This window comes from Flavobacterium sp. CF136 (assembly GCF_000282055.1).
In the GTDB taxonomy this organism is placed as follows: domain Bacteria; phylum Bacteroidota; class Bacteroidia; order Flavobacteriales; family Flavobacteriaceae; genus Flavobacterium.
Window position 1 is genome coordinate 230,686 of the sequence record NZ_AKJZ01000007.1, and the last position, 57,671, is coordinate 288,356.

Below are 57,671 nucleotides of genomic sequence, written 5' to 3' on the forward strand. Positions count from 1 at the left end.
CCATTTTGTTTTTAATGATTTCAAAACGCGAATAGCTTCTTTTCCTAATCCGTATCCGGGATCATTTTTTACAATTATGTCTGTCATTGAACCATCTTTTTCGATTACAAACGAAACATAAACTCGCATTGTTCTGTCGGCATCCAATTCTGGTTTATTGAAATTATTCCCTACATAAGTGTAGAATTTACCAATTCCTCCAGGAAATTCAGGTAATTTGTCTAAAATAGCAGAATTTACAGGATCATTAATATTTCCTGTAGATGGTGCAACTTCTCCGCCACCGCCACCGGTAGTTGGTAATGTATTCACTGCTGTTCCGGTTCCAGAATTTGTATTGTTAACAATAGGAGCGTTCTGTGTATTTGGTGCAATTACATCAGGCGTAGCTTGAGCGGCAGCGGTTACAACAGGATTTGTTAATTGCGTGCTGATAGATTGTGCTGCAGGTTCGCTTTGTTGCGGAGGTGCAATTGGTTCAGGTTCTGCTGGTTTTACTAAATCAGGAGTTAAATTGATCGGCGTAATTGGGCATGAAACTATTGTCGGTTCAATAATTTCATGTGGTATCAATTTACTAATCAGCATTGACGCACTTCCTAAAGCAGCTATAATCAACAAACTCGTGAATAGCGCTGTAATTGAATTTTTAGAACTCTCCTGGCGTAATTGGTACGCGCCGTATTCTTTGTTTTTGTTTTCGAAAACAAGGTCGGTCCACTTGGTTTCATAGATGCTTAATTTAGACATAGTTAATGGATTTAAAAGGTTAAGTAACATTAAATCATAAGCAATAAAGGTTTTAGTTTTAACTAAATAACGAAAACAAAAGAACTTTGGTATGAGAAATATTTATTTTTTTAAGAATAAAGATAGGGATATTTTATTCTTTTATTAAAGATATAAAATTATCTGTTACGCTCGATGATTTCTGCTAATAATTTTTTAGCACGAAGCAGTTTTATTTTTACATTGCTTAGAGGCTCATTAATTTTGAGCGCAATTTCCTGATAAGTCATCTCCTGAAAGTAACGTAACTGAATTACTTCCTGATAATGTGGTTTTAATTCTTTAATACACTGTAGTAAACGAGAAAGATTCTGCTCATTGATTAAAGCATCTTCAGCAGACAGGGTAGTATCGGCAACATTGTATGCCTGTTGATCTTCGGAATCAGTTATTTCGACAAAAAGATTGGTTTTCTTTTTACGCAACAAATCAATATAAACGTTTTTTGCTATTGCAATCAACCAGGTGTTGAATTGAAATTCAGAATTATAACTTGCTATTTTATCGAATGCTTTTGAGAAAGTTTCAATAGTGATATCTTCAGCTATGGTTTCGTTTTCGGTACGTTTTAACATAAAACCGTACACTTCATTCCAGTAAAAATCTAATAAAAAAGTAAAGGCAATCTGATCGCCTTTTTTTGCTTTTTCTATTTTAGAATTTATTTCCAATGTACAGGTTTTGAAAAGGTATTAGTTATAAAGATATTAATTTGAGTTAACATAAGTATGATTTCTACAATCGGAAACCAAATTTTAAGATCATTTTCTTTTAATTTTCCGGCAGAGAACCCAATTACAGTCCAGGCAACCGTATAGCGAGTTGCAAAAATAGCCAGTACAGCAATCCATTGAAATTGGAAAGCCAATAAAATAATAACTAATAAAAAGAAAAATAATTGTGAACAGAAGAAAAGTCCTAATTGCAATTTGTCAAAAAACTTGTAATGTTCTGCAGTAGAAATATGTCTTCTTTTTTGAGTAAACCATTCTTTATATGTCACTTTTGGCTTTGAATAAGTAAAGCTTTCAGGCGCATAAGAGATGGTAGTGTTAGATTTATTTGCAGCTTGGTTTATGAATAAATCATCATCGCCGGAACGAACCTGAATATGATCAATAAAACCATTTACATTAAAAAATTCATCTCGTTTATAAGCTAAATTTCGTCCTACTCCCATATATGGAGCGCCTAATTTTGCCCAGGAAAAATATTGCACCGCTGTCAATACAGTTTCAAAACGAATGATTTTATTTAGAAATGAACGCTCTGTTTTTTCATAACCGCCATAACCCAAAACAATGGTTTTGTTCATAGTGAACTGAGAAGTCATCGCTGTAATCCAGTCTTTTGATGTTGGATAACAATCTGCATCAGTAAATAATAGATAATCTTTTTTGGAAGCTTTGATACCTAATGTTAAAGCATATTTTTTATTGCCCCAAAAAGCTTCGTTATTCTCCACTTTTACTAAACGAATGTTTGAATATTCTTTTTCAAATTGTTCAAAAACCTCTAAGGTTTCATCACTGGATGCATCGTCAATTAAAACAATTTCAAAATCAGGGTAATTTTGCTCAGCTAATAACGGAATGTATTTTTTTACATTCTCTTCTTCATTTTTTGCACAAACAATTACAGAAACAGGAAAATTTTTCGGAACAATACTTTGTGGTTTCCCAAAAGCAAATTTTCCAAAAACTCCCAGATAATAAGAAAGTTGAATAACGACAATAACAATAAAAGAGTAAAATATGTATATAAGCATTTGTTTTATTTAATGGCTATTAATCTCTGAATCTTGCGAGTGCAAAGGTAATTATGAATTCCTAATTTTCAATGTATAAAACCAATTTACTTTCGGCATTTCGACATTTCTTTTGCAATAGCAATGGCCTGGGTGTTTTCTGTCTTTTCCAACTCCGAAATTACATTCTTATAATTATGATCGTCTCTGTTTTGAGACAGTTTTTTTGTTGCCTGAATTTCATCAATTTCAATCTCAAAACCAATTATTCCTCTTGCTTCACGCATTGTTTTTGCTGATAAATTCTCAACACGAACCGGATTTTCTGAGTTAGCCTCATATTTATCAACTAATTTCTTAAGTGATTCAATAGTAGCTGTTTCATCTGTAATTTTTATACGGCCGTAAACATGTACGGCTATATAATTCCAGGTCGGGACATTTTCGTGATCATACCAGGAAGAAGAAATATAGCTATGCGGACCTGAAAATACAACTAAAACCTGATCGTTTTCTGCAAAACCTTCTGCTTGTGGATTTAATTTTGAAATATGTCCCTGTAGAATTTCTTTTCCGTCAGCATTGATTTCAAGTTCTATCGGAATATGCGTAGCACATAATTTTCCGTGAGTCTGATTAATCAGAATTCCAAAACTATTTTCTTTCAAAAAAGTTCTGATAGATTCCGGATCTTCATTTTTATATATTTCAGGTGTATACATTTTTATGAATTTTATTTCAAAGATTTCCCAAAACATATGGCTTCAGGTCGATCTGTATATTTTCCGTAATTCGGAATTACTTTGTATTCTTGTTTTTGGTAAAATTGGATGGCTTCCCGATTTTTTACCCGCGTTTCTAAAACCAAATCACTATAACCGATTGCTTTTGCTTTGTTTTCTAAAAAAGACAAAATTGTTTGTCCGATTCTCTTTCCGGGAAATTTAGAATACATTCGTTTGACTTCACCAATATTTTTGTCAATTGGTCTGATCGCTCCACAACCCACAATTTCATTATCGATTTCAGCTATAACAAAAATAAATTTTGAATTGTCGTATTGCCAATCTGCAAAAGAATTCTTTCCGTCGCTTCCAAAACGAAGATAAAGATTTGCTGACAATTCTTCTATGATTGCCAGAACTTTTTCGTCATCTGGATTTGTTATTTTTATGGAAAGGTTTTGGTTCAATTTATTTGAAAAATAATGATGATTTTATGGTTTGTTCCACCATGCGGAATTGAGATGTTTCGTGTTTTAAATCACATTTACTTCAGCCTCAATGTGAATACCAAAAGTTTTGAAAACGGTATCCTGGACATCTTTTGAAACCGCTAAAATTTCCTGCCCGGTCGCATTTCCATAATTTACCAAAACCAAAGCCTGATTTTTATGAACGCCGGCATCACCAAAACGTTTTCCTTTAAAACCGGCTTGCTCGATTAACCAGCCTGCCGGAACTTTTACTTCGGTTTCTGAAACTTCATAATATTTCATTTCAGGAAATTTCTGGTGGATTTTCTCGAAATCTGATTTTAATAAAATAGGATTTTTAAAAAAACTTCCGCTGTTTCCTAATTCTTTAGGATCCGGTAATTTGCTTTGTCTGATTGTAATTACAGCATTGCTTACATCTTTTAGAGTTGGGACAGAAATGTTATTTTTGGATAATTCAGCCAAAATATCTCCGTAAGAAGTATTGATTTTATGATTTCGTTTTGTCAGTTTATAAATTACCGAAGTGATAATATATTGGTCTTTAACTTCATGTTTGAAAATACTTTCCCGATAACCAAAATTACATTCTGCATTAGTGAAAGTTTTTATTTCCTGAGATTCAATATTCATAGCTTCACAAGAGACAAACGTATCTTTTATTTCGGTTCCGTATGCGCCAATATTCTGAACCGGAGTTGTACCAACGTTCCCGGGAATTAGGGACATGTTTTCTAAACCTCCAAAATTATTGTCGATTGTCCAAAGAACAAAGGCGTGCCATATTTCGCCGGCCTGACTTTCAACCCAGACAAAATCATCGTTTTCTTGAATAATTTTCTTGCCTTTTAAATCAATATGAATCACCAAAGCATCAATATCTTTCGTTAAAAGCATATTACTTCCGCCGCCTAAAACAAATTTTTTCTGGTTTTTGTTTTCTTCTAAAATAGTTTTTAATTCGGCAACCGAATGTACTGCAACAAATTGTTTTGCCTTGGCTTCAATGCCAAAAGTATTGTAGTTTTTTAAAGAAAAATTGGATTGGATTTCCATAAATAAAAGGGCTTTTTGAAGAATTGATTCTGAAATCAAAAGTAAGGATTATAATTTATTTGAGTTCGGTTTTGAATAAATATACCTGAGTTAGTTTAGTTTTTAGATAAAATCTAAACTAAGGATTTTCTAAATTTAGTTTTTGTTGATTTTCTAAAATAATAGAGATTTAAATTTAAAAAGTATAAGGCATTAAAAATTTCGCTGATCCAGTAACTCATGATACTTATCCGCAATAATCTTCATATTAATATCATAATTAGCATTTTCTTCCACAAATTTTCGGTTTTGAAGAATCGCCTGATTTCGAGATTCAGGATTTTCAAAAGACCAAATGAGTTCTTCGGCAAGCATTTCGATATTATCTATTTCTATTAATTGTCCATTTTCCCGATGTTTTATCCAACTCTGATTTCCCGGGATATCAGAAACTACCGGATAACAATTGCAGGCCATTGCTTCAAATAAAGAGGCCGAAACACCTTCGGTAATTGGCATGCTAATATAAATATTCGATTGTTGTAATAATTTTGGAAGTTCCGTATTCGGAATTCTTCCTGTAAAAATCACTTTAGTTTCTATTTGTAAATCTTTGGCTAAATCTTTTAAATGCTGTAATCTTGTTCCGTCACCAACAATAGTCAACAAAAAATCAATTCCTTTTTGGTTTAAAATAGAAAAGGCTTTTAAAATTGAATCATGTCGGTATTCTGGTTGAAGAGAACGGGTGACAATAGCTTCAATTTTGTTTGAATTGTTGATGAAAGGAGTGAAAAGCGATAAATCAATTCCTTTTGGCAAAACCAAAACTTTACTCATATCAACGCCAATTTCCTTCATCGAAATCGTCATTACAGGTCCCCAGGCATGAATTAAATATGCTTTTTTGAAAGCATATTTCTGAATGAATTTCTTAAAAGGCAATAAAACCGAACCTTCAGGCCATAAATCAGTTCTTCCTTGCTGTGCAATCGCAATAGTTTTTCCGCCGGACAAAGCAGCTAAGAAACCGTAACTGGTTGTCCTTTCGGCAATAACCATATCTGGTTTTTCCTGTCGAATGATTTTGCGAATAGCAATTGGAGAAAAGAAATATTCTGCAATCCGTTTGAAACGGTTGAGTTTTGTGTTATTTGGAGTTTTAAGTTCCCAGGTTATAATTTCAAAATCGCCAAATTCTTTCAACCCTTTTATCCACGTTATAGCATCAGCGCGGTAGGATTCTCCTAAAAAAAGTATTTTTCTTTTTTTCATTTGGCAAACTTAATTTACTTTTTCGTAAATAAAAATATGTTTTTTGCCACGAATATCACGAATTCACTCAAATTAATTAGTGAAATTCGTGGCGGAAAATTTTAAAGTTCATCAGTGTCTAAAGCACGGTTTATGAATTCGTTTAAAGGTTTCAATGCAATTAATTTCTGGCTCATTTTAGCAACAAAATCTTTTTGAGTCACTTCTTTAATGTCATATTTTTGAGTAGCAATAAAACTTTTTAATTTTAAAAATTCAATTGCAGGATGCTCTTTTTCATAACCCCGAGGTGGATTTTTAAGCGAATTATTTTCGTTTATATCTAAGTTTCCAAATTCTTTTTTAAAGTTTTTATTACCTAAAATTTCTTCTAAGTCCTCATGGAAAAATGCAATCTCTTTACGTACTTTTTTTAAATCATCAGGTTCAGGAGAGTAAAATCCTCCGGCAATAAAACTGGCACCTTTTTCTATATGCACATAATATCCTGCACGATTTAAACCTTTAATGCCACCGGATATCCAAATACCTAAATGTGCTTTGTAAGGAGATTTATCTTTAGAAAATCGAATATCACGGTTGATTCTAAACGTACAGTTTTTAACTTCAAGCAATTCTAATGAAGGATCTAATGGCTTCATCACATCCAGAAAATCACTCACCAATTGGTGATAATCTTTTTTGAAGATTTCGTATCGTTTTTTATTATCCTGAAACCAGTCTCTGTTGTTGTTGGCTTTTAAATCGTCTAAAAATTGCAATGATTCTTTCGTTAGCATATTTCGGTATTTATTGCAGTTATTTTTAATTTCTTCCGCTAAATTAATAATTTCTCTTTTAGGAGAGGTGTTAAGTTTGTCGTGAATTGTACTAATTTACACAAATTAAGGCTTGTTAAAAATTTATTTCAGAGAATTCATCAACAAACTGAACAGAAAAAAAATTAGTGATAATTTGTGTAATTCGTGGCGAAAAAAATCACAAATTAAATATTTTATAACTCTGATGTGTCGATTTTACAATCGTTTCTGTACGTTCCGGATGCGTGTCTGAAATAAAAAGCTGTCCGAAAGTTTCACTATTTACCATTTCGATAATTTTAGAAACACGGGTTTCGTCTAATTTGTCAAAAATATCATCAAAAAGTAAAAGTGGTTTTACACCGCTTTGTTTTTTCAGAAATTCAAACTGAGCCAATTTTAAGGCTATCAAAAATGATTTTTGCTGACCTTGTGATCCGAATTTTTTTATTGGATGTGAATCAATTTCAAAAGACAAATCATCTTTATGGATACCTGAAGTTGTATAATGTAATGCACGGTCCTTATTGATACTTTCTTCTAAAAGAGTCAATAGATCTTTTTCGAATAAATGACTTTCGTAAACCAATTGCACCGTTTCTTCAGATCCTGTTATCGCTTGGTGATGGATATTAAATATAGGTATGAATTGTTCCAGGAATTCTTTTCTTTTTTCGAAAATCGATTTCCCAAAAACATTTAATTGTTCATTATATATAGATAAAGTGTCGTTGTCAAAAGTGTGGTTCAGAGCAAAATATTTCAGCAGCGCATTTCGCTGTACAATTACTTTTTGATATTGAATAAGCTGATGTAAATAAGTCGAATCTAGTTGTGAGATTACGCTGTCCATGAATTTACGGCGTGTTTCGCTTCCTTCAACAATTAAATCACGATCAGCCGGAGAAATAATTACAAGTGGAATAAATCCGATATGGTCTGAAAATTTATCGTAAGCCTTACCGTTTCTTTTTAGTACTTTTTTCTGTCCTTTTTTTAAACTGCAGACAATCTGCTCCATTCTGTCATTTTTTTCTAATTCCGCATCAATTACAAAAAACTCTTCTCCGTGTTTGATATTTTGAACTGCCAATGGATTAAAATAACTTTTTCCGTACGCTAAATGATAGATTGCATCGAGCACATTGGTTTTGCCAATTCCGTTTTTGCCGACAAAACAATTGATCTTGCGGTCGAAATCAAAGCTGACTTCGGAAAAATTTTTATAATTGAATAAAGAAATCTTGTTTAAATGCATTTTTAAGGAGCTGTAATGATAAAATTCAATGTTTTTGGAACATCAAAAATTAGAGGGTGCAAATTATTGAAAAATATCGATATAAAAGGCTTTTAGCGTGTTTCAGGATGAATTATTTTACGCCTGAAAGGAAAGGAGTTACGATTATTGAAATTATTTTTTTTAAAATAGATATAAAATTGATTTTTTTTACGTCGGTTTCAATAAAAATTTTATTTTTGCCGTTCACTAAATTAATTTTAAATGGCTACTTACAATAAAAGAGGATATAAGACACCAAAGGAAAAGGAAGTTAAAGAAGTAAATGAAGAGCAACAGGTAATTATTGACGAAAAAGACAGTACAACAGCTGGTGTTTTTTCAAAATTAGATGAGACTGCTTCAAAAACTGAGGATTGGGTGGCTAAAAATCAAAAAATCATTATTGGTTTAGTTGCTGGTATTGCGATTGCCACTATTGGATATTTGGCTTACCAAAAATTTATTGAAACTCCAAAACAAGATGAGGCTGCAAACGAAATGTTTGTTGCTCAGCAAAATTTTAAGCAAGCAACTGAAGGTGTGGCAAGCGATTCATTATATAAATTGGCTTTGAATGGTTCTGAAGGGAAATTCGGATTCGTTCAGATTGCTGACCAATATTCAGGAACAGATGCCGGAAATTTAGCAAACTATTATGCTGGTATGGCATATTTGAATACTGGTAAATTTGATGAAGCAATTAAATATTTAGGAGAATTTAAATCTGAGGATTTGATTTTAAGTGCTTTGGCAAAAGGTGCAATTGGAGATGCTTACTCTCAAAAAAACCAACAAAAAGAAGCTTTAGACTATTATGTAAAAGCTGCTGAATCTAACAAAAATGATTTTACAACGCCTCGTTTCTTGCTAAAAGCCGGTAAAACTGCTTTAGCTTTAGGTCAGAAAGAAGATGCTTTGAAATATTTTACAGATATTAAAGAAAACTTCGATGGAACTCCAGAAGCAGCTTCTGTTGATGTATTGATTGGATTAGCGCAATAATAAAATTTATAGAGTTCAGATTTTAGATTTTAGATTCGTATTTTAGCAATCTGAAATCTATACTCTAAAATCTAAAATATAAAGATGGCTACTGAAAATAAAAATTTATCAGAATACGATAAAAACACAATCCCAAATGCGAAAGACTTTCGATTTGGGATTGTTGTTTCTGAATGGAATGAAACCATAACCGAAGGACTTTATAATGGCGCTTTCGATGCATTAATAGATTGCGAAGTTCCTGCTCAACAAATTATCCGTTGGAATGTCCCGGGAAGTTTTGAATTGATTTATGGTGCAAAAAAAATGTTGCAAACGCAAAATGTTGATGCAGTTATTGTTATTGGATGTGTAATTCAGGGACAAACCAAACATTTTGATTTTGTATGTGAAGGGGTTACACAAGGAATCAAAGATTTGAATGTTCAAACCGACATTCCTGTTATTTTTTGTGTACTTACCGATAATAATATGCAGCAATCTATTGACAGAAGTGGAGGGATTCATGGAAACAAAGGAACCGAAGCGGCTATCGCTGCTATAAAAATGGCATATATTCGTCAACAGGCTTCCATGTCACATCCGTTTATTCAGCCTTTGCTGTCTTCCGGTGCAATTCAGATTGAGGAAACTCCTGTAAAAATAGAGAACGAATAAAACACAATTGTTTTAAAAATACTAAAACCTGTACTGTGTAAAAATAGTATAGGTTTTTTGTTTTTTTTATGACTGATGAAATTCTAAAACCCGATAGAAATTCATTAAATTTGTACATCTTTGTTTTAAAAACAGAAACATAATAATAGTATATATCTGAGATTTTACAATACGTTGAATTAAAGATTAAACCTTAAAACTTAAATTTTTTAATGTCGAGTATCATTCAATTACTTCCTGATCATGTTGCTAATCAAATTGCCGCTGGAGAGGTGGTTCAAAGACCCGCTTCAGTTGTAAAAGAATTGTTGGAAAATGCCGTGGATGCAAAAGCTACCGACATTAAATTGATTATAAAAGATGCCGGAAAATCATTAGTTCAGGTTATTGATAATGGTTTAGGAATGAGTGTTACTGATGCCCGTATGTGTTTTGAACGTCATGCGACCTCAAAAATACGTCAGGCCGAAGATCTGTTTTCGCTTCATACAAAAGGTTTCCGCGGAGAAGCATTAGCATCTATTGCTGCGATTGCCCATATGGAAATGAAAACCAAACAGGATCAGGAAGAACTGGGAACGCACATCGTTATTGAAGGAAGTAAATTTATATCTCAGGAAGTTGCGGTTTTACCAAAAGGGACTTCGTTTGCCGTTAAAAATTTATTTTTTAATATTCCGGCCAGACGTAACTTTTTAAAGTCGGATACAGTCGAATTTCGCCATGTTATGGATGAGTTTCAACGTGTAGCTTTGGCACATCCGAATATTCATTTTACTTTTTATCATAATGGAAGTGAAATGTATAATTTGCCAATTTCTAATTTTCGTCAGCGAATTGTTGGTATTTTTTCAGGGAAAACGAATGAGAAATTAGTTCCTGTAAACGAAGAAACAGAAATTATCAGTATTCAGGGATTTGTTTGTAAACCCGAATTTTCCAAAAAAAACAGGGGAGAACAGTTTTTCTTTGTAAACGATCGTTTTATAAAAAGCGGCTATTTGCATCATGCTGTTATGGCTGCATATGACGGACTATTAAAAGATGGTTGTCAGCCTAGTTATTTCTTATATCTTCAGGTTCCGCCAAATACAATTGATATCAACATCCATCCGACAAAAACAGAAATCAAGTTTGATGATGAACAAGCTTTATACGCTATTTTAAGAGCCTCAATCAAACATAGTTTAGGACAATTTAATGTTGCACCTGTTTTAGATTTTGATCGTGATGCTAATTTAGATACACCATATCATTATAAAGATCTGGAAGGTGAAACTCCGACGATACAGGTTGATGGAACTTTTAATCCATTTACGGATGATAAAACAAATCAGCATTATTCCAAGTCAGGTTCTGCCTCAAGTTCGGGTTCCGGTTCTTATTCAGGTTATTCTAAAAGGGTTGAGCCAACAGCCAGTTGGGAAAGTTTATATATTGGTCTGGAAACCGATAGTATAGAAAGTTCACCTTTTACATTTGAAAATGAAGAAGTAACTTCGTCGTTGTTTAATGATGAAGATGTAGATCAGGCGATTCAGAAAACATATCAGATTCATAAAAAATATATTGTTTCGCCTATCAAATCAGGAATGGTAATTGTTGATCAGCAGCGTGCACATCAACGTATTTTGTATGAGCAATTCTTACTGAATATGACGGTAAATCAGGCTTCAAGCCAACAATTGTTATTCCCTTTGAATTTGTTTTATACCTCTGTCGAAATGGAATTAATTGAAGAATTGAAACCTTCACTGGAAACAACAGGTTTTGTTTTTGAAGATGTTCAGACAGATCATGTTGTGATTTCCGGGATTCCCGTAAATATTACTGAAAGCGAAGTTTCTCTTGTAATTGAACAATTATTAAGTGATCTGCAGGACGGAATTCCGGCAAGCAGTTATAGTCAGAATGATACTATTGCCAAATCGATGGCAAAAAGTTTAGCGGTTAAAACCGGATCTTATTTAACCGAAAAAGAACAGGATAATTTAGTAAACGGTTTGTTTGCCTGTAAAGATCCGAATATTTCACCTTTTCAAAAACCAACTTTCATCACCATGCGTGTTGAAGATATAGATAAAAAGTTTGCCTTATGATGAATATGACTCCCGTAGTAAAACAATTATTGATAATCAATATTATATTTTTTATTGGCGCACAGTTAGTACCTGTTTCTTATGAGTATTTTGCGCTTTTTTTTCCTCAAAATCCCGGATTTCAAATTTGGCAGCCTATTACCCATATGTTTATGCATGGTGGATTTGCTCATATTGCATTTAATATGTTTGCTTTATATTCGTTTGGTTCTACGCTGGAACATTTTTGGGGAGGAAAGAAATTTTTATTTTTCTATATTTCATGCGGATTAGGTGCAGCTTTGGTGAACTTTGCAGTTAATTATTATTTTTATCAGGATGGTTTACATATTTTGGAATCCAGTGGATTAAATAGAACTGACATTTTGCAGATTTTAAGTGAGGGAAAGATTGACTCAAGATGGCAAGATATTTTGAGCGTATCTCAATATCAGCGTTTTACAGGGGCTTACTTTGGTACTGTTGTTGGGGCTTCTGGAGCTATTTATGGATTATTAGTTGCTTTTACTTTTATGTTCCCTAATGCAGAATTAGGTATAATGTTTATACCGATTCCAATAAAAGCAAAATATTTTGTTCCAATTTATATGTTGTTGTTTGATGGATTCTTTGGTATTTTTGGAAATTCTCTTATGGGGATTGAGTCCGGAATAGCTCATTATGCTCATATTGGCGGTGCTTTATTTGGTTTTTTAATTATGTGGTATTGGAAAAAGAACCAGTTTAATAATAATCGTTGGAATTAATTTTTAACTTTAAGTAATCAATAATAAAACCAAAGAAAGCTTTTATGAATATTCTGGACGATTTAAAACTGCAATATAAATTAGGAGGCATCGCGATACGTGTTATTTTTTGGAACATTGCTTGTTTCTTGATTTCGCTATTTTTTTATCAATTTTCTATTGGCCAGTTTGATTTTCCAAATTGGTTGGCCTTGTCGTCTGATCCTACAGTTTTCTTATTTAAACCCTGGACATTTTTAACATATGCATTCTTTCATGACGGATTTTTGCATTTGTTGTTTAATATGATGGTTTTAAATTTTGCAAGCCAGTTATTTTTAACCTTTTTTACCCAAAAGCAATATTTAGGATTGTATATTTTAGCTGCTATTTTTTCCGGGGCTGTATTTGCTTTGAGTTATTATTTTCTAAATTATTCAGCCTCTATTGTTGGTGCTTCAGCTGCAATTATGGCAATTTTAGTAGCTACGACTACTTATCAGCCCTTAATGAATGTTCGATTGCTATTGATTGGAAATGTAAAATTATGGCATATTACAGCAGTAATTTTAATTTTAGATTTGATGCAGTTGAGGTTGGGTAATATGGGTGGACATATTTCACATCTGGCAGGAGCTGTTTTTGGCTTTATTTTTATTAAATTGCTCCAAAATGGAACAGATTTGAGCTTAATAGTTTCTAAAATATTAGATTTCTTTATAAATTTATTTAAAAAATCACCAACACCCCCTTTCAAAAAAGTTCATAAAAATTATAAAAAACCTACACAGACAACCACATCAAGAATTGTTACGAAAGATAAAACGCAACAGCAAATTGATGAAATTTTAGACAAGATTAGCCAATCTGGTTATGATTGTCTGACAAAAGAAGAAAAGGAATTTTTGTTCAAAGCAGGAAAATAATCCGGTAATTAAGACAATATGAAGAACCTGTCGTGGTTTAATAAAATAATGTTCTTTTTGAATATAATACTGACTGTATTGACTTTTAGTATCTATATTTTGCCATTTTTAGCGCCCAAAAGTTTTCCTCTGCTTTCGGTATTAACACTCTTTATGCCGGCCTTTTTTGTGCTAAACGGAATGTTCTTTATTTATTGGGCGATTCAGTTTAAAAAGCGCCTTATTTTGTCTGGTCTGGTTCTGCTGACAGGTATTACATTTATTAATAAATTCTATAAAATAACAGGTAAAGAATATATAGAAGACGAAAAAGATTTTTCAGTAATGAGTTATAATGTACGTCTTTTTAATGTTTTTAAATGGTTAGATCGAGATGACATACCGTCAAATATTAAAGCTTTTATAGATGAAAAAGATCCTGATATTCTTTGTATTCAGGAATATTCCAATTCAGCTCATCTTGATTTAAAAGTTTATCCGCATCGTTATATTTTTATTGATGGAAACCAGATAAAGACCGGGCAGGCTATTTTTTCGAAATTTCCTATTATATATGAAGGAAATATTGTTTTTCCCAAGTCAGATAATAATGTGATTTATGCCGATATAAAGCGAGGAAAAGACATTATACGTGTTTATAACATGCACTTGCAGTCCATTAAGATTTCTCCTGATGTAAATGAAATTTCAAATGATATTGATAATGTTAATCAACAAAAATCACAACTTATTTATAACAGAATAAGTAAAGGATTCAGGCAGCAGCAGGAACAGGCGGAAATCTTTAAGGAAAATATAAAGCAATGTAAAAATCCAATTATTATTTGTGGAGATATGAATAATAGTCCATTTTCATATGTGTATCGAAGCATAAAAGGAAAACTGAAAGATACCTTCGAAGAAGCCGGGAAAGGTTTTGGAGCAACATATAAATTCCGCTATTATCCGGCGAGAATTGATTATATTTTTACAGACAGTAAAATGAAAGTAAAACAATTTGAAAGTTTTTCTGATTTCGAAAATTCAGATCATTATCCAATCATGGCGAGGCTTTCTATCGAATAAATTAAATTATCTTTTGATTTTTAAGATAATCCATAGCAAATTTACCCTCATTAAAAAGTAAATCTAAAACACTCAAATTGTTTATAAATCCGTGTTTATCATCAAAAACCTGAGTGTATTTTTCGAATGAATTAGCATCTTTTTTTCCATTGGCCAAATATCTGAAGTCCGAAACGTTTTCCGGGACAGGGAAATATTCTGTTGTTTTATGAAATTCAAATTTCATTCTTAAACAGTTGGTAACAATGTCTAAAACCTCCATATTTAAATCCATTAAAAAAGTATGTTTTTTTTCGAAAACAGGAACAATATCATCTTCAAAAAATTCAAAAAAAGGGGAACTTCTATAGGCTGCTTCCAATGATTTGAAGTGTTGTTTTTGCCAGTCAAATTCGTTTTCAATTAAAACATCTTTAGTTTTTTGATGAGCTGTTTTTGAATGTTTTACAGGAATGTTTAAAAGTTGTATTCCGTTTGGGCTGTAAATATAAGTACGGTTTCTGTTAGTTTGTTTTTGGAAATTATCCTCTATTTCAAAAGTGATATTCTCAGATTGTGCCATAACTGCAAAGTGGCTGATCGAAGGGAAATAGGTAGGGAGTAATAACGAGTTCATATGTGTCTAAAGTTTTATAAGATCAAAAGCCAAAAGCCATAAAAACAAGATTTTATACTTGACTTTATGACTTTAGGCTTTAAACGTTTGACTGTTTATTGTTTGCTTTCTTTTCTTTTTTTCCAAAAATATTCCCCAACAAAAAATGCTGCTAAAAGAATCAGAAAATATTTGAAATAGGATTGAGGTTGACCTTCGCCGTCAACAGTTGTAAAAACCCTGTCCCAGCGAATTTTATTGATACCTTTTCCGTTTGTGTCCCAACTCATCCAGATGAAAACCGGTTTTCCTACGATATGATTTTCAGGAACGTATCCCCAATAACGGCTATCTTCAGAATTATGGCGGTTGTCACCCATCATCCAATAATAGTTTTGTTTGAAGGTGTAAGTAGTAGTTGGTTTTCCATTTATCAAAAATTTAGAGCCATCCAACTGTAATGTGTTTCCTTCGTAATTTGTTATTATTTCTTTGTAAAAAGGAAGTGATTCATTTGTAAGGGCAACTGTTTTTCCTGCTTCCGGAATATAGATCGGACCAAAATTATCCTGGTTCCATTTGTTAATATGTGGAAAAATAGCATTGTCATCTCCTTTAGAGATTTGTCTTTTTACATTTGTAACCCCGGGAGTATTTCTTAAACGCTCGGCACTGGCATCTGTTAATGCTGCAAAATATAATGTATCTCTTTTTTCCTGGTCTTTGAATCCCAAAACGTCAACAAGATTTACGTTAAGTTCTTTTAAAAGCGGTTCAAAATCGATTGGAGTTTTACCATCTAATGCAACGGCATATGAATATTGTGGTTTTGCTCTTTCAGGCAAAATTAATTTTTTTCCATTAATAAAAACATAACTATCTTTTATAGACAGGCTGTCACCAGGAATACCTACACATCTTTTTACATAATTTGATTTTTTGTCTATAGGTTTTATTACACCTGGTCTTCCTTTTGGTTCAAAAAAGTAATGTACTGTATCTACTGGCCAGTTAAAGACTACGATGTCATTGTTTTTGATTTTTTCTAAAGCCGGCAATCTGAAATAAGGCAGTTGTGGCCAGCTTAAGTAAGATTTTCTTTTAGTCAAAGGGATCGAATCATGAACCATTGGTAATGCAATAGTTGTCATAGGAACTCTTGGGCCATAGTTTACTTTACTAACAAATAAGAAATCCCCAATTAATAGCGATTTTTCTAACGAAGAGGTCGGAATTGTAAAAGGCTGTACTATATAAGTGTGTACCAATGTTGCTACGATTATAGCAAAAAGCAATGAACTTACTGTATCAGCAGTTCTGTTTTCAGGAGTTAATTTTCTGTCGGCATTATACTCTAATTTTTGAGTATAGTTTACATAATAAATATAAAACCCTAAAGTGAAAATTCCTAAAATAGTATCTAATGTAGATTTTTTTCCGAATGTTCTTAAGGTTTCTACCCAAACAACCGGAAACATAATAAGATTGATAATTGGGATAAACAGTAGTATTGTCCACCAGGTTGGTCTTCCAATAATTTTCATTAAAATAATTGAATTATACACAGGAATTGCGGCTTCCCAGGATTTTCTGCCAGCTGCCTGATATAATTTCCAGGTTCCCAGAAAATGGATTACTTGTATAGCCAAGAAAAAAACAAACCAATGATAAAGTGTCATAATTTTATATTTTAGTTCTGAAATTCCAGAATATTATTTTTGAGTTTTTATTTAGATTCAAGGTTTAAAACATCTTTCATCGTATAGATTCCTTTTTTACCGGCTAACCATTCGGCTGCAATAACTGCACCTAAGGCAAAACCTTCGCGATTATGGGCAGTATGTTTTAATTCTATACTGTCAACTGCAGAGTCGTAAGTTACTGTGTGAGTTCCGGGTACGTCACCAATTCTTTTAGCTTCAATATGAATTTCGTTTGAATTTGCTTTTTCCATAGTCCATTTTGCATAGGCACTATTTTCGATTACTCCTTTTGCTAAAGAAATTGCAGTCCCACTGGGAGCATCTAATTTTTGAGTATGGTGAATTTCTTCCATTGATACTTTATAGGAATCAAACTGAGCCATAATTTTGGCCAGATATTCATTTAGTTCAAAGAAAATATTAACGCCTAAACTAAAATTTGAACTGGATATAAAACCACCTTGTTTTTCGTTGCAAAGCGCTTCCATTTCATTATAATGCTCTAACCATCCTGTTGTTCCTGAAACTACCGGGACATTGGCATGAAAACAACTCGAAATATTAGCTACGGCTGCTGTAGGAACACTAAAATCGATAGCAACATCAGCTGTAGAAAGTCCGTCATAAGTATTGAATTCGTCTTTTTTCAAAACAATTTCATGACCTCTTTCCAAAGCAATTCTTTCGATTACCTGACCCATTTTTCCGTATCCTAAAAGTGCAATTTTCATTTTTGTATATTTATTTTTTTAATTTAAACAGAATTAATAGCTGCTGTTTAAAAGTTGTAATTAAAAGTTAGTCCAACATTTGGTTTAAAAGTTACATCCGAGGGGTAAATTTCCGGACGAAGAGATAATCTTTCATTGACATTAAATTGAATCAAAGCAGCATCAACATTGGCATCAATGATATTTAAAACGTAAAATCCAACAACAAATAAGGCTGATAAATCACGATTTCGCTGATAGAATTTTTGTCCGGCAATAAGTCGGCTGTCATCTAAATAATCGTATTTTCCACCTGTACCAACACCATAACCTTCAAGTCTTCTTTTGTATTCATCCCTGTAGCTGTGATATTTTTTATTACTGTCCAGATAAAAATACAGACTCGTTCCGATAGCACCATAGACTAAAGGAATTTTCCAGTACTTTTTATTGTATGTTTGTCCAAGACCTGGTAAAATAGCCGAGTAAAAAGCAGCTTTTGCAGGAGTAAGCGGGTCTATTTCTAGTAATGCAGTAGTGTCTTTTACGACTAAAACCGTGTCTTTTTTTACCTGGGCAAAAATAGAGACGGTTCCAAGAAAGAAGAACAATAGACTTATGGGGACAATTTTATTCACTATCCGTTTATTAATTTTATAATTCTGTTAAAGTCAGCTTCTGAGTTAAACGGAATTGTAATTTTTCCTTTTCCGTTTCCAGCGACTTTTATATCAACTTTTGAACCAAAATAATCATTGAAAGTGTTTTTTTGTGTTTCTTTAACTAGAAATGAAGAATCTGTTTTTGCTTTTCCTTCTGCTTTTGGTTTTAGGCTTTCATGATAGTTTTTTACCAAAGTTTCTGTTTCACGTACAGATAAATTTTGGCTGACAATTTTTTGGTAAATATCAGTCTGAACGTCTAAATCTTCAATATTAATGATTGCTCTACCGTGGCCCATACTGATAAAACCATCACGAATACCTGTTTGAATAATCGGATCCAGTTTTAAAAGACGTAAATAATTGGCAATTGTAGAACGTTTTTTACCTACACGTTCGCTCATTTGTTCCTGAGTCAGTTGAATTTCGTCAATCAAACGTTGGTACGAAAGTGCAATTTCAATAGGATCTAAGTCATGACGCTGAATGTTTTCAACCAACGCCATTACCAATGATTCGTTGTCATTGGCTATACGGATATAGGCAGGAACAGTAGTTAAACCAACTAAAGTTGATGCACGTAAACGACGCTCTCCTGAAATTAACTGGTATTTATTGAAGTCTAATTTTCGAACAGTAATAGGTTGAATCACACCAAGTTCTTTGATAGAAGTAGCTAATTCACGTAATGATTCTTCATTAAAATTGCTTCTTGGCTGAAACGGATTTATTTCGATAGCACTTATTTCAAGCTCAATAATATTTCCAACAACTTTGTCAGCATTTTTATCGTCTACTGATTTAATGTCGTTTTCGGGATCTTTTAATAATGCTGATAATCCTCTTCCTAAGGCTTGTTTTTTAATTGCTTTTGTCATAAAAACTATTTGCTGTTTTTCTTTATAATTTCTTGAGCTAAATTAATGTAATTGATTGCTCCTTTGCTGGTTGCGTCATAATTAATGATGCTTTCTCCAAAACTTGGCGCCTCGCTTAATTTTACATTTCGCTGAATAACGGTATCAAAAACCATATCGTTGAAGTGTTTTTGAACTTCTTCAACTACCTGATTTGATAAACGTAATCTGGAATCATACATAGTCAGCAATAATCCTTCAATGTCTAAATCAGGGTTATGAATTTTTTGAATACTTTTTATCGTATTCAATAATTTACCTAATCCTTCCAATGCAAAATATTCACATTGAATAGGAATAACCACAGAATCAGCAGCTGTTAAAGCATTTAAAGTTAATAAGCCTAACGACGGAGCACAATCAATAATGATAAAGTCGTATTCGTCTTTTACACTTGCTAATGCTTTTTTAAGCATATATTCTCTATTCTCTTTGTCGACTAACTCGATTTCAATGGCAACAAGATCAATGTGAGCCGGAATCACATCAACGTTAGGAGCTGAACATTGAATGATAGTTTCTTTGGGAGTGTGGCTGTGTTCAAGTATTTGGTAGGTTCCAATCTCAACAGATTCCACATCAATTCCAAGTCCTGATGTAGCATTTGCCTGAGGATCAGCATCGATCAACAATACTTTTTTTTCTAAAACACCTAATGAGGCAGCAAGGTTTACTGATGTAGTAGTTTTTCCAACGCCTCCTTTTTGATTAGCAATCGCAATGATTTTGCCCATTTATTTTCTAAATTTTGAACCGTAAAAATACAATTATTTATGGTTTCTGAAAATCTATTTTGTTAACATTTACTAAACTACGGTTAATCGTTGTTTGGTGCGTGTTTGATAAGTCTTAATCTTGGCGATAAAGAAAATTAGTAAAGAAATTTCTTTCTATTTCCTTCTGTTTTTGTTTTAAAAACGAAGAATTTAAAATTCAATTTTCAAAAAATTAAAAGGACATTTGAATTTTGGTTTTTAATCTAATGCTGCTTTTTTAAATCTTTTATCAAACTTGCCGTAAAGAATAAAATTGTAATTCCTCCCAGGATGATACAAATCCACATAAACCAGGATTGCTGCCAAAACGCTCTCTTTTGTATTTCAGTTTTCGCTTGCGTTGCATGATGCACTTCATATATGCTGATTTGTGGCAGAGAAGCAGTTATATTGTCTTTGAAATTTGAAATATCATATTCCGGCTGCATTAAATTTTTATTGCCGGTTTTTAGAATATAATTTTCACCTGCATTTAAATCTGCAATGATTGAAATTGGCTTCTGATTGAATTTAACCGATGAAATGGTCAAAGGAAGATTATCCTGATTTTCAATTTTTATAAAAACCTCTTTTTCGAATATTTCAGGAATTGTGAAGCTGTTTTTTACGTTTGAATTTAATTCGAAAGAAGCTATTTCTTCATTATATATTTGAAATTTTCGATTTACCTGCTGTTTCATTTTTTTGTAAAGAGTGACTTTTCGGTTATAATAAGTTGGTTTTGAAATCTCAAAAACCAGTTGGTTCATAATTTGCGGTGCATCAAAAACAATATGAATTTCTGTTTCTTTTTTTGAAGGAATTTCGGTTGTCGTTAATTTCTTTGGAATAACTTCCTGAAGGCTTTGCGTTTGGATATTTGTAGTGAAATTTCCAACTTTTAAAACATTGATAGGAAGTGTTTTTCTGTCATCAAAATCTATTTTTAAATACTTATATGTACTTAATGGATACGTAATGGTTTTTACGACACTTGATTCTGTGGTACTGTTCAGGTCATATAACGACTGTGAATCTGATATTCCGAACCATTCATTCTGATCGTTACTTCCGGAAATCGAATATTTTTTTACTACATCAGAATTGGCAATAAAAAGCGATAACTGATTATTGTTTTTAGTTGATGGAACAGTAATAATAATCGAAGTGTTTTTCTTCGGTTCTGTTTTTTTCGAAACTATAGTATATGCTTCAAAACTATCAGACGAACTATTTGTACTGTTTTGAATAAAGTACGGAATTTCGTTTCCTTTAGAATTAAATATTCTGATGTCGCTCAAATCCTGTTTGGAGAAAGAGCGAATTTCAGGAGACAGCCTGATTTCATGAAAACCATTCTGCGATACTTCTTTTAGTTTTCCAGTGGTTTGAAACTGACCAAAACAAATGTTGGTCAATAATAATAGTAATAAAAGTTTATTCAGTTTCATTTGTTTTTTCAGGCTTGTTTTCATCAATAACTAAGACTTTAATTTTTTGATATACGAAAGAAATAATCAGGATCAGAATTCCTAAAAGAATGAAAGAGATTATTTTTCCGGTTTCAGAAATGTTACTGATGTCGTATAGAAATAATTTTAAAATGGTTAATCCAAGTAAAGCCAGGGCGATAATTCGGAGCATTTTTGTTTGTTTTTTTATTCCGATAATTAAAAATATAAAAGCCAAAATTCCCCAAAGAACAGGAAAACCAGTTTTGATTATTTTTGTTTTTGCGATTTCAATATTATCGAAGGCTATTGTCTCGCGAATATAACCAATGTCAAGTTTATCAATTTTGAATAAATCACTTTGATGAATCTCGTCTATAGTTACCGGCGAATTTAATAATTTAAGTCCATGAATCATTAATTCTGTGCTGGCAATATAAATTACCAAAAAAGCGGCGGTCCAGGCAAAAAACTTTTTGCTGAACATGGAGAAAACCAGTTTTTCTGAATTCATTTTATATAATAGGAATCCAAAATAAATAATAATAAGCAATGAAATGTAATGAAGATAAAAAGCAATTGGCTTACCTGTGCCAAAAATCATAATTTCTGTATGTTCGCTAAATGAATAATAAGTAAACCAAAATGCAAACAAAATAATATTGATTACAGCAATTAATGTTGCCCCCTGATATCCTGTTTCGGTTTTCTTTTTTGCCAAATACCCTGCAAGCAAAGCAAAGAATACTAAATGATATACGACAGGCAGTGCTGCAGCAGAACTTGGATTGGCAATGGCATAATTTGATTGATAGGTAACTTCAAATATTCCGACCAGATAACCAATTACAAATCCTAATTCAAAAATAAATTTTTTATATTTTTCCGGATTAAATCGGATGCCGAACAGTTCAACTCCTTCAATTTCGTTCTTCAATAAATACCAAACGCCAAACAGAGAAATTACTGAGAACAAACCAGTCGTAAATATTGGATTAAGAACAATGTTTAAAACCGCATCACCATTATAATACTTGTTCCAATCCATTATCAGACTGATTATCATAAGAGCATGTACGATTACAGAACCAAAACGATAACTGCTGATTTTTGATTTTTGCGAAAGCCATAATAATAAAACGGCTTCTGCAGCCCAGAATAAAGTAATATAATTGCCTTCAAACTGAATCGGGATGGCAAGTGTTATAAAAGTTAGTGTCAGGCCAATAAGAAGATATACTGCTTTTTTATCCAAACCGAATTTTTTATATAAAAACCAGGCATATACTAAATTAAGTAATGCTATTATGGTTGTAAATAATCCTCGTAATTCAGGATGATAACTATCCAGAATTGCCATTCCGGCAGCATAAAACAAAAAGGTATTGCTGGCTAAAATTGTTAATTGAGCTATCGAAAATTCTCCTTTTGTTCTAATATTGTTGATGATATTCATCACGATAAAAATAAAGTAGAAAACAAATCCAAAGATTAATGCTCCTGGATAATGAGGTTTTTCTGCTTGTAATTCCTGCGAAAGCCATCCTCCATATAATAAAATAGTAAAAATGTATGAAAGGATATTTACCAGATTCCATTTTTTATAGTAAGCTAAAGCTAAAATTCCAACATTTAGGATACTGATATAGGTAAATAAAACAACATAATTTCCTTCGCCGGTACTAACCATAAAAGGGACTGCAAAACCTCCGATTAAAGAGAGAACCGCTAATTCAATTCTATTGTAAGATAATGATATTAAAGCACTAAAGGCTGTAATTACAACCATTATGCTAAAAGCAACGGTTTGATTGAACAAATGATAATCGTGAAAAGCGATTCCGATTGTAAAATAGAAAATAGCAATTGCCCCTGCTACAATTACAGAGCTAAAAGCAGCGTAACTTTTACGTAGTTTATGGGCAATTCCCATAACAAGTGCACCGCATAAAACTCCAATTCCAACACGGGCAGGTTCGTTTATCCAGTCTTTATCGATGGCATATTTTACAAAATAACTAATTCCTAAAACAAGGATTAAAACTCCAATTTTGTTGATTAGATTTTCTCCGATAAATTTCTCTAAATCCGGATTTTGCTCTTTGAAATTTTCCCAAAATGATTTTTCCGGAACAGGGGGAACATAAGGTTTTGAAACTACTTTTGGAGGAGTTACAGCCTGTGGATTTTTATCTGAATCCATTGAGAAAACAATTTTCTCAGCTTTTATTTCAGGAGTTTCTTTTTTAATAGGCGGAGCAGGAGGTGGTATAACTTCTTGCGGTTTTTCAAATTTAATTTCTTCCTTTGGAATTATAACTGGTGGAGGGGCTATAGGTTTCTCCACTGGTTTTTCAATCCCTTTTAAAAGATCTATTTTTTTGCTAAGTTTTTGAATATCGTCTTCCAGATTGTCAAAACGACCTTTGAAAGTATTAAGAATGTAGATTAAAAAACAAAATAATGCAACCAAAAGAAAACTTTCCATAGAGAATCTATTATGTTATTGAATTGTAAATATAATAACATTTTAATACTGAGGTAGATTTTTTAGTTCTTTTCGTGTTAATTGAAATACATAAGATGATTAGAGATTCGTAATTATAATGTATGTAATTAAAAATATTTCTTATTTCTTAAATTGTTTTGGATAAGCAAAAAATAGTTATATATTTGCACCCGCTTACGGGGTGTAGCGTAGCCCGGTTATCGCGCCTGCTTTGGGAGCAGGAGGCCGCAGGTTCGAATCCTGCCACCCCGACAAAATCCTTTCTGTATTTTACAGAAAGGATTTTTTTATTTCTACAATATTCGTTATTCTCTATTTTTGAATAGCAAAAACTGATTAGTTGAGTTCTTTTTTCCAACAATAAAAACTTACTTTTGCACCATCAATTTATTAATACAATCATACTATGTCAGATACAATAGAAAAAATTAAATGCCTTATTATTGGTTCCGGTCCCGCAGGTTATACTGCTGCTATTTATGCTGCCAGAGCAAATATGAACCCGGTTTTATATCAGGGAATGCAGCCAGGGGGTCAGTTGACTACAACAAATGAAGTAGAAAATTTTCCGGGTTATGTTGATGGGGTTACAGGACCTGAAATGATGATACAATTACAAGAGCAATCAAAACGTTTTGGGGCTGACATTCGTGACGGATGGGCTACAAAAGTTGATTTTTCCGGAGATATTCATAAAGTTTGGATTAATGATAAAATAGAATTACACTGTGAAACGGTTATTATTTCTACAGGAGCTACGGCAAAATATTTAGGATTGCCATCAGAACAGCATTATCTGCAAATGGGTGGCGGAGTTTCGGCTTGTGCGGTTTGTGATGGGTTTTTCTACCGTAATCAGGAAGTTGTAATCGTTGGAGCAGGGGATTCTGCTTGTGAAGAAGCACATTACTTATCAAAACTTTGTAAAAAAGTAACCATGTTGGTAAGAAGCGAAAAGTTCAGAGCATCAAAAATCATGGAAGAACGTGTTCGTAAAACTGAAAATATCGAGATTTTATTGAATCATGATACTGTTGAGGTTTTAGGTGATGGAAATGTAGTACACGCAATTAAAGCTTTAAACAAAACTACTGCCGAAGTTATTGAAATTCCGGCAACAGGTTTCTTTGTAGCTATTGGTCACAAACCAAATACAGATATTTTTAAAGACTACATCACACTTGATGAAACAGGATATATTGTAAATACTCCGGGAACATCAAATACAAATGTTTCAGGTGTTTTTGTTGCAGGTGATGCTGCAGATCATGTATATCGTCAGGCAATTACTGCTGCAGGGACTGGTTGTATGGCTGCATTGGACGCTGAACGTTATTTGGCTGCTAAAGAATAAAAATTTAGTTTCAGGTTTCAGGTTGTTGGAATGTTAATTCTGAAAAACCTCCAAAATAAAAATTCCCAATCGTTTATGATTGGGAATTTTTATTTTGTGAAACCTGAAACCTGAAACCTGAAACTTTTTATTTAATCTTTTTGATCAATTTAGCCTCTTCGCTAAAACGTGTAAGTTCTATTTTTGCTTTACCTAAAAGTGAAACTTCAGCTTTATCACCTATTGCCAGAGAAATTGTATTTTCTGCCAATACTGTTCCTGTGGCAGAACTTTCAGCAGTAAAGTTGGCTTCTTTTATAGTGAATTTTGTTCCTGTAAAAGTCGAATTGTTATCTAAACGAACGGTTCCTTTTTCTGCAATACCTTCAATCGTGGCAACTGCTTTTTGATATAAGTCACACTTGAATTTTATTGCAGACACTAATGCTTTAACCGAGGCACTTTTACTTAACTGTAAACTGGCTTCTTCTGATTTTAAATTCAATTCGGTTTTCGATTTATCATCAGCTGTTAAATTGAATTTCTTTGTATTTACATTCAAAAATAATTTAGAATAATCGAAACTATTAAAAGAAATATCATCCAGTTGTAGTTCCTGAATAGCATAAATTATGGCTTCATTTCTGGTAATTACATTTGTTAGTGACTTGGTATAGGTAACATGAACAGTTAATTTCTTAAAAATAGTAGATTGTTTTGAAGTATATAGACGAAGTGCTTTACCTCTTAAATCCATTCCGATAATATCATGTAAATTATCATCAGCTTCAATTTTTACTTCATTTTTTTCTCCGCGCTCCAGGTAAACTTCGATATTATCGTCAACCTCAAGAATATCAAAGTCTCCTACTTGTTTTATTGAAGTAGTTACGGTTTTAGATCCTTTTACTTTTTCTTTCTTTTGGGCAAAAGTTAATGTGGTAATTAATAATAACAGTAGTAAGGCTTTATTTTTTTTCATTAATTCTAAGATTAGATTTTTGACAAATATAAAAAAATCATCCACTTTTGATGAATGATTTCTTTTATATTTTACAGAGAGATAGGTTTTAGCCCTGACTGATACTGCCTCCTGAATTCGAAGTTTTTTCAATATTTTTTGGAGTAGAGTCATAATTAATGCTTGCTCCGCTGTTGGCTTCAGCTTTCAAACTTACAATTGGATGAACATTTACACTTGCTCCGCTTGAAGCTTCTGCATGAACTTCATTCGCTAATAATTTTTTGGCATCAATAGTACTGCCGCTTGAAGCCGAAGTTTTAATTTTTAATGCTTTTCCTTCAATGTTAATAGTACTTCCACTTCCTGAGTCACAAGTAATATTGTCAGATTCGACATTAATATTAATAGTGGAGGCACTTGAAGCTTCTAAACTTATGTCTTGTCCCTGAATAACATTTTTGCTTTGTACAGATGATGCACTTGAGGCTTCCAGTTTATCAATAACAGGCATTTTTACTGTTACTTTTTTCATTGTAATATTATGAAAAGAATTGAATTTACAGCTGATTACCAATGTTCCGTTTTCAACCCTTGTAACGATTTCTTTCTGTAAATTATCATCTGCTTCAACAGTAATTTCAGTAGAATCAGATTGTTCGATTACTAAATCGATCGCATTACTGACAGATACTTTTTTAAAGTCACCCTGAACAATTCTTTTTTCCTTAGTAATATTTCCACTTCCCTCTATCGAGTTGCCGTTAAAATTACATGAGGCAAACAATAATGCGGTGATAGTCGCAATAATGAATTTTGTAATATGAATGATTATTTTTATCATGGCTAGTTAATTTTGATTATAACTCCGTTTTTATCGGTGGTAAGCTTTCCGTTCGTTTTTTTGCCGTTTAAAACTTCTTTTCCATTAATTTTAATTGAAACTTCTTTTACAGTGTCATTTTGAATATTGTTTTCTTCCTCTGCATCATCGTTTTCATTTTCGTCTGCAGGACAATTTAAACATATAATTTTAGAACCTTCAACTTTGTAATTATAGTCACCTCTTAAGTTGAAGAAATCATTATCTGAATCGTCATAATCTTCAATCGAAGCATCCGGTTTAAACAATTGTCCTTCCGGCAAATACAAATATACATCAACTTCCTGACCTCTAAACTTATTTTTTACATCAGTTACAAAATAATTATCCAATATTAAATGATTTCCAATAACCTGAACATTATAATTGATTTTTTCGGCTCTTTTTTTAGCATTTATAAGTGAATTTCCCCTGGCGCTTTTTTCTATTTGTAAATATGGTGCAGAAGCATCTGTATATAAAACATGTAAGCGAACATCATTCGAATAAATCAACTGATTATTAGCTGAATCCTGAACAAACTCGAATTCTCTGTGGTGATACAAATCTTTTGCATAGTAATCATTGTATCTGAATTTTACATAAAGTGTATCTTTCGGAGTAATATTGATTGCTTTTTTCTCAACTGTTTTGTTGTCTTGTGAAATTTCAGTTGCTTGTTTGATTCCGATACTGATTGCAATTGCAACAGCAATAATCCAAATTGCTAATAAAGTATATTTGGCGATATTTCCTATTGTCTTAGTATTTGGGGATAACAATTTGAAACCTAAAAGCGTCAAAAAGAAAAACGGAATCCCAACGGCAAACAACATTAACAAGCCAAATGACCAGATCGGATATTCTGTAAAGTTTCCGGCTTCAATAAAGTTTTGCCAAGGAAACTCAACAAAAAAGTTCGTTCCTAAAGTAAATACTCCAATAAAAAGAGCAATTAAAGTACTGATTCCTGCCATTATTAAAATTACCCCTAAAAATTTAGCGAAAATTTTAAAAACCGTCATGACAAAGTCTCCAAATGAGCTACTTATTCTCTCAGCTCCCGACTTTACCTGGTTTCCCATTTTGTCATAATCTGCATTTTTAAATTTATCAGATAATGATTCAATTTCTTCACGAACTTTTTTTTCGATATTCGAAATTGTAACCGGTTCACCAGTCATTTCCAGTTTCTCAGATGTAGTAACTGCTTCCGGAGTTACAATCCAAAGTACAAAATAGGCTAGAATCCCTGTTCCAAATCCGGCAAAAACAAATATTAAAAATATAATTTTTATCCAGACAGCATCAATTCCAAAATAATGTCCTAAACCTGTGGCAACTCCGCCAATCATACCTTTTTCTTTATCACGGTATAATTTTTTGTTTCTTCTGTTTCCGTTGTCATTAAACGATTGTCCTGATTTTGCTTCATCTTCAATGATGTAGTCTTCAGGTTGTCCCATCACTGCAATTACTTCGTCAACGTCCTTCAATCCCACAACATGTTTTTCGCTTTTTTGTTTTTCTGTTAATAATTCAGAAACACGCATTTCGATATCTTTAATGATTTCATCTTGTCCGGATGAGCTATTCAATGATCGTTTTATAGCGTCAAAATAGCGCGTTAGTTTCAAATATGCATCTTCATCGATGTGAAAGAACATACCTCCTAAGTTTATATTTACTGTTTTGTTCATGACTATTGATTTTGATTGGTGATTAGTTTTACGGCGTCTGATAATTCTGTCCAGGTACCATTTAATTCGTTTAAAAATGTTTGCCCTATTTCGGTTAATCCATAATATTTTCGTGGCGGTCCTGAGGTTGATTCTTCCCAGCGATAATTCAGTAGACCGTCGTTTTTCAAGCGTGTTAAGAGCGGATAAACCGTGCCCTCAACAACTAATAATTTTGCGTTTTTCAAAGTGTCTAATATTTCTGATGTGTATGCGTCTTTTTCTTTTAATACAGATAAGATGCAAAACTCAAGAACACCTTTGCGCATCTGTGCTTTTGTGTTTTCAATGTTCATAATTTCATTTTGTTTTTTTTAGATTGAACAATTCGTTTTTTGATTGATGATGATTGATTGATGATTGATTGTTTTTTCAGGAGCTGTTTCCTGCCATCCGCTATATCTTTTTCTGTCTAAAGGAGCCAGAAAAAGGATGCCGCTTCTGTCAGGGCTAGGGCTCTTGGAAATCTATAACTTTTAAGCTTATTATGTCACACCGAGCGAAGTCGAAGTGTTTTTATAATTGTTTATTGATTTTACTTTATAAAAGGAATCGTCATTGGATACTTATAATATTCTCCATTCGAAGTTTTTATAGAAGCATAAATCACTAAAAAGAATTCAACTACTTTTAACAATCCAAAAAGTAAAACTGCCGTAAGACCAACGCTTATTAAACCAATGTTTCCTTCAAAATTAAAATTTCTGATAATGAAATCTTCATCGTTAAAAACAGCTTCCATTGGAAGGTTTTGTAAAAAAACGGTTACGAAAATCGGAATTGCTATTAAAGCTAAAATTAAAGTGTAAAGCAATAAGCTCAATTGAAAATTCAAAGCCTGTTTTCCGTGGTGATTTACAAATTCTGATTTGTCTTTGTAACTTGTCCAGATTAAAATCGGGAAAATATAATTTCCAAACGGAATAATATATTGGCTTAATGTACTTAAATGCGTGAACGTTGCAGTGTTCTTTTCTGATGTGTTTTCCATGATGAGTGGTGTTGTTGTTTCCATGATTAAAAGTATATAGTAATTTCTTATGCAAATATATATCTAAAAGACAGTATTATGTTTCGCATAGTACCAAATATTAACAAATTTTTAACAAGTTTGAAATTTAATTAACACGTAAAAAATAGTGATAAACATTGTAAATACCTGATTTTATTGACATTTTAGGAAAGTAAAAGTAATTTATTGTGCATGCATAGTTTTTTTTGTATTTTTACATAAAAAAATAAATCACATGGCAGTTTCAGTTTCCAAACTCAACAAATTTGTATTATTCAAATTACCATCGGCATATATTTGTGGCGTTCGGGTAAAAGCGATCGACAAAGACAGTTGTATCGTAAGTGTAAAACACCGTTGGATTAATCAGAATCCGTTTAATTCGATGTATTTTGCAGTTCAGGCAATGGCTGCAGAATTAACAACAGGAGCTTTGGTAATTTCACAAATTCAGGAAAGCGGAAGAAAAATCTCCATGTTAGTAGCCAATAATAAAGGGAACTTTTCTAAAAAAGCAACCGGCAGAATCACATTCGTTTGTAACGACGGGCATTTAATTGCCGATGCGATCCAAAAAACAATTGCAACAGGCGAAGGACAGACCTTCTGGATGAAATCTATAGGAACTGACGAAAAAGGAATCCAGGTCTCAGAAATGGATTTTGAATGGAGTGTCCGGTTAAAATAAATTATAATACACAAACACTATAATATGGCCTGTACTAAAACAGGCCATTTTTTTTAAGTATTACCTACTATTCTTGTATAATGTTTTGTTAGTCAGTGACTTTTGTGTCCGGGCTTTACTCTTCTGATTTTTTTCTTTCGTAATTTTATTCAAAAGCTAACTCTGTGCAAATTTAAAACGTTCATTTTGTCTTCATTTAATACAATTAATTTTACTCCACAATCAAATCTGCTTTTGATGAGAATAACATATCAGGAAAGTTTTTTTGAATATAAAATAGGATTTATTGAAGTTATAGAAAGTCTCAAAAATTAAAAATTAAGTTTTGGATTAATTTTTAATAGCATTCACTTAAAAAGCAATAAGAATATATGGATGGTAAAAAACAAATATTTCAGACATCTACCCAAAAACGCTGGAAAACTTTTCAATGGTCAAGCAGGCTTATTTTGTTTATTCTCATTTTAATGGTTCCAATTTTTCTCATTACTTTAAAAAGAGGATTAAAACCGGCATTACCACTTTTAGCCACTACTGTTCAGACAGGGCATAGTCTTGAAAATCCTGTTACTCCTAAAGATTTAAGCGCTAAAGAACTCAAAAAGTTTAAAGGATTTGATTATTTCTTAAGAGCAAAAACCAAAATAGAGAAATTAAAAAATCAACCGGTTTCTTCCAAAACGGCTTCAGAAGTTCGGGCAGCTTTTTATGTTGACTGGGATCCGCAAAGTTTATTTTCACTGCAAAAAAATATTGACAAACTCGATATGGTTGTTCCTGAATGGTTTTTTATAGACCCTAAAACCGATTTACTGCGAACAGAGATTGATACTGCAGCATTAAAAGTGATGAAAAAGCGAAAAGTAAAAATACTTCCATTAATCAATAATATAAATGAATCAGTAGGCGAAGGCGAATTTGATGGAGATCTTATTCATCGTATTCTTCATGACAAAAATAAAAGAGAAAGACTGATTAATGATATTGCAAAAGTCTTAAATCAATATAATTTTCAGGGTATAAATATTGATTTTGAGGAATTTAAGGAAAATAGTGATGAGCCCATAATTGCTTTTCAAAAAGAGCTGTATGAAAAATTGCATCCGCAAGGATATTTAGTTTCACAGGATATTATGGCCGATAATGATGATTTTAATGTAAAAGCATTGTCAAAGTATAATGATTATATGTTCCTGATGGCGTATGACGAACATTATGCGAGCAGTGTTCCCGGAGATATCAGCGGCCAGAAGTGGATTGAAAGAATAGTAGATAAAACGGCAAAGGAAATTCCGTCAAATAAAATTATTCTCTGTTTTGCAGGCTATGGCTACGACTGGCAGGAAAAAGAAGAAGGGGAAACAATCACTTACGATCAGGCAATTGCAATTGCAAAACAGCATAATGCATCCATAATATATAATGATAACAGTTACAATAACTCTTTTGCTTATACAGACAGCAATGGTAAAAAGCATCAGGTTAATTTTACTGATGCCGCGACTAATTTTAACACTATTAGATTTAGCGATGAATATGGTTTGGCAGGAACTGCCTTGTGGAGATTAGGAAGTGAGGACCAGCGGCTTTGGAGTTATTATCACCGCAGTTTAACCAACGAAAGTATCCGTAAAAAACCTTTCGATTTTAAGGTTATGAAGTTTGTAAATACAACAATTGAAAGTCCGGCTTATATTGGTGACGGCGAGATATTAAATGTAATAGCCGATCCTGCTCCCGGAAAAATTGACATGGAAATCGATAATGATGAAGCGATTATTACGGAACAAAAATATGTAGAATTACCAACAAAATATGTGATTAGTAAATTCGGAAATGTACACAAACAAGTAATTTTAACTTTTGATGACGGACCAGATCCTACTTACACACCGCAGGTATTGGATATTTTGAAAAGAGAAAAAGTCCCTGCTGTATTTTTTGTTATTGGTATTCAGGGAGAAAGCAATATTCCTTTGCTGCAAAGAATTTATAATGAAGGCCACGAAATTGGTAATCATACTTTTACACATCCTAATATTGCATTAGTAAGTTCAGAAAGGGCTTCGGACGAGATGGAAGCAACAAGATTGCTTATTGAAGCTGTAACCGGAAGAAGTACGGTGCTTTTTAGAGCGCCCTATAATGCAGATGCAGAACCAACAACCGAAACTGAACTTAAACCTATTGCCTTAAGTAAAGCTCAAAATTATTATACGGTTGGTGAAAGTATTGATCCTAATGATTGGGAAAAAGGTGTAAGTGCCGATACTATTTACAACAGAACAATAAAACAATACGAGGCAAATCCTGATAAAGGAATTATTTTACTTCACGATGCCGGTGGAAACAGACAGGCTACAGTTGAAGCTTTGCCCCGAATTATTAAATATTTCAAAGACAGAAATATTCAGTTTACAACAGTTTCTCATTTGCTTGGCAAAACCAAAGACGAAATTATGCCAAAAGCAAAAGGGGAGTTTGTTACACTGGATAATTTAATTTTTGATTTTGGATATTGGTTTGAACATTTTATTACTGCTACATTTTGGGTTGCTATTTTTCTGGGGTTTCTACGTATTGCATTGATGGCTGTAATGGCATTTATAAAAAAATGGAGAGATCATAAATATCCGCCGGTTTATAAATCGTCTCTTGGGTTTTTTCCAAAAGTGAGTATTATTGTTCCTGCTTATAATGAAGAGATAAATGCAGTAAAAACAATTGAAAATTTGCTTTGTCAGGATTATCCGGATTTTGATATTGTCTTTGTAGATGACGGGTCTAAAGACAAAACTTTTGAGATGGTCAGTGATGCTTTTAAAAATAATTCAAAAGTAAAAGTTCATACCAAACCAAACGGAGGGAAAGCTTCAGCATTAAATTACGGAATTGCATTAACACAAAATGAATATGTAGTTTGTATTGATGCCGATACACAACTTAAAACTGATGCTATTTCGCAATTAATGAAAGGGTTTCGAATTCAATTAAAAAATAATGAGGAAATTGGCGCCATAGCCGGAAATGTAAAAGTAGGTAACGAAAATACAATGCTTACCAAATGGCAGAGTATTGAGTATACAACAGCACAAAATTTTGACCGAAGAGCTTTTGATTTAATCAACGGAATAACAGTTGTTCCGGGAGCAATTGGAGCGTTTAAGAAAACAGCTATCGAAAAAGCCGGGGGTTTTACAACTGATACACTTGCGGAAGACTGCGATTTAACTATTCGTATTTTAAGAAATGACTATCATATTATTAACTGTATAAAAGCTGTCGCCATAACTGAAGCCCCTGAAAGTTTGAAAGAATTTATGAAGCAGCGTTTTCGCTGGAGTTACGGAATTATGCAGGCATTTTGGAAAAACAGAGATGCGTGTTTTAATCCCAGATACAAAGGTTTGGGAATGGTGGCGTTGCCAAATGTTCTGATTTTTCAGATTGTATTGCCAATCTTTGCACCTTTGGCAGATTTGGTGCTGATTTTAAGTCTGATTTGGAATCATAATGATCCGGACAGTCTTCATAAAATATTAATTTACTATATTGCTTTTATGTTGGTTGATGTGCTGGTTAGTGTTATTGCTTTTATTTTCGAAAAAGAAAAACTGACCAAATTAATATGGTTAATTCCGCAACGGTTTGTGTACAGACAATTGATGTATGTAATTTTATTCAGGGCATTAAAAAGAGCGATTAAAGGTGAAAGCCAAAGTTGGGGAGTCTTAAAACGGACAGGAAATGTAATGTCTGTGAAGTAATTTTTTAATCTTTTGCATTGAGGACTGATCTTTAGAGAACTCACTTTTTACATCTATAGTGAGCTCCATTTAACCAAACATTAAAATTGTATGATGCAATTTGATTACCTGGAAGAAATATATAATTTGTGAAAGAAAACTAATTAGGCATTCTTTACAGATGCCTAATTTTATAGTTTCTCCGATTGCTTTTCTTCCATTGCAATTAGTAGTTCATTAATTGTTTCCTGAGATAATGGAGCCTTCAATGGTTTAGTTCAAACCTTCTCTTTTGCAAGCTGTTTGCTGCCCCATTCTCTCAAATGACTGATAAATGGAATGAGTTCCATACCTATATCAGTTAATGTATATTCTACTTTTGGTGGTACTTCATGGTATACTTTTCGAAAAATCAATTCATCATCTTCGAGTTCTCTCAAAGTTTGGGTGAGCATTTTTGGTGTTACATCTGTAATAATTCTTCGTAATTCACCATAACGAAGCACATTTTTGAGGCTTAAATTCCATAAAATCCGACCTTTATATTTACCTCCAATTCGTTTAAAAGCATAATCGACAGAGCAAATTGCATCTGTAGATTTATCTGTGTTATTATTTTTTGTCATTTTTTTAATTTTTAAAATATTGATAGTCAATATTAGTATACTTTTAGTATGTAGGATACAAAAAAGTGTATACTTGTGCCAAAGATACTGATATTATACTTTTGAGCTTTAATTTTAAAACAAATTATTATGAAAGCCATTATATTGAATGAAGCCGGAAGTGTATCAAACCTAACATATGTAGATATTCCGAAACCGGAAATTAACGATGATGAGGTTTTGATAAAAGTCAGTGCTTTGAGCATCAATCCGGTTGATTATAAAACAAGGTCTTCAGAAGAAAGAATCAATCGTTTGTTTGGAGATGAACGTCCGGTTATTTTAGGTTGGGATTTGTCCGGGACTATTGTAGGGTTGGGAAAGAATGTGTCCCAATTTAAATTAAACGATGAAGTATTCGGAATGATAAATTATCGCGGTAATGGAAAGGCTTACGCCGAATATGTTGCGGCTCCGGTTTCGCATTTGGCTTTAAAACCTGAAAATATTTCTCATCAAGAGGCCGCAGCGGGAACACTTGCCTTCCTAACAGCCTGGCAGTCATTAGTTACCAACGGAAAAATAAAAGAAGGTGATAAAGTTTTAATTCACGGAGCTTCGGGCGGAGTCGGGCATTATGCGACACAAATTGCCAAACATTTTAAAGCATATGTTATTGGAACTTCGTCTGAAAAAAACAAAGAGTTTGTTTTGCAAAATGGTGCAGACGAACATATAGATTATGCTAAAGCAGATTTTGAAAATGAAGTTTCGGATATTGATTTGGTTTTAAATCCAATTTCAGATGAAATTAACAATCGTTCTATAAATGTTGTAAAACCAGGCGGAAAAATTATTTACATTTTAGGTGAAATTGATCCTGAATATGTAGAAAAAGCGAAAAACAAAAAGATTGATTTGTTTGCTGTTTTTGTTAAATCTTCCGGTCCGGATATCAATATTGCTGCCGATTTAATGCAGAAAGGAATTATCAAATCACACGTTTCACAAATTTTTTCATTTGATGAAATGAAAAAAGCGCATCTACAATTAGAAACAGGAAGAACTGTTGGGAAAATTGTAATTGCACTTTAACAGAAGTTCTTTAAATAAAAAACATCAGTTCAAAATTTGTATGAACTGATGTTTTTATTCAATTAATTAAAGATTTAATCTTCTGAATAATATTGAGAAAACCATTGATCAAAATCTTCTTTGTATTCTTCCTGTGCTGCTTCAATAATAGCTGTTGCCTTTTCCTCTTCTACAGAATCAAGATTGAAATTTTCTTTTAGCCAATTTTTATACTCTGACAGATTTTCGCTCTCTTCATAATCGTCCTCGTCTTTATAAAAATAAACCTCTTCATGATCAACAGAAATTTCAGAATCGAAGGTTAGGAGTTGCATTAATTCAGTAATGTTTTTTGCAACAATGTGACAACCACCCTCATCACCAAAAACGACTACAGGTAATTCATTCAGTGATTTGTTTTTGTTGTCATCCCATAATGCATACATCGAACCAGTGCCATTTGCTTGTGCAAAAGGCATTAGTTTGTCTAAAAAATCTTTGTCTTTGGACCAGGTTGCAATTCCGGTTTTATCATCTCTGTATAAACCAAAACCCTGAGAATAATTTTCGAATCCAAGTTCGTCATTTATCTCAAAAAATAAAGTTAGTTCGTTTGTGATCTGATTATTGAAATTCTTTTTGAAATCATTCAGTTTCATAGCTATATTTTTTTGTTATATTTTAAATTTAATACCGAATCAAATATAACATGATTTACTGTTTGTAAGAAAATATTATTATTTTATTGTGTGAAATTCTTGTAAAAACACTTAAGAATCAATATTAATAATTCAAATTAATACCAAAACCAACTCCCATATCGCTATCATAATGCGTGGTGATTCCAAAGTTTCTGGCCACGATATATTTCAAACCTCCCATATATTCTTTATCTGTATTCCACATCAGACTCATTCGTAAACGTCTTGAAAGCGGAATATCTTTTCGCTCAAATTGCAAACGAACATTTCCATCGGTGTAAACTTCAACTTGTGCTTTTACCAGCATGGGTAAAGTATATTCAAGACCCGCACTAAAAACAGAACGATTGTCTTTGGTGTTAAATTGTCCAAAAAGATTCTTTTCCATTTCACCTTCATCCATTTTTCGGTATCGCCAGTCAAAGCCAATAAAAGGCATTAACCATTGATTTTTTCCGATGTATCGTCCAATATGAGTTTCAGTTTCGTAACCGTGATGATCGTTATAACCCAATCGCCATTCCGTTCCAATGCTCCAACGCGTATTACTGAACATAGCTTCGCCGTCATTTCCGTTTGTGGCAAAATCATTTTCGGCCATAAAATGAAACATTCTGTCATCCATTTTCAGCATTTTGTAAGCCATTTTCGGATCATGAATCAACGGATTCGGAGCCGAATTTTCATAACTAAAAATGCGTCCCATTCCCGCCATCATGTGATATAAAATATGGCAGTGAAAAAACCAGTCGCCATCAGCATTTGCTTGAAATTCAATTGTATCGGTTTCCATTGGCATAATATCAATCACATTTTTCAGTGGTGCATAATCCCCCTGTTCGTTCAGGACTCTAAAATCATGTCCATGTAAATGCATCGGGTGGCGCATCATAGATCCGTTATACAATACGATTCGAACGTTTTCTCCTTTTTTAATCAGGATTTTATCCGTTTCTGAAATTACTTTATTATCCAGACTCCAAACATAGCGATTCATGTTTCCGGACAATTCAAAACGTAATTCTTTTACCGGAGCATCTTTCGGAAGATTTGTTTTGGTTGGGGATTTTAGCATTCCATAATTCAAAGTAACCATTTCAGCAGTTTCCGTGCTGTCGTTAGCCATCTGCATGTTTTCCATTTTATGTTCCGAATGATTCATGGCTTTCGAATTTTCATCTTCGCCTGTAATTTCGGGATACATTACAGCATTCATATCCATTTTATTCAATGACATATTCATGCCCATGTCATTCATTTCTCCGTTCATTTTCATCATGTCGTTCATCATTTTCATTCCTTCAAAATATTTTAATTTCGAAAGATGTGCAACAGGCTGCTTAACGCCATCGCCTAAAAATAAAGAAGCTGAACCAGTTCTGTCTTCGGCAGTAGCCAAAAAGGCAAAAGATTTATTGTCTTCCGGAATCGTAACCACAATGTCATAAGTTTCAGAAACAGCAATAATCAGACGATCCACTTCTACAGGTTCAACATCGTTTCCATCGCTGGCTACAACAGTTATTTTTCCGCCACCGTAAGTCAGCCAGAAATAACTTGAAGCACCTCCGTTTGCAATTCTGAGCCTGACTTTTTCTCCGGGTTTAAATTGCGAAAGCTGATTTTCATTTTTACCGTTAATCAAAAACTTTTCATAATACACATCGCTCACATCCATTGCATTCATTCGTTTCCATTCGTTGGTAACTTTGGTCGAAAAATGTCCTTGTTTAATGGCTTCGGCATAACTCTGTGTTGTTCCTTTTTTTATGGCAAACCAATCGTTGGCATTATGAAGCATTCGCTGTACATTTTCCGGCTTTAAGTCTGTCCATTCACTTAAAATAACCGGAACTGTTGGTAAATCATCAATCCCTTTTCTAAAAGTTGGATCACCTTTCTTCTTGTTGATGATGAAAAGTCCATATAAACCAGCCTGTTCCTGAAGCCCGGAATGGCTGTGGTACCAATACGTCCCGTTTTGAATGATTGGAAAACTGTATTTATGCGTTGTATGGGGTGCGATCGGCATTTGTGTTAAATACGGAACGCCGTCTTCTTTATTAGGCAGAAATAATCCGTGCCAATGCAGTGAAGTGCTTTCTTTCAATTCGTTATGAACATAAATTTCCGCAATATCTCCTTCTGTAAAAGTTAAGGTAGGCATCGGAATCTGACCATTTACGGCAAAAGCATGTTTTTCTTTCCCCGAAAAATTGACAATTGTATCGCGAACGTATAAATCGTAACGAACTGTTTTTTGGGCTCTTGCATTTAAAACAATCAAAAAGACAATAAGAATAGTATGTAATTTCATCTAAATTATTTAAGATTTAAATTTCGTAAGCGTAATGCATTTACAATTACTGAAACGGAACTCAGGCTCATCGCCAGCGCCGCTAACATAGGTGAAAGCAAAATTCCGGATACAGGATACAAAATTCCTGCTGCAATAGGAACGCCTAAAACATTGTATATAAAAGCAAAAAACAAATTTTGTTTGATGTTTTTCATTACGGAATAACTTAGCTTTTTAGCTTTTACAATTCCATTTAAATCACCTTTTACGAGTGTTATTTTAGCACTTTCAATAGCAACATCAGTTCCTGTTCCCATGGCAATACCGATATTTGCCTGAGCCAACGCAGGAGCATCATTGATTCCGTCGCCTGCCATGGCTACAATTTTACCTTCGGCTTGCAATCGCTGAATTTCTTTTAGTTTATCTTCAGGAAGACAATCTGCTTTAAACGAGCTTAAATGCAAATGATCAGCAACGGCTTTTGCAGTATTACTGTTATCGCCCGTCATCATAATCACTTCAACTCCCTGATCGATTAAATCTTTGATTGCTTTTACGCTGTTTTCTTTTATGGCATCAGTAATAGTTACATAACCCAAAACAATTTTATCTACGGAAATATAAGAAACCGTTTTACCCAGATTTTGCTCGGCAACAATCTTTTTTTCAATATCCTCAGTGATCGAAGCGCCAATCTGATTCATTAGTTTTTTATTTCCTAAAGCCACTTTTGAGTTATTGACAGTTCCTATAACTCCTTTTCCGGCAATAGCTTCAAAGTCCGGAACTTCAAGTGTCGTTTGATTTTTAGCTTTAGCAAAATTAACTACGGCTTGTGCCAAAGGATGTTCGCTGTGTTGGTTTAGGGAAGCAATATTTTGCAATAAAACATTTTCATCATTATTAACAGCATAGATTTTTTCTACAGATGGTTTTCCTTCGGTAATTGTTCCGGTTTTATCCGTAATCAAAACATCAATTTTACTCATGTTTTCTAAGGCTTCGGCATTTTTTATCAGGATACCGAATTGAGCTCCTTTGCCTACGCCCACCATTACTGACATTGGGGTGGCTAATCCTAAAGCACAAGGACAGGCTATGATCAAAACCGCAATTGCATTAATCAATCCATAAACATAGGCAGGTTCAGGGCCAAACTTTGCCCAGACAATGAAAGTTACTATAGAAATGATAACAACTGTTGGGACAAAATATTTGGATACCCGGTCGGCTAATTTTTGGATGGGGGCTCTCGAACGGCTTGCATCATTGACCATTTGTATAATTTGTGAAAGCAGGGTTTCTGAACCTACTTTTTCGGCAATCATTACAAATGATTTGGTACCGTTTATCGTTCCCGAAATTACTGTATCGCCAACTTTTTTATCAACCGGAATGGGTTCTCCGGTAATCATTGCTTCGTCAATACTACTTTCTCCAGTTGTGATTTTTCCGTCAACCGGGATTTTTTCTCCAGGTTTTACACGTAGTAAATCTCCTTTTTTAATATTATGAATCGAAATTACTTTATCATTTCCATTTTCGACTAAAGTTGCTTCGGTTGGAGCTAATTTTAATAATTCTTTTATGGCTCCGTTGGTCTGCCCGTGGGCTTTAGCTTCTAATAGTTGTCCTAATAAAACTAATGTTAGGATAACCGTTGCAGCTTCAAAATAAAGATGAATAGTTCCGTGATGCGATCTAAATTCGGACGGAAAAATATCCGGAAAAAACATTCCGACAATACTAAATAAGAATGCAACACCGGTTCCAATCCCAATTAGGGTAAACATGTTTAGATTCCAGGTAACAATCGATTTCCAGGCACGAACAAAAAACATCCAGCCTGCGTAAAAAAGCACGGGAATTGAAAAAAGGAATTGTATCCAGTTCCAGTTCTCAATAGACATTAGTTTATAAAGAGGATTGTTCGGAATCATTTCTGACATTGAAATAATAAAGATTGGAAGCGTAAATAATACGGCAATCTTCATTTTTTTTAGTAAATCAATGTAGGTTTTGTTTTCTTCAGATTCTGAAGCTTTCATCGGAACCAAATCCATTCCGCAAATTGGACAATCCCCAGGTTCGTTCGAAACAATTTCAGGATGCATCGGGCAAGTAAATTGTGTATTGCCTATGGCGACTTGGGGAACTAAATCCATTCCGCAAACTGGGCAATCTCCAGGTTTATCATAAGTTTTGTCGCCTTCGCAATGCATTGGGCAATAAAAAACACCGGTTGTATTATAATTGTGAGTTACAGTAGTTTCTTTTTTATGATGGTGTCCTTCGTGATTGTCTTTCTTCTGACTTGAACAACAGGATTTAGGAGGAGCTTCTGCGGTATTTTTTGCGGTAGTCATTTCAATAGTGTAATTTCCAACTTGGCTCAGGATTTCTTGAAATTTTTCAGTTGGAAGATGCTTTTCCATTGTGATAGTAGCCAAAGGTGGGTTTAAAGTCACCTCGGCCTGAATTCCTTCTATTGTATTCAGTGTTTTTTCGACTTTTGTGCGACAGCCATCGCACGACATTCCTGAAATAGTATATTGATGAGTCATTGTTTTATCTTTTAAAGTATTACAATGCAAATTTCCGAAGTAACAATTACTTCGGGTTGTATAATTTTGAAAATGATTTGTAAGATTTACAAATTCTCTGTAGTTCGGTTTAAATAAATCTCGCGAAGTTGGAGAGGCGCAAAGCTTTATTTTTTATTCTTTTTAAATTTGGCGTCTCAGCGACTTTGCGAGATATAAAAAAATATGACTTTTAATTTATTCAGTCTCTTTAATAATAGAATTTACAAATTCTCGATCTGAATACGATTTTTATTCTTCAATTGCTTAAAGTGAGTAGGGGTAAAGCCTGTAATTTTCTTGAATTGATTGCTTAAATGTGCCACATTGCTGTAGTTTAAAATATCCGCAATTTCGCTTAACGAAAGTTCATTATAAATCAATAATTCTTTTACCTTTTCTATTTTCTGACTGATAAAATATTTTTCGATAGTTGTATTTTCTATCTCCGAAAATAAATTACTCAGTGTATTATAATCCTGACTGAGGTTTTCTGCCAGATAATCAGATAGATTGGTTTTTAATTCATTGTTTTTATGATGAACCAAATCGATAATAAGTGTTTTTATTTTCTCGATTGTTTTACTTTTTTTATCATCAAGCAAATCAAAACCTAAGGAGTGTAAGTTCTGAAGTAAAACTTCTTTTTGGCTTTCTGTGATTTCGTTTTGCAATTCGACTTCACCCAGTTCTACAGAAATAGTCTGAAGTCCGAGTTTTTCAAACTCAGACTTCACAACCATTTTACATCTGCTGCATACCATGTTTTTGATATAGAGCTTCATGTTTATTTGATAGTTTCTACCACATTTCCGCAAGTCAGCATTGATGATCCATAATACGGATTCTTAACAGCTTTTTCTTTGCTTAACCAATTAGCATCGGCCATTGGACAATATTGATAGTAAACCGTTTGTGCAGGATTTGAAGCTTTAATTAGCTCGTAAGTACTTTTAGATAATGATTTAAAAGTTTCACGTTGTTTTTTAAGATCCTGATTAGATGAAATTGATTTTGCATCAGAAGCCATTTTTTTCATGACTTTCATCCAAACTGTATGTTCATCGCTTTTTAATTTATCCATTTTTACAGCACTTATAACAGTTAACAAAGTGGCAGCTTTCGCCGAAGTTGTTTTTGCATCACTTTTGATAAGTGCATCTTTCATTGCAAAATAATTATCAAAAACAGGTTTCAGCTGACTTGAGTCCTGAACATATTTTATAGTTGTTTGAGATTTTGTTTCTTTTGCTGTGATTGTATTTACAGATAATATTATTGCGATTGCTGCAAAAACAGCCGCTATTGAATTTTTCATTTTATATGTTTTTAAAAAGGAATTCGAATTTTCCTTTGGTTTGTTTTTAACTGAATTTTAGAACAAATGGTTTCAAAAATGACCCATTTATGGCTGTTACAAATACAATTATTATATTTTTGGAGGTAACCAAATCGAAGTGAAACCATCAGAAATATTGGCTTCGTTATAATATGAATTAGGTTTTTCTATTGAGAAATTAAAAATATTATTTTGAAAATTAAACTCATTTGAAGCCGGAATGCTAAACTGCAAAGAGGAAGTTGTACAATTAGTGTGATTGCATTTTCCGTCACAATCGTGTTTTTCTTTTTTAGAATCTTTAGTTTTCTTGCAGCATTCTTTCGTACAGCAATTTTTTTCCTTTTCGTCTGAAGTGATTTCTCTTTTATGAGAAGTTTTTACAGTATTATTTCCACATGCAAAACCGGAAATCGGAATCAAAAAGAAACCAATTGTCAGCAGGAGAGATAATATGTAAATTTTTTTAGTCAAGGAAAAATTGATTTGTGATACAAATTTAGATAAAAATATTTAGCCCGAAGGTTTTTTAAGATTTCAATAACTAAAGCTTTTTAAAATCTGTAGGATTCATATTTTTTCTCTTTTTGAAATAATTAGACAAATGACTTTCATCTGTAAAACCAAATTCATAAGCAATTTGTTTGACCGGCAATTGATTGTTTTGGAATCGTTTCTCGATTAAAGTTGTTCTCAGGTTATGAATATAGTCACGATAACTAATCGCAAAAGTCCTTTTGAAATAAGCACTGAAATAAGTTTGTGCAATATTAAAATGATCTGCAATTACTTTAATCTGAACCAATTTGGGCTTATAAATGTTCTGATGGATATACGAAGTGATTTGTTCATTATCAATAGAATTTCCTTTAACGACAAGATTCATATTGTGCATCGTTTCTTTGATTAATCCAAAAATAGAAAGGATTTGGTAAAATACAATTGGCGAATTCGAAACATCGGTTTTACAATTGTAAGCAGCAATGTTTTCAATAGTATTCTTTAAAATCGTTTTGCAGGGATCATCTAATTTTAAAACAGTTTCTTTGAGTGTTTTATCACGCATGAAACTTTCGGGCGTATGAATTAAAAACTCATCACAAGTAAGATTTTGTTTTGAATTAAAATAACTATCCGTGAATTTGATATAGAAAAAACGAGTACTTTTTTTAATGTCAAAATAATGTTCGTCATCTGGCGAAATCACAAATAAATCTCCTGATTTATAAGGTAGTAAATTGTGGTTTAAATGATGAATGCCGCTTCCTTTTTTAATATAAATGATTTCATAATACGTATGAGTATGTGGCGGAAGATGAAATTTCTCATCTTCAAATTCATCTATAGCAAGTGTTTTGAATTGATTTAATTTTGGCATAACTTAAATATACAAGTTTATGTTATAAATATACAATTATTTTTTTATAAAGCTGGCGTAAATTTGCCCCATAGAAAATCTATTCCTTTCTTGTAAAAACAAATGAAAAAAAGTCTTATTGCATTATCATTAGGAGGTTTAACTATCGGAATTACCGAATTTGTAATGATGGGCCTGTTGCCGGATATTGCTTCAGATATGAAAGTTACAATTCCTGTTGCAGGATATTTAATTTCGGCATACGCGCTGGGAGTTGTTATTGGAGCTCCTTTACTGGTTATTATTGGAAGAAATTATGCTCCCAAAAAGATGCTTTTAATTTTGGCGATGATGTTAACTGTTTTTAATGCACTTTCAATTATTGCACCTACTTATAATTTTTTATTTGCGTCAAGATTTCTTTCCGGATTGCCGCATGGTGCTTTCTTTGGAGTAGGAGCAGTAGTGGCAAGTCGTTTGGCAGACAAAGGTAAAGAAGCTCAGGCAATCGCAATTATGTTTTCGGGTTTAACGTTGGCTAATCTTATAGGAGTCCCAATCGGTACATATATAGGACACAATTTTATCTGGCGTTATACCTTTATACTTATTGCTGTTGTAGGTCTGCTTACCTTTTTGTTTATTTATTTATGGATGCCGAATCTGGAAAAAAATCAAAATGTAAATATGAAAACGCAGTTACAATTTTTTAAGAAAGCTGATGCCTGGTTGATTATCGGAATTACCGCGGTTGGTTTCGGCGGATTATTTGCATGGATTAGTTACATCGCACCATTGCTGATAAATATATCTAAATTTTCTCCACAGGATGTTTCTTATATTTTGATTTTAGCAGGTTTCGGAATGGTTGTAGGAAACTTTTTAGGAGGTAAATTAGCTGATAAATTTTCACCCGCACCAACGACTTTGGCTTTGTTGTTTGTAATGTCTGTCGATTTAATTTTAGTTTACTTTTTCTCCTTCAACCAATATGCTTCTTTATTCCTGACTTTCTTAACGGGCTGTATTTCTTTCTCGGTTATTGCACCTATACAAATGTTAATGATTCGTACTGCCAAGGATGCTGAGATGATTGCTTCTGCAGCACTACAGGGAAGTTTTAACATCGGAAATGCTTTGGGAGCTTTTTTAGGCGGATTACCATTGGCTGCCGGATATAGTTTTACCTCTCCTAATCTTATAGGCGTTGGAATGTCTATTATAGGTATGATAATCACTTTTATCTTAATGCAGAAAAATAAAGCAGTCTTACAATTGCAAAGTGCTTAAATATTTTAAATTTCAATCCCTTAAAACTTTTTTTAAGGGATTTTTTTTATAATCAATTAAGGCATTTTGTAACAAATGTCATTTTGTTAAATTACATATTGATTATGTTAAAATTTAGTTGAGATATTCTTAAAGGTGTATTATGGAATTCTGTATAAGAGAATTCTGAATCATTGCTGTCTAAACCCAGGTAATATTTAATGGATTTCTTTATTTACTTCAGATTTAGCTATAAAATATAAGAAAATTACCTGTGTATTTATTTCTTCGTTAAAATTGTGAAAATAATTGCAGATTCTGTAATCGATTGAATTTTATGCAATAATTTAATATACATAAAAAAATAAAAGCATATTTGATAATTTTAGTAGATATAAATTGCACATGTAATATTAAAAAAGAGAATAATTTTTCATATGTAATTTTTTTTATGATTTTTTTGTGAAATTTAATTTTTTATATAGAATTTTTTTCTAAGTTTGTGTAATCGATTACATGATATTTTTTTGGTTTAAAAAACAATCATTGTTTTTTAATATTTTTAAGAGTTTTTAATAAAATTTCTGCTCTGATTCTTGAAAAAAATATTGTGTTTCAATGAAATATAAAACTTAAAACTAAACTATATAATAATAAACTAAACAGTAAACTATGAATTTCAAAGAGTTATTTAAAGGGACAAATTGTTGTTTTGCAATTGTTTTCTTATTGTGTTTGCTTTCCGGCAACAAGGTGAGTGCGCAAAATATAACAATACAAGGTGTTGTTAAAGACGCTGCAGGTCTAAGCTTACCGGGCGTAAATGTATTAGAAAAAGGTACTAAAAATGGTGTTTCAACAGATTTCGATGGTAAATATAAGTTAAACCTCACGAATTCTAAAGCGGTTGTGGTGTTTTCTTTTATAGGTTTTAAAACTAAAGAAGTTGCCGCCTCAGGGAAAAGTAAAATTGATGTGGCTTTGGTGGAGGAATCAAATACATTGAATGAAGTAGTGGTTGTAGGATACGGAACAGTGAAAAAATCTGATTTAACGGGATCAGTTGCGACTTTAGCTGGTAATGATTTAAGGAAAACTCCGGTTTCCAGTATTGCAGAAGCCTTAACAGGTCGTGTGGCCGGGGTGAATGTAACTTCTTCAGAAGGTTCTCCGGATTCAGAGATTAAAATTAGAATTCGTGGAGGTACTTCTTTGACTCAGGATAGTTCTCCTTTATATATTGTTGATGGTTTTCCTGTAAACAGTATTAATGATATTTCTTCTTCTGATATTGAATCTATGTCAATATTAAAAGATGCTTCGTCTACTGCAATTTATGGTTCAAGAGGGGCGAATGGTGTTATTATTGTAACTACTAAAAGTGGTAAGGATGGTAAGATAGCTGTGAATTTTAATATGTTTTATGGTTTGAAAGAGATGGCGAAAGAAATTGATGTTCTTCAGCCGGAAGATTTCGTAAAATGGCAATATGAATATGCATTGCTTGCGGACGATGTGCCATCTTATGAAAAATACTTTGGTGCATGGCAGGATTCTGATATGTATAAAGGGATGAAAGGTAATAATTGGCAAAAACAGACTTTTGGACGTACAGGAGAAGTTCAAAGTCGGGATTTAGGAATACGTGGAGGTTCAGAGAAAATTAATTTTAATTTTAATTATGCACACTATGATGAGAAATCAATTATGGTTGGTTCTGATTTTAAAAGAAACAACTTGTCGCTTGCGTTAAAAAGTAAAGCCAGTGAAAAAATTGATTTAGCTTTTACTATGCGTTATTCTGATACGGAGATTAATGGGGGTGGCGTGAATGAGCAAAAAGAGGTATCTTCTTCAGATTCACGTTTAAAACATGCTGTGGGATATTCCCCAATTCCGTTGCCTGGATTAACTACGTCTGATACAGATGAAGCGGTTTCAACTTATTTAGTGAATCCTTTTGTATCTATTGCGGATAACGATCGTCAGCAGTTAAGAAAAAACTTCAATATGTTAGGGAGTTTCGGATGGAAATTAACAGATAACCTTAGTTTAAAAACAGATTTAGGTTTAGATAATTATAATTATTTAGATTATCGTTTTTACGGACGTTCAACCTACTATGTAAGCAATGTTCCTGCTGCAGAAAATCAAGGTATGCCGGCACTTATAATTACTGATCGTAAGGATAATAAATTTAGAAATGCAAATACACTTAATTATGATTTTAAAAAATCTCTTGGAGAAAATCATAACTTAAAAGTTCTGGTTGGAGAAGAGTCAATCAATTATAAAAGAACAGACATGACTTCTGTGGTTCATGGATTGCCTAAGTTGTTTACTTTTAATCAATCACAAAAATTAACTAGTCAAGGGAAAGACTTTATTGTGGATAATAATTATTCCCCGGATGATAAATTACTTTCTTTCTTTGGGCGTGTTAATTATGATTTTAAAGATCGTTATCTTTTTACAGCAACGTATCGTGCCGATGGCTCCAGTAAGTTTTTAAATGATAATAAATGGGGTTATTTCCCAGCAGCTGCAGCTGCTTGGAAAATATCTGAAGAGAGTTTCTTAAAGGATGTTTCCTGGATAAATACACTTAAACTTAGAGTAAGTTATGGAGAAGCAGGAAATAATAATATTCCAACAGGACAACAGGTTCAAAGTTTTCAGTCTTCAAATTCTGAATGGATAAATGGAGTTGACAACTACTGGGCAGCTTCTAAAACAATGGCAAATCCTGAATTAAAATGGGAAACTACTATAACACAAAATATAGGTTTGGATTTTGATTTTTTCCATAGTCGTATAAATGGTTCAGTTGAGGTTTATAAAAATGTAACTAAGGATCTGTTGATATTATTTCCAATTTCTGGGGTTGGTTATGATAATCAATATAGAAATATGGGTGAAATTCAAAATACAGGTATAGAGGCGACTTTAAATCTTGTTGCAATCGAAAATGCAAAATATGGTTTGAGTTTTTCTTTCAATGCCGGATTTAATACTAATCGTATCAACTCGCTTGGTGTGATGAATAATTTTGGAACTAATACAAACTGGGCATCAACACAAATTGGAAATGATTATGTAGTAAATGTTGGTTCTCCAGTGGGGTTAATGTATGGTTATCAAAATGATGGTAGATATGAAGTTTCCGATTTTGATTATGATGGGTCAAAATATACATTGAAAGCTGGTATTGCTGATGCCTCTGCTATTGTTGGAACTTTACAGCCGGGTATGATGAAATTAAAAAATGTTGACGGTTCAACTGATAATAAAGTTACTGCAGCAGACCAAAAAGTTATTGGTAATGCAAATCCAAAAAGTACAGGAGGTTTTACAATGAATGCTAATGCTTATGGGTTTGATCTTTCAGCTGCTTTTAACTACAGTATTGGAAACGATATTTACAACGCAAATAAAGTTGAGTTCACAACAGCTAATCCAAATGGTCAATATAGAAATTTAAGTTCAGAAATGGCTGACGGTAGCAGATGGACAAACCTTGATCCTGTTTCAGGTCAATTAGTAACTGATCCTGCAGCATTGACAGCTCTGAATGCTAATACAACAATGTGGTCACCATATATGAGCCGCTTTGTATTTAGTGACTGGGCTGTAGAAGATGGTTCTTTCTTAAGGCTTAATACGCTTACTCTAGGATATACATCTCCAAATGCTTTTGTTTCCAAATTAGGCATTTCTAAATTAAGATTTTACTTTACAGCTACGAATGTTTTTGTTCTTACAAATTATTCAGGTCCTGATCCTGAGGTTTCAACAAGAAGAAATACACCTCTTACACCAGGCGTGGATTATTCAGCATATCCTCGTAGCAGACAATTGGTTTTTGGTCTAAACCTTAACTTTTAATTAAAAAAATATCACAAGATGAAACATAAAATAATAATAGCAGGATTCATTATAACAAGTCTTTTTAGTTCTTGTCAGGAAGATTATTTAGAGGCTCCTGCACAATCAACATTAGACGAATCAGTTATTTTTTCCTCTCCTGATCTTGCAAAAGGGGCAATAGACGGAATTAAAATTCCATTTGCTGAAACTAACTCATACAGAGGTCGTTTTCTTCCTCTTTATGGTTTAAATACAGATGTGGAATGGTATAACTCTTCGCAAACGGTAAGTGAGGCTTCTGATTTGTGTACTTATGATGCTAAACCGATTAATACACAAATGAATACATCTAATAATGCCTGGGCAATGATGTATTCAGGTATTGAACGTGCTAATGTCTGTATTCGTGGATTACGTACTTATGGCAACCCTGTAGCCGGATCAGATTTAGGATATTTATTGGGAGAGGCTTTAACATTAAGAGCGATTTATTATGCAGATTTAATAAAAGCCTGGGGAGATGTACCAGCTCGTTTTCAACCTATCAATAATGAGACATTATACTTGCCTAAATCAAGCCGCGATATAATTTATAAACAACTTATTGCTGATTTAGGTGAAGCTGCGACATTAGTACCCTGGCCTAATGAAACGGCTGCAACAAGCAGTGTAGAACGAATTAATAAAGCTTTTGTAAAAGGATTTCGTGCCCGTTTGGCAATGGCAGCCAGTGGATATCAACAATATCCTGATGGTATCAGAAGAAGTACTGATGCTGAACTTTCTGTGGCTAATATGTATGCATTGGCATTAAAAGAATCTCGTGAAGTTATTGCAAGTGGTTCAGCTCATTTAGAGTCTTCATTTGAAACTTTTTGGAAAAAATACAATCAGGAAAATATAACAGCTGGTGGAGAATCTCTTTGGGAACTTCCTTTTGCTGAAGGTAGAGGCAGAATGTTGTTTACTTTTGCAGTTCGTCATACTACTGAGGATCAGTTCCATTCTAATGGGAATAATCGCGGAGGAGTTTCAGGGCCACTTCCATTTGTTTTTTATGATTATGATCAGGCAGACACACGTAGAGATGTTACCTGTGTTCCTTACAAATGGGGTACAGCTGTAAATGATATCGCTAAACAAGAGCTTGGTGCTTTAAATACCTGGTATTTTGGTAAATATCGTTACGAATGGATGACACGTTTTGTTACTTCGGATAATGATGATGGGGTAAATAAGATTTACATGCGTTATGCAGAGGTACTTTTAATTGCTGCTGAAGCGGCAAATGAATTAGAAGGTGCTGCTGCTGCTGCCCCTTATTTGAAGGAAATTCGTAAAAGAGCTTTTCCTGCTGCTGTCCAAGCTGTAAAAGTGGATGCTTATGTAAATGCCCTGACCGATAAACAAGCTATGTTTAATGCTATTGTAGAGGAAAATAAATTTGAATTTACAGGAGAAATGGAACGTAAGCAAGCACTTATTCGTTGGAATTTGCTTAAAACAAAATTAGATGAAGCGAAACAAAAAATGACTAATTTATCTCAACGTATCGGTGAATATGCGGATGTACCTAGTACTTTGTATTTCAAATATAAAGCGGATAATGTGAGTCTTGATATTTATGGATTAAACCGTGGTGAAACAACAAATCCAGGGGTAGATTATACTTCTTTTGCCTGGACTAGTCTTAATGACGCTAAGATAGCTTCACTTTATAAAGCAACAGTTAACCCTGATGCCAGACAATTATGGCCAATATGGCAAGTGTTTATTGATGCAAGTAACAATCAGTTAACTAACGATTATGGTTATTAACCAATAAAAATTAATAATAAATTATAAGTTATTATGTTTATGAAAACAAAAAATATATTAAAAGGATTAATAGCCACATTATTATTAGCATTTGCTGTTTCTGGCTGTGAAAGTTTTACTGAGGATGTAATAGATAGCTTAGATGTAAGCAGAGTTTTCTCTCCTCTTAATCTTACAGCTAAAATCAAAAATCAGACAACAGTTGAATTAAATTGGACTGTTAATGATGAAGTGGATCATTATATAGTAGAGTTTAGCGCAAATGATACTGAATTTAAAACTATTTTTAAAACAGTTGAAATTACTGGTAAAGAACTGCCTTTGACTGTAGTTTTAGAAGGGGAAACGGTTTATTCGATTAGAGTAAAAGGAGTAAGTGCAACTGGTTTGGAAGATTCTAAATGGTCAGGGATTACTGCTACTACTTTATCGGAACAACTTTTCTTACCTATACAAGAAGGAGATATTCTATCTAAAGTAGCTACCTTAAGATTTATTCCGAATAGTAATGTTACGAAAATAGTACTTAGTCCGGGTGATATTACACATACTATTACAGCTGAAGAAAAAACAAATGGGATTGCAATTATTACAGGATTAACTTCGCAGACTATATATACTGCAGATTTGTTTAATAATACATCAAGAAGAGGGTCAGAAGTAATTACAACCAATATTGATGTTTCAGATGGTATTGAGGTTAAACCAACAGATAATTTAAATGATGTAGTGGCTAATGCAGCATCTGGTGCTTTATTAATATTAAATCCCGGAGACTATACTGTTTTTACAAATTCTGAAGTCATATTAACAAAAGCAATAACAATTAGAGGACTTTATAGTTACAACAAGCCAAAGCTTCATGTTAAATTTACGGTTAATCCAGGTGTTCTAAGTGCAACCTTAATGGATTTGGATTTAGAAGCAACTGCTCTAACTAATGCCAGTGTTGTTACTATTTCTGCCTTACCAGGTAATTTTGGAGATATTTCATTAAAGGGTTGTACTATTCATGATTTCACACGTGCACTTATATCCGGTGGAAATACCAGCGGAAATATAGTTAACTCTGTTACTGTTGATAATTGTGTTGTTAAGAATGTGAATACAAACGTAGGTGCTGATTTTATTGACTTCAGAAATACTTATGTAAAAGACATTATTATTAAAAATAGTACATTCGATAATTGTTCACCATCGCGTGATTTTGTAAGAGCAGATGCTACTGGTAGTTTATCCGGAGGAGCTTTGACTACTACTGTGTTAATTGAAAAATGTACTTTGAATAATGTTTCAAACAGTGCAGTAGTATCACCAACAGCAGGAAAAAGAATATTATATCTTCGTTTTCTGTCAAATGCATCTACTGTTAAAAATACGCTGATTACAAATACAACAGCAGTTTATACAAATCAACCAGCTACAACAGCACCGACATTTACTAAAGATTATTATTTCAATGCCGCCGGTTTTAAGGATACAGCGATTCTTAATAATAAAGTTGATGCTTCCGGAATTGTAGCTGATCCGCAATATGTAAATGCTGCGACAGGGGACTTTACAATCAAAAATCAAACTTTGATTGATAACAATATAGGGGACCCTCGTTGGATTAAATAAAAAATAAACAACTATTTGTTAATTAAAAAGGCATGCTGAATTTAATCGTTTTTGCATGCCTTTTTTGATTTAAGCATAACATTTTTTGCTTTGTCATTTAAGAACTTCCTGATTTAGAAACTTTTTGAATTTTAAAAAACATTAATAAATAATTTACTAATTAACCAAACCACTTATGAAAACAAAATTACGATTTCTCTTTTTTGCGATACTGCTTTCAGTATCGTTTGCCCAAGCTCAAAAAACAGATGTTTGGGATCTTGGAGGTGCAACATTAGATGTCAATTTGTATAATAATAAATTGACAGCTACTGATATCAATACTTGGTATACTTATAGTGGAACGATTATTTCTGGAACTTCATCGTCTGCCAATACTTTGACCAGTTCGGTTGTACAAACGCTCACCTCCGGAGTGTTGACTCTTAAAACAGGAGGTTCCGATAGATTGTATACTACGAATACAGCCATTACGCGTTATGGTACCAGTGTTAGAACAACCGATACTAATTATACTGGAGGATATTATTGTAATGGGAGCGCTAGTTCCACTACCCGCTTTTTTACATTGACCCTGAATCCAGATGATGAAGTGACTGTGGTTTCTGCCATAGAATCAGGATATACAAATAATTTGTTGACTGTTGTTAATACAACAACTAATACACAGACGGAATCTATTCCGTTGGGAGTTTCCGGAGGTGCTGTTACGTTGGCAAAATTTCAGGCAAAACAAGCAGGAGATTTTAAAATATCGTGTTTAGGTGGTAAAGGAAACTACTTCAGAATTTTGAGAAAACCAGCCACATACACTACTATTACAGGCACTGTTGATGAAACTGCGGCTCCTGGAATAACAGGGTATTCTGTTGCGTTTACAAATCCTGCCGGAAAAGTATGGACTGCACCGGTAACCTCCGGAACTTATAATGTAACACTGCCTGCGGGATATACATACCAGATGAGTTTGTTGAATGCAAACGGCTATATCATTAGTAATGGCGATTCTCTAAATGTTTTAGCAACAACCACAAGCTATAATATAGTTGTACTAAAAGTAGATTTATTCACTGTATCAGGTTCTATTACAGGATTGGGAACCGATATTTCTAAAGTAGCTTTGACTTATACTCCTGATCCATTAGCTAATAAAATTTTTATTCCGAAACCGGTTATCAATACTGCGAATTCTACTTATACCGTAGAACTGGAGCCTAATACTCAATATACAGTTTCGGCAACGGGAGTTAATAATTATGAAATTTTAGCCAATACAATTACTGTCACAGGTACAACTACTGCAGATGTTGCATTTACGAATAAACCTGTTTATCCTGTAACAATTACAACCACTGGCTTAGATGCCGCTCAAATTAATAGTTTGACATTAACTTTTACTAACTTGAATGAAAGTGGATATGTTTATACTTTTGCGCCAGGAGCTGCAGTCAATTTGCGTAATGGTACTTATGCGATTACTTACAGTGGTTTGAATAGCAGTGTTGTGGTGATGACTTTAACTTCTAACTTAAAAGTAACTGGTGCAGCGACTTCTAAAACACTTGATTTCGTAGCACCTGCACCAACAGGAAGTATAGCTTATGCCTCAGTTCTTACCGTTGGTACCGATAAAACATACAAAACGATTAATGCGGCCCTTGCTGATGTCACAAGAATGACGCGTACCAGTACAGATCGTGTTACGATTATGATTGATCCTGGGAATTATGAAGAGATGATAGATATTACCCAAGCTAATGTTACTTTAAAAAATGCTGCAGCAACACCAAATATTAATTTGTTAAATAAAGGAGTTGATATTGCAGCTGGAGCTGTTAGGATTACTTCTTACTATGGTGTAGGCTATAATTACTATAGCATGAAGAGCAACCAAAAATGGGATGCCGATGTTTTAAGAGTAAATAAAGATAATGGGTATCAGACATATACAAATGTAAGTGGGACTACCAATAATTCCTATTGGAATGCAACATTGCTGATTAGTGCAAACGGATTTATTGCTGAAGATATTATTATTGAAAACTCCTATAATCAATACATCTCATTAAAAGAATCTCAGGATGTCGTTGAGTTGGCATCAGGAAACAAAGGCGTTCGCCCAACAACATACGGAAGTACTGCTGTTCAGGATAAAAGTTTTGTGGAAAGAGCCGCCGCTTTTGCTGTTAAAAATGGAATAGATAAAGTAATATTGAATAAATGTCGTGTTGTTGGACGCCAGGATTCTTTCTTTGGTGGAACAACTGCAAGAGTTGTAGTTTATAAAGGTGTGATGATGGGGGCTACTGATTATATTTTTGGAGGTATGGATGCAGTTTTCTATAAAACAGATTTCGCCATGAACACCAGTGATGCCAGCAGTGATGTGTGTTACATAACAGCAGCACAGCAAGCTACCGGAAGAGGGTATTTGATGTATGAGTGTAAAGTTACATCTGCAGTTCCTGGTACAGAAACCGCATCCACTTATGGTTCTAAGCCAGGCTATTTTGGTCGCCCTTGGGCTGCAAATACCAGTGAAGTAGTTTTTTATAATACTACTATCGAAACTTCTGCTAATCCTTCTTATGCTGGTCAATCACTAATTTTGCCCCTTGGATGGAATAACTCATTGAGTGGAGAGTCTGCAAAAATGTATGAATATGGAACTATCGAAAACTCAGGGGTAGATAATTCAGCAAGCCGTGCAGCGTGGGCTACTAAATTAGCAGTGCCTACACTTACAGATGGTACAGCAATTACAACTTTCAATTTTACAAAAGGAAGCGATAACTGGGACCCGTTGCCACAATTAATTTCTAATGAAAATTTAGGGGTTAAAGATAATACGCCAACTTCTGCTGTTAATGTATTTGGCTATAAAAACAGAATCGCAATTTCAAATGTAAAATCAGAAACTTCTGTAGCTGTTTATAGTATAACCGGAGCTAAGGTAAAATCATTTAAAACAAATCAGGACGTTGATTTTGAATCCCAAAATGGAGTTTGGATTGTTATAATTAAAGCTGCCGATGGTCAGAAATCAGTAAAAATCATTACACACTAATAATTCTGATTTTAGATTTTTAATATAAATTATTGCAAAAAGCAAGCCTCTGAATTCTTTTTTAGGGCTTGCTTTTTTCTTATAATACTACTACGATTTCGCAGTTTTTCTTTACGAGTAGATAATTATCATAACTGTATGGAGATGTGTAAAATAAATACTTAAAAATTTAGATTTAATAAAAAAATATCTTTAACTTTATGCAATCGATTACAAGTGTAATTACTAACTATTAAACTATAAATTATGAAAAGAAAATTACTTTATTTAACTTCTATTTTGCTTTTTTCAGCTTTGTCTATTAATGCACAAACTAAATCTTGGACTTTTGACGACACCTCTGTTTGGCCTGTAACAGGTGTCGCCAGTGGAGGACCAGCAGTAGTTAGAGATTTGTTAGGTTGTGTTCCAATTACAGGTACTTCTACAAATTATTTTGCAGCTCAAGCTCCTACTAGTATTGCGTACTCTGATGCTACATCATACACGAGTATTGTGAAAACAGGAGGTGGTGGAGCAGCCACTAATAATATGCCAACGGTAAGATATTTTTATTTTAATGTTGATGGTGCAGCTACTGTAAAAGTTTGGTTTCAACATGGAAGTAACGCCGCTAGTGCAGATCGCACATTGTTTTTAACAAATGGAACAGTAGAAATAACAAAAAGTATTGTTGCAGGAGCTGCTAAAGGAATTCTTCAAGGTACTTCAACTGGAGCAGGTAGGTTGTATTTATATGCAGACAACGGTATGTATATTAGTAAAATTGAAGTTACAGGTGCAAATGTAACAACTCCTTCTCTTGGCATTAATGATTTTCAGGCTGATGCAGTATCAAACATTTACTCTAACGGGAAACTGGTTTTTGTATCTAATGTAAAATCAGATACGCAGGTTGATGTTTACGGAATTAGTGGTGCTTTGATTAAATCATTTAAAACAGGATCTGATACGAGTTTTGATTTAAATACAGGTATTTATGTTGTAAAATCTAAATCAGCTGAAGGAGAAAAATCGGCAAAAGTATTGGTGAACTAATTTATATTGTTTTACAATATTAAAAAGAGAATGTTCATATAATGGATGTTCTCTTTTTTTATGCGGTTTGCATAAAAAATATTGCTATTTATGTTAAATTTAAGGCTTAAAATATATACTATGAAAAAGAAACAACTATTGTTATTGACTGGCTTATCCTTGCTATCTGCAATTACCAAAACTAATGCGCAGGCTACTGTTGCATCCAACACACTTTCAACGGCAACACCAATCACTAATTATCTGGGTTCTGCCAATGATGTTGACATACTTTTTAAACGTAATAATGTTTTTGCTGGTATACTTAGCAATAATTCGGTTGCGTTGGGTGTAAATTCTATTGCTTCACCCAATTCTATTTCAATAGGAGGAAACAATTCTGCTTCTAATTCAACAGGGGTTTATAACATTTTTGTTGGCTTTAACGCTGGATTGCATAATGGAGCAGGATCTAATAACATTTATATAGGTGGTGGGTCTGGAGCCAATATAGTTGGTCATAATAACACATTCATAGGAGGTTCTTCTGGAGGGGGTGATGGACCTAATATAGGATCCAATAATGTTTTTATAGGTAGTGAAGCAGGTTATGATATAGGTTTCGAACAAGGTCCTTTAAACGATAAACTCGTTATTGATAATGGGAAAGGAAATGATAATGGACAACTTATTCTTGGCGATTTTAATTTGAGACAGCTAAATTTAAATGGTAAGGTGTGTATTGGAGGTCTAAATTATACTCATTTTGGTGATTTCCCCACAACAGCTGGTGGG

Annotated in this window: 47 protein-coding genes and 1 tRNA gene (2 of these 48 only partly in view); 18 read left to right on the forward strand and 30 right to left on the reverse strand. The window is 33.3% G+C overall.

Features of this window, described 5'->3' with window-relative positions:
• The 9 genes from PMI10_RS02135 to PMI10_RS02175 form a co-directional block, all read right to left on the reverse strand.
• Positions 1–750: the 5' portion of an energy transducer TonB gene (locus PMI10_RS02135; RefSeq protein ID WP_007803989.1), read on the reverse strand. Its footprint begins 78 nt before the window's first position; only the first 750 of its 828 coding nucleotides appear in the window; it begins with the start codon at positions 748–750; its stop codon lies off the left edge, out of view.
• A gap of 158 nt (positions 751–908) precedes the next feature.
• The gene (locus PMI10_RS02140; protein ID WP_007803993.1) at positions 909–1,460 is read right to left on the reverse strand and encodes an RNA polymerase sigma factor; all 552 of its coding nucleotides are present in this window, start codon (positions 1,458–1,460) and stop codon (positions 909–911) included.
• Positions 1,451–2,557, reverse strand: a complete 1,107-nt coding sequence (locus tag PMI10_RS02145; RefSeq protein ID WP_007803995.1) for a glycosyltransferase — start codon at positions 2,555–2,557, stop codon at positions 1,451–1,453. Before PMI10_RS02145 ends, PMI10_RS02140 begins: the two co-directional genes overlap by 10 nt.
• Before the next feature lie 86 nt (positions 2,558–2,643).
• Positions 2,644–3,258, reverse strand: coding sequence for an FMN-binding negative transcriptional regulator (locus tag PMI10_RS02150; protein WP_007803997.1), 615 nt, complete (start codon positions 3,256–3,258; stop codon positions 2,644–2,646).
• Positions 3,259–3,269: 11 nt separating this feature from the next.
• Positions 3,270–3,728, reverse strand: coding sequence for a GNAT family N-acetyltransferase (locus tag PMI10_RS02155; RefSeq protein WP_007803999.1), 459 nt, complete (start codon positions 3,726–3,728; stop codon positions 3,270–3,272).
• A 66-nt stretch (positions 3,729–3,794) separates the two neighbouring features.
• Complete coding sequence (gene murB, locus PMI10_RS02160) at positions 3,795–4,808, reverse strand: UDP-N-acetylmuramate dehydrogenase (protein WP_007804002.1); 1,014 nt, start codon at positions 4,806–4,808, stop codon at positions 3,795–3,797.
• A gap of 192 nt (positions 4,809–5,000) precedes the next feature.
• Positions 5,001–6,062, reverse strand: a complete 1,062-nt coding sequence (locus PMI10_RS02165; RefSeq protein ID WP_007804004.1) for a glycosyltransferase — start codon at positions 6,060–6,062, stop codon at positions 5,001–5,003.
• Between the two features lie 101 nt (positions 6,063–6,163).
• A complete protein-coding gene (locus PMI10_RS02170) occupies positions 6,164–6,841 on the reverse strand; it encodes a DUF2461 domain-containing protein (protein ID WP_007804006.1) in 678 nt (225 codons plus the stop codon).
• A gap of 199 nt (positions 6,842–7,040) precedes the next feature.
• Positions 7,041–8,120, reverse strand: coding sequence for a DNA replication/repair protein RecF (locus PMI10_RS02175; protein WP_007804008.1), 1,080 nt, complete (start codon positions 8,118–8,120; stop codon positions 7,041–7,043).
• A gap of 243 nt (positions 8,121–8,363) precedes the next feature.
• Here PMI10_RS02175 and PMI10_RS02180 point away from each other — a divergent pair, with 243 nt between their 5' ends.
• The 6 genes from PMI10_RS02180 to PMI10_RS02205 all read left to right on the forward strand — a co-directional run bounded on the left by PMI10_RS02180 (position 8,364) and on the right by PMI10_RS02205 (position 14,615).
• Positions 8,364–9,143, forward strand: coding sequence for a tetratricopeptide repeat protein (locus PMI10_RS02180; RefSeq protein WP_007804010.1), 780 nt, complete (start codon positions 8,364–8,366; stop codon positions 9,141–9,143).
• A gap of 84 nt (positions 9,144–9,227) precedes the next feature.
• The gene (gene ribH, locus PMI10_RS02185; RefSeq protein ID WP_007804012.1) at positions 9,228–9,800 is read left to right on the forward strand and encodes a 6,7-dimethyl-8-ribityllumazine synthase; all 573 of its coding nucleotides are present in this window, start codon (positions 9,228–9,230) and stop codon (positions 9,798–9,800) included.
• Between the two features lie 212 nt (positions 9,801–10,012).
• Positions 10,013–11,899, forward strand: a complete 1,887-nt coding sequence (mutL, locus tag PMI10_RS02190; RefSeq protein WP_007804014.1) for a DNA mismatch repair endonuclease MutL — start codon at positions 10,013–10,015, stop codon at positions 11,897–11,899.
• Entirely contained in the window at positions 11,896–12,645 is a 750-nt protein-coding gene (locus tag PMI10_RS02195; RefSeq protein WP_007804017.1) for a rhomboid family intramembrane serine protease, read from the forward strand. The genes mutL and PMI10_RS02195 overlap by 4 nt, the downstream gene beginning before the upstream one ends.
• 44 nt (positions 12,646–12,689) lie before the next feature.
• Positions 12,690–13,550, forward strand: a complete 861-nt coding sequence (locus PMI10_RS02200; RefSeq protein WP_007804019.1) for a rhomboid family intramembrane serine protease — start codon at positions 12,690–12,692, stop codon at positions 13,548–13,550.
• Between the two features lie 48 nt (positions 13,551–13,598).
• Positions 13,599–14,615 (forward strand): endonuclease/exonuclease/phosphatase family protein, encoded by a 1,017-nt coding sequence (locus PMI10_RS02205; protein WP_007804020.1) that lies wholly within the window; start codon positions 13,599–13,601, stop codon positions 14,613–14,615.
• A gap of 1 nt (position 14,616) precedes the next feature.
• Here PMI10_RS02205 and PMI10_RS02210 read toward each other — a convergent pair whose 3' ends face one another.
• The 8 genes from PMI10_RS02210 to PMI10_RS02245 form a co-directional block, all read right to left on the reverse strand.
• The gene (locus tag PMI10_RS02210) at positions 14,617–15,231 is read right to left on the reverse strand and encodes a WbqC family protein (RefSeq protein ID WP_007804023.1); all 615 of its coding nucleotides are present in this window, start codon (positions 15,229–15,231) and stop codon (positions 14,617–14,619) included.
• A 95-nt stretch (positions 15,232–15,326) separates the two neighbouring features.
• On the reverse strand, positions 15,327–16,889 hold the full coding sequence (gene lepB, locus PMI10_RS02215) for a signal peptidase I (RefSeq protein ID WP_007804026.1): 1,563 nt from the start codon (positions 16,887–16,889) through the stop codon (positions 15,327–15,329).
• 47 nt (positions 16,890–16,936) lie between these two features.
• Complete coding sequence (dapB, locus tag PMI10_RS02220) at positions 16,937–17,644, reverse strand: 4-hydroxy-tetrahydrodipicolinate reductase (RefSeq protein WP_007804027.1); 708 nt, start codon at positions 17,642–17,644, stop codon at positions 16,937–16,939.
• Positions 17,645–17,691: 47 nt separating this feature from the next.
• Positions 17,692–18,261 (reverse strand): DUF5683 domain-containing protein, encoded by a 570-nt coding sequence (locus PMI10_RS02225; RefSeq protein ID WP_007804030.1) that lies wholly within the window; start codon positions 18,259–18,261, stop codon positions 17,692–17,694.
• Entirely contained in the window at positions 18,261–19,163 is a 903-nt protein-coding gene (locus tag PMI10_RS02230) for a ParB/RepB/Spo0J family partition protein (protein WP_007804033.1), read from the reverse strand. The genes PMI10_RS02225 and PMI10_RS02230 overlap by 1 nt, the downstream gene beginning before the upstream one ends.
• 5 nt (positions 19,164–19,168) lie before the next feature.
• Entirely contained in the window at positions 19,169–19,936 is a 768-nt protein-coding gene (locus tag PMI10_RS02235; protein ID WP_007804035.1) for a ParA family protein, read from the reverse strand.
• A gap of 245 nt (positions 19,937–20,181) precedes the next feature.
• Positions 20,182–21,408 carry a hypothetical protein gene (locus tag PMI10_RS02240; protein WP_007804037.1) on the reverse strand — a complete coding sequence of 409 codons (1,227 nt, stop codon included), beginning with the start codon at positions 21,406–21,408 and terminating at the stop codon, positions 20,182–20,184.
• Positions 21,395–23,896 (reverse strand): DUF2339 domain-containing protein, encoded by a 2,502-nt coding sequence (locus PMI10_RS02245; protein ID WP_007804039.1) that lies wholly within the window; start codon positions 23,894–23,896, stop codon positions 21,395–21,397. Before PMI10_RS02245 ends, PMI10_RS02240 begins: the two co-directional genes overlap by 14 nt.
• 198 nt (positions 23,897–24,094) lie before the next feature.
• Between PMI10_RS02245 and PMI10_RS02250 the strand changes: the two genes are divergently transcribed.
• Together PMI10_RS02250 and trxB are read left to right on the forward strand one after the other, a co-directional pair.
• Positions 24,095–24,169 (forward strand) — tRNA-Pro (locus PMI10_RS02250).
• A 154-nt stretch (positions 24,170–24,323) separates the two neighbouring features.
• Positions 24,324–25,271 carry a thioredoxin-disulfide reductase gene (gene trxB, locus PMI10_RS02255; protein WP_007804042.1) on the forward strand — a complete coding sequence of 316 codons (948 nt, stop codon included), beginning with the start codon at positions 24,324–24,326 and terminating at the stop codon, positions 25,269–25,271.
• A gap of 127 nt (positions 25,272–25,398) precedes the next feature.
• On the opposite strand, the gene PMI10_RS02260 is transcribed toward trxB, so the two are convergent.
• From PMI10_RS02260 to PMI10_RS02280, 5 genes are all read right to left on the reverse strand, one after another.
• Complete coding sequence (locus tag PMI10_RS02260) at positions 25,399–26,232, reverse strand: GIN domain-containing protein (RefSeq protein ID WP_007804044.1); 834 nt, start codon at positions 26,230–26,232, stop codon at positions 25,399–25,401.
• Between the two features lie 88 nt (positions 26,233–26,320).
• On the reverse strand, positions 26,321–27,055 hold the full coding sequence (locus PMI10_RS02265; protein WP_007804046.1) for a head GIN domain-containing protein: 735 nt from the start codon (positions 27,053–27,055) through the stop codon (positions 26,321–26,323).
• Between the two features lie 2 nt (positions 27,056–27,057).
• A complete protein-coding gene (locus PMI10_RS02270; protein WP_007804048.1) occupies positions 27,058–28,773 on the reverse strand; it encodes a PspC domain-containing protein in 1,716 nt (571 codons plus the stop codon).
• 2 nt (positions 28,774–28,775) lie between these two features.
• Positions 28,776–29,108, reverse strand: a complete 333-nt coding sequence (locus tag PMI10_RS02275; protein ID WP_007804050.1) for a PadR family transcriptional regulator — start codon at positions 29,106–29,108, stop codon at positions 28,776–28,778.
• Between the two features lie 239 nt (positions 29,109–29,347).
• Complete coding sequence (locus PMI10_RS02280; RefSeq protein WP_157489680.1) at positions 29,348–29,827, reverse strand: DUF4870 domain-containing protein; 480 nt, start codon at positions 29,825–29,827, stop codon at positions 29,348–29,350.
• Between the two features lie 232 nt (positions 29,828–30,059).
• Here PMI10_RS02280 and PMI10_RS02285 point away from each other — a divergent pair, with 232 nt between their 5' ends.
• Together PMI10_RS02285 and PMI10_RS02290 are read left to right on the forward strand one after the other, a co-directional pair.
• Positions 30,060–30,512 carry a DUF4442 domain-containing protein gene (locus PMI10_RS02285; protein WP_007804054.1) on the forward strand — a complete coding sequence of 151 codons (453 nt, stop codon included), beginning with the start codon at positions 30,060–30,062 and terminating at the stop codon, positions 30,510–30,512.
• Between the two features lie 371 nt (positions 30,513–30,883).
• On the forward strand, positions 30,884–34,279 hold the full coding sequence (locus PMI10_RS02290) for a polysaccharide deacetylase family protein (protein WP_007804056.1): 3,396 nt from the start codon (positions 30,884–30,886) through the stop codon (positions 34,277–34,279).
• Between the two features lie 257 nt (positions 34,280–34,536).
• Here PMI10_RS02290 and PMI10_RS02295 read toward each other — a convergent pair whose 3' ends face one another.
• Positions 34,537–34,884, reverse strand: a complete 348-nt coding sequence (locus tag PMI10_RS02295) for a winged helix-turn-helix transcriptional regulator (protein WP_007804058.1) — start codon at positions 34,882–34,884, stop codon at positions 34,537–34,539.
• Between the two features lie 129 nt (positions 34,885–35,013).
• Here PMI10_RS02295 and PMI10_RS02300 point away from each other — a divergent pair, with 129 nt between their 5' ends.
• Complete coding sequence (locus PMI10_RS02300; RefSeq protein ID WP_007804060.1) at positions 35,014–35,958, forward strand: NADP-dependent oxidoreductase; 945 nt, start codon at positions 35,014–35,016, stop codon at positions 35,956–35,958.
• Positions 35,959–36,032: 74 nt separating this feature from the next.
• On the opposite strand, the gene PMI10_RS02305 is transcribed toward PMI10_RS02300, so the two are convergent.
• From PMI10_RS02305 to PMI10_RS02335, 7 genes are all read right to left on the reverse strand, one after another.
• The gene (locus PMI10_RS02305) at positions 36,033–36,596 is read right to left on the reverse strand and encodes a hypothetical protein (protein ID WP_007804062.1); all 564 of its coding nucleotides are present in this window, start codon (positions 36,594–36,596) and stop codon (positions 36,033–36,035) included.
• Between the two features lie 124 nt (positions 36,597–36,720).
• Positions 36,721–38,955, reverse strand: coding sequence for a multicopper oxidase domain-containing protein (locus PMI10_RS02310; RefSeq protein ID WP_007804063.1), 2,235 nt, complete (start codon positions 38,953–38,955; stop codon positions 36,721–36,723).
• A gap of 5 nt (positions 38,956–38,960) precedes the next feature.
• Entirely contained in the window at positions 38,961–41,504 is a 2,544-nt protein-coding gene (locus PMI10_RS02315; RefSeq protein ID WP_007804065.1) for a heavy metal translocating P-type ATPase, read from the reverse strand.
• A gap of 242 nt (positions 41,505–41,746) precedes the next feature.
• The gene (locus tag PMI10_RS02320) at positions 41,747–42,307 is read right to left on the reverse strand and encodes a helix-turn-helix domain-containing protein (RefSeq protein WP_035631206.1); all 561 of its coding nucleotides are present in this window, start codon (positions 42,305–42,307) and stop codon (positions 41,747–41,749) included.
• 2 nt (positions 42,308–42,309) lie between these two features.
• The gene (locus tag PMI10_RS02325) at positions 42,310–42,840 is read right to left on the reverse strand and encodes a DUF3347 domain-containing protein (protein WP_007804068.1); all 531 of its coding nucleotides are present in this window, start codon (positions 42,838–42,840) and stop codon (positions 42,310–42,312) included.
• A 111-nt stretch (positions 42,841–42,951) separates the two neighbouring features.
• Positions 42,952–43,335, reverse strand: coding sequence for a hypothetical protein (locus PMI10_RS02330; RefSeq protein WP_007804070.1), 384 nt, complete (start codon positions 43,333–43,335; stop codon positions 42,952–42,954).
• Positions 43,336–43,405: 70 nt separating this feature from the next.
• Entirely contained in the window at positions 43,406–44,239 is an 834-nt protein-coding gene (locus tag PMI10_RS02335; RefSeq protein WP_007804072.1) for an AraC family transcriptional regulator, read from the reverse strand.
• A gap of 102 nt (positions 44,240–44,341) precedes the next feature.
• On the opposite strand from PMI10_RS02335, the gene PMI10_RS02340 reads away from it, so the two are divergent.
• From PMI10_RS02340 to PMI10_RS02370, 7 genes are all read left to right on the forward strand, one after another.
• Positions 44,342–45,508, forward strand: coding sequence for an MFS transporter (locus tag PMI10_RS02340; RefSeq protein WP_007804074.1), 1,167 nt, complete (start codon positions 44,342–44,344; stop codon positions 45,506–45,508).
• A gap of 651 nt (positions 45,509–46,159) precedes the next feature.
• Positions 46,160–49,372, forward strand: coding sequence for a SusC/RagA family TonB-linked outer membrane protein (locus PMI10_RS02345; RefSeq protein ID WP_007804076.1), 3,213 nt, complete (start codon positions 46,160–46,162; stop codon positions 49,370–49,372).
• Positions 49,373–49,390: 18 nt separating this feature from the next.
• Positions 49,391–51,172, forward strand: a complete 1,782-nt coding sequence (locus PMI10_RS02350; protein ID WP_007804078.1) for a RagB/SusD family nutrient uptake outer membrane protein — start codon at positions 49,391–49,393, stop codon at positions 51,170–51,172.
• Between the two features lie 39 nt (positions 51,173–51,211).
• On the forward strand, positions 51,212–52,792 hold the full coding sequence (locus PMI10_RS02355) for a DUF5123 domain-containing protein (RefSeq protein WP_157489682.1): 1,581 nt from the start codon (positions 51,212–51,214) through the stop codon (positions 52,790–52,792).
• Positions 52,793–52,967: 175 nt separating this feature from the next.
• Positions 52,968–55,859, forward strand: coding sequence for a hypothetical protein (locus PMI10_RS02360; RefSeq protein ID WP_007804082.1), 2,892 nt, complete (start codon positions 52,968–52,970; stop codon positions 55,857–55,859).
• Positions 55,860–56,105: 246 nt separating this feature from the next.
• On the forward strand, positions 56,106–56,897 hold the full coding sequence (locus tag PMI10_RS02365) for a T9SS type A sorting domain-containing protein (protein ID WP_007804084.1): 792 nt from the start codon (positions 56,106–56,108) through the stop codon (positions 56,895–56,897).
• A 120-nt stretch (positions 56,898–57,017) separates the two neighbouring features.
• On the forward strand, positions 57,018–57,671 hold the 5' portion of the coding sequence (locus PMI10_RS02370) for a hypothetical protein (protein ID WP_157489684.1). 351 nt of this gene lie beyond the right edge of the window; 654 of the gene's 1,005 nt are visible here — the first part of the coding sequence; its start codon is at positions 57,018–57,020; its stop codon lies beyond the right edge, outside the window.

What these genes read in the sequence shown, in the direction of transcription:
- PMI10_RS02280 (WP_157489680.1), bottom strand. Translation starts at nt 29,827, where the DNA reads ATGGAAACAACAACACCACTCATCATGGAAAACACATCAGAAAAGAAC.
- PMI10_RS02300 (WP_007804060.1), top strand. Translation starts at nt 35,014, where the DNA reads ATGAAAGCCATTATATTGAATGAAGCCGGAAGTGTATCAAACCTAACA.
- PMI10_RS02235 (WP_007804035.1), bottom strand. Translation starts at nt 19,936, where the DNA reads ATGGGCAAAATCATTGCGATTGCTAATCAAAAAGGAGGCGTTGGAAAA.
- PMI10_RS02315 (WP_007804065.1), bottom strand. Translation starts at nt 41,504, where the DNA reads ATGACTCATCAATATACTATTTCAGGAATGTCGTGCGATGGCTGTCGC.
- PMI10_RS02335 (WP_007804072.1), bottom strand. Translation starts at nt 44,239, where the DNA reads ATGCCAAAATTAAATCAATTCAAAACACTTGCTATAGATGAATTTGAA.
- PMI10_RS02230 (WP_007804033.1), bottom strand. Translation starts at nt 19,163, where the DNA reads ATGACAAAAGCAATTAAAAAACAAGCCTTAGGAAGAGGATTATCAGCA.
- lepB (WP_007804026.1), bottom strand. Translation starts at nt 16,889, where the DNA reads ATGACACTTTATCATTGGTTTGTTTTTTTCTTGGCTATACAAGTAATC.
- PMI10_RS02290 (WP_007804056.1), top strand. Translation starts at nt 30,884, where the DNA reads ATGGATGGTAAAAAACAAATATTTCAGACATCTACCCAAAAACGCTGG.
- PMI10_RS02195 (WP_007804017.1), top strand. Translation starts at nt 11,896, where the DNA reads ATGATGAATATGACTCCCGTAGTAAAACAATTATTGATAATCAATATT.
- PMI10_RS02270 (WP_007804048.1), bottom strand. Translation starts at nt 28,773, where the DNA reads ATGAACAAAACAGTAAATATAAACTTAGGAGGTATGTTCTTTCACATC.
- PMI10_RS02310 (WP_007804063.1), bottom strand. Translation starts at nt 38,955, where the DNA reads ATGAAATTACATACTATTCTTATTGTCTTTTTGATTGTTTTAAATGCA.
- PMI10_RS02275 (WP_007804050.1), bottom strand. Translation starts at nt 29,108, where the DNA reads ATGAACATTGAAAACACAAAAGCACAGATGCGCAAAGGTGTTCTTGAG.
- PMI10_RS02170 (WP_007804006.1), bottom strand. Translation starts at nt 6,841, where the DNA reads ATGCTAACGAAAGAATCATTGCAATTTTTAGACGATTTAAAAGCCAAC.
- PMI10_RS02355 (WP_157489682.1), top strand. Translation starts at nt 51,212, where the DNA reads ATGAAAACAAAAAATATATTAAAAGGATTAATAGCCACATTATTATTA.
- PMI10_RS02240 (WP_007804037.1), bottom strand. Translation starts at nt 21,408, where the DNA reads ATGAAACTGAATAAACTTTTATTACTATTATTATTGACCAACATTTGT.
- PMI10_RS02340 (WP_007804074.1), top strand. Translation starts at nt 44,342, where the DNA reads ATGAAAAAAAGTCTTATTGCATTATCATTAGGAGGTTTAACTATCGGA.
- PMI10_RS02265 (WP_007804046.1), bottom strand. Translation starts at nt 27,055, where the DNA reads ATGATAAAAATAATCATTCATATTACAAAATTCATTATTGCGACTATC.
- ribH (WP_007804012.1), top strand. Translation starts at nt 9,228, where the DNA reads ATGGCTACTGAAAATAAAAATTTATCAGAATACGATAAAAACACAATC.
- PMI10_RS02205 (WP_007804020.1), top strand. Translation starts at nt 13,599, where the DNA reads ATGTTCTTTTTGAATATAATACTGACTGTATTGACTTTTAGTATCTAT.
- PMI10_RS02305 (WP_007804062.1), bottom strand. Translation starts at nt 36,596, where the DNA reads ATGAAACTGAATGATTTCAAAAAGAATTTCAATAATCAGATCACAAAC.
- murB (WP_007804002.1), bottom strand. Translation starts at nt 4,808, where the DNA reads ATGGAAATCCAATCCAATTTTTCTTTAAAAAACTACAATACTTTTGGC.
- PMI10_RS02150 (WP_007803997.1), bottom strand. Translation starts at nt 3,258, where the DNA reads ATGTATACACCTGAAATATATAAAAATGAAGATCCGGAATCTATCAGA.
- PMI10_RS02200 (WP_007804019.1), top strand. Translation starts at nt 12,690, where the DNA reads ATGAATATTCTGGACGATTTAAAACTGCAATATAAATTAGGAGGCATC.
- PMI10_RS02295 (WP_007804058.1), bottom strand. Translation starts at nt 34,884, where the DNA reads ATGACAAAAAATAATAACACAGATAAATCTACAGATGCAATTTGCTCT.
- mutL (WP_007804014.1), top strand. Translation starts at nt 10,013, where the DNA reads ATGTCGAGTATCATTCAATTACTTCCTGATCATGTTGCTAATCAAATT.
- PMI10_RS02175 (WP_007804008.1), bottom strand. Translation starts at nt 8,120, where the DNA reads ATGCATTTAAACAAGATTTCTTTATTCAATTATAAAAATTTTTCCGAA.
- PMI10_RS02145 (WP_007803995.1), bottom strand. Translation starts at nt 2,557, where the DNA reads ATGCTTATATACATATTTTACTCTTTTATTGTTATTGTCGTTATTCAA.
- PMI10_RS02365 (WP_007804084.1), top strand. Translation starts at nt 56,106, where the DNA reads ATGAAAAGAAAATTACTTTATTTAACTTCTATTTTGCTTTTTTCAGCT.
- PMI10_RS02325 (WP_007804068.1), bottom strand. Translation starts at nt 42,840, where the DNA reads ATGAAAAATTCAATAGCGGCTGTTTTTGCAGCAATCGCAATAATATTA.
- PMI10_RS02320 (WP_035631206.1), bottom strand. Translation starts at nt 42,307, where the DNA reads ATGAAGCTCTATATCAAAAACATGGTATGCAGCAGATGTAAAATGGTT.
- PMI10_RS02350 (WP_007804078.1), top strand. Translation starts at nt 49,391, where the DNA reads ATGAAACATAAAATAATAATAGCAGGATTCATTATAACAAGTCTTTTT.
- trxB (WP_007804042.1), top strand. Translation starts at nt 24,324, where the DNA reads ATGTCAGATACAATAGAAAAAATTAAATGCCTTATTATTGGTTCCGGT.
- PMI10_RS02360 (WP_007804082.1), top strand. Translation starts at nt 52,968, where the DNA reads ATGAAAACAAAATTACGATTTCTCTTTTTTGCGATACTGCTTTCAGTA.
- PMI10_RS02245 (WP_007804039.1), bottom strand. Translation starts at nt 23,896, where the DNA reads ATGGAAAGTTTTCTTTTGGTTGCATTATTTTGTTTTTTAATCTACATT.
- PMI10_RS02285 (WP_007804054.1), top strand. Translation starts at nt 30,060, where the DNA reads ATGGCAGTTTCAGTTTCCAAACTCAACAAATTTGTATTATTCAAATTA.
- PMI10_RS02345 (WP_007804076.1), top strand. Translation starts at nt 46,160, where the DNA reads ATGAATTTCAAAGAGTTATTTAAAGGGACAAATTGTTGTTTTGCAATT.
- PMI10_RS02180 (WP_007804010.1), top strand. Translation starts at nt 8,364, where the DNA reads ATGGCTACTTACAATAAAAGAGGATATAAGACACCAAAGGAAAAGGAA.
- PMI10_RS02210 (WP_007804023.1), bottom strand. Translation starts at nt 15,231, where the DNA reads ATGAACTCGTTATTACTCCCTACCTATTTCCCTTCGATCAGCCACTTT.
- PMI10_RS02165 (WP_007804004.1), bottom strand. Translation starts at nt 6,062, where the DNA reads ATGAAAAAAAGAAAAATACTTTTTTTAGGAGAATCCTACCGCGCTGAT.
- PMI10_RS02260 (WP_007804044.1), bottom strand. Translation starts at nt 26,232, where the DNA reads ATGAAAAAAAATAAAGCCTTACTACTGTTATTATTAATTACCACATTA.
- dapB (WP_007804027.1), bottom strand. Translation starts at nt 17,644, where the DNA reads ATGAAAATTGCACTTTTAGGATACGGAAAAATGGGTCAGGTAATCGAA.